Source organism: Lysobacter claricitrinus (assembly GCF_045866565.1).
Lineage (GTDB): Bacteria > Pseudomonadota > Gammaproteobacteria > Xanthomonadales > Xanthomonadaceae > Cognatilysobacter > Cognatilysobacter claricitrinus.
The window spans coordinates 1047202-1104872 of record NZ_BAAFZV010000002.1; the positions used below are offsets into that span (position 1 = coordinate 1047202).

The 57671-nt window shown below is 67.6% G+C and carries 47 protein-coding genes (2 of these 47 only partly in view); 23 read left to right on the plus strand and 24 right to left on the minus strand.

From position 1 onward, the window contains the following. Positions 1 to 486, plus strand: partial view of a CAF17-like 4Fe-4S cluster assembly/insertion protein YgfZ gene (ygfZ, locus tag ACKTTN_RS09725; RefSeq protein ID WP_407909643.1) — the 3' portion only. The gene continues 372 nt to the left of window position 1, outside the view; 486 of the gene's 858 nt are visible here — the last part of the coding sequence; its start codon lies off the left edge, out of view; the stop codon is at positions 484 to 486. A gap of 21 nt (positions 487 to 507) precedes the next feature. Here ygfZ and ACKTTN_RS09730 read toward each other — a convergent pair whose 3' ends face one another. The 5 genes from ACKTTN_RS09730 to ACKTTN_RS09750 all read right to left on the minus strand — a co-directional run bounded on the left by ACKTTN_RS09730 (position 508) and on the right by ACKTTN_RS09750 (position 6251). Continuing rightward, positions 508 to 2781, minus strand: a complete 2274-nt coding sequence (locus ACKTTN_RS09730) for a thiamine pyrophosphate-dependent enzyme (RefSeq protein WP_407909644.1) — start codon at positions 2779 to 2781, stop codon at positions 508 to 510. Positions 2782 to 2825: 44 nt separating this feature from the next. Then, the gene (locus ACKTTN_RS09735; RefSeq protein ID WP_407909645.1) at positions 2826 to 3467 is read right to left on the minus strand and encodes a glutathione S-transferase family protein; all 642 of its coding nucleotides are present in this window, start codon (positions 3465 to 3467) and stop codon (positions 2826 to 2828) included. Next, positions 3464 to 4012: a GNAT family N-acetyltransferase gene (locus ACKTTN_RS09740; RefSeq protein ID WP_407909646.1), complete on the minus strand. Its 549-nt coding sequence runs from the start codon at positions 4010 to 4012 to the stop codon at positions 3464 to 3466. The genes ACKTTN_RS09735 and ACKTTN_RS09740 overlap by 4 nt, the downstream gene beginning before the upstream one ends. Positions 4013 to 4116: 104 nt before the next feature. Beyond that, on the minus strand, positions 4117 to 5280 hold the full coding sequence (locus tag ACKTTN_RS09745; protein WP_407909647.1) for an acyl-CoA dehydrogenase family protein: 1164 nt from the start codon (positions 5278 to 5280) through the stop codon (positions 4117 to 4119). Positions 5281 to 5426: 146 nt separating this feature from the next. Continuing rightward, the gene (locus ACKTTN_RS09750; RefSeq protein WP_407909648.1) at positions 5427 to 6251 is read right to left on the minus strand and encodes a glycine zipper 2TM domain-containing protein; all 825 of its coding nucleotides are present in this window, start codon (positions 6249 to 6251) and stop codon (positions 5427 to 5429) included. 144 nt (positions 6252 to 6395) lie between these two features. On the opposite strand from ACKTTN_RS09750, the gene ACKTTN_RS09755 reads away from it, so the two are divergent. Both ACKTTN_RS09755 and ACKTTN_RS09760 read left to right on the plus strand, forming a co-directional pair. Beyond that, positions 6396 to 6602 (plus strand): DUF6116 family protein, encoded by a 207-nt coding sequence (locus ACKTTN_RS09755; RefSeq protein ID WP_407909649.1) that lies wholly within the window; start codon positions 6396 to 6398, stop codon positions 6600 to 6602. Beyond that, positions 6599 to 7384, plus strand: coding sequence for a TatD family hydrolase (locus ACKTTN_RS09760; protein WP_407909650.1), 786 nt, complete (start codon positions 6599 to 6601; stop codon positions 7382 to 7384). Before ACKTTN_RS09755 ends, ACKTTN_RS09760 begins: the two co-directional genes overlap by 4 nt. Here ACKTTN_RS09760 and ACKTTN_RS09765 read toward each other — a convergent pair. Beyond that, positions 7356 to 8177, minus strand: coding sequence for a tRNA threonylcarbamoyladenosine dehydratase (locus ACKTTN_RS09765; RefSeq protein ID WP_407909651.1), 822 nt, complete (start codon positions 8175 to 8177; stop codon positions 7356 to 7358). The two genes, ACKTTN_RS09760 and ACKTTN_RS09765, sit on opposite strands and share 29 nt — an antisense overlap. Before the next feature lie 95 nt (positions 8178 to 8272). On the opposite strand from ACKTTN_RS09765, the gene ACKTTN_RS09770 reads away from it, so the two are divergent. From ACKTTN_RS09770 to ACKTTN_RS09800, 7 genes are all read left to right on the plus strand, one after another. Further along, positions 8273 to 8725 carry a hypothetical protein gene (locus ACKTTN_RS09770; RefSeq protein ID WP_407909652.1) on the plus strand — a complete coding sequence of 151 codons (453 nt, stop codon included), beginning with the start codon at positions 8273 to 8275 and terminating at the stop codon, positions 8723 to 8725. Positions 8726 to 8852: 127 nt separating this feature from the next. Then, the gene (locus ACKTTN_RS09775) at positions 8853 to 9329 is read left to right on the plus strand and encodes a peptidoglycan-associated outer membrane lipoprotein precursor (RefSeq protein WP_407909653.1); all 477 of its coding nucleotides are present in this window, start codon (positions 8853 to 8855) and stop codon (positions 9327 to 9329) included. Positions 9330 to 9493: 164 nt separating this feature from the next. Then, positions 9494 to 10600: a M35 family metallo-endopeptidase gene (locus ACKTTN_RS09780; protein WP_407909654.1), complete on the plus strand. Its 1107-nt coding sequence runs from the start codon at positions 9494 to 9496 to the stop codon at positions 10598 to 10600. A gap of 135 nt (positions 10601 to 10735) precedes the next feature. Next, positions 10736 to 11230: a DUF456 domain-containing protein gene (locus ACKTTN_RS09785; RefSeq protein ID WP_407910060.1), complete on the plus strand. Its 495-nt coding sequence runs from the start codon at positions 10736 to 10738 to the stop codon at positions 11228 to 11230. An 84-nt stretch (positions 11231 to 11314) separates the two neighbouring features. Next, positions 11315 to 12580 (plus strand): phospholipase D-like domain-containing protein, encoded by a 1266-nt coding sequence (locus ACKTTN_RS09790; protein WP_407910061.1) that lies wholly within the window; start codon positions 11315 to 11317, stop codon positions 12578 to 12580. A gap of 15 nt (positions 12581 to 12595) precedes the next feature. Next, entirely contained in the window at positions 12596 to 13909 is a 1314-nt protein-coding gene (locus ACKTTN_RS09795; RefSeq protein WP_407909655.1) for a mechanosensitive ion channel family protein, read from the plus strand. Positions 13910 to 14006: 97 nt separating this feature from the next. Further along, positions 14007 to 14963: a patatin-like phospholipase family protein gene (locus ACKTTN_RS09800; RefSeq protein WP_407909656.1), complete on the plus strand. Its 957-nt coding sequence runs from the start codon at positions 14007 to 14009 to the stop codon at positions 14961 to 14963. Between the two features lie 140 nt (positions 14964 to 15103). Here ACKTTN_RS09800 and ACKTTN_RS09805 read toward each other — a convergent pair whose 3' ends face one another. Both ACKTTN_RS09805 and ACKTTN_RS09810 read right to left on the minus strand, forming a co-directional pair. Next, positions 15104 to 16663 (minus strand): fumarate hydratase, encoded by a 1560-nt coding sequence (locus ACKTTN_RS09805; RefSeq protein ID WP_407909657.1) that lies wholly within the window; start codon positions 16661 to 16663, stop codon positions 15104 to 15106. Between the two features lie 55 nt (positions 16664 to 16718). Beyond that, positions 16719 to 19943, minus strand: coding sequence for an EAL domain-containing protein (locus tag ACKTTN_RS09810; RefSeq protein WP_407909658.1), 3225 nt, complete (start codon positions 19941 to 19943; stop codon positions 16719 to 16721). Between the two features lie 253 nt (positions 19944 to 20196). Here ACKTTN_RS09810 and ACKTTN_RS09815 point away from each other — a divergent pair, with 253 nt between their 5' ends. Continuing rightward, positions 20197 to 21357, plus strand: a complete 1161-nt coding sequence (locus ACKTTN_RS09815) for a PQQ-dependent sugar dehydrogenase (protein ID WP_407909659.1) — start codon at positions 20197 to 20199, stop codon at positions 21355 to 21357. A 96-nt stretch (positions 21358 to 21453) separates the two neighbouring features. Beyond that, the gene (locus tag ACKTTN_RS09820; protein ID WP_407910062.1) at positions 21454 to 23811 is read left to right on the plus strand and encodes a Tex family protein; all 2358 of its coding nucleotides are present in this window, start codon (positions 21454 to 21456) and stop codon (positions 23809 to 23811) included. A 126-nt stretch (positions 23812 to 23937) separates the two neighbouring features. Here ACKTTN_RS09820 and ACKTTN_RS09825 read toward each other — a convergent pair whose 3' ends face one another. Beyond that, positions 23938 to 24486, minus strand: coding sequence for a DUF488 domain-containing protein (locus tag ACKTTN_RS09825; RefSeq protein WP_407909660.1), 549 nt, complete (start codon positions 24484 to 24486; stop codon positions 23938 to 23940). Between the two features lie 78 nt (positions 24487 to 24564). On the opposite strand from ACKTTN_RS09825, the gene ACKTTN_RS09830 reads away from it, so the two are divergent. The 4 genes from ACKTTN_RS09830 to ACKTTN_RS09845 all read left to right on the plus strand — a co-directional run bounded on the left by ACKTTN_RS09830 (position 24565) and on the right by ACKTTN_RS09845 (position 29241). Beyond that, positions 24565 to 26256, plus strand: a complete 1692-nt coding sequence (locus ACKTTN_RS09830; RefSeq protein ID WP_407909661.1) for an ABC1 kinase family protein — start codon at positions 24565 to 24567, stop codon at positions 26254 to 26256. A 121-nt stretch (positions 26257 to 26377) separates the two neighbouring features. After that, entirely contained in the window at positions 26378 to 27157 is a 780-nt protein-coding gene (locus ACKTTN_RS09835; RefSeq protein WP_407909662.1) for a murein L,D-transpeptidase catalytic domain-containing protein, read from the plus strand. A gap of 64 nt (positions 27158 to 27221) precedes the next feature. After that, a complete protein-coding gene (locus ACKTTN_RS09840) occupies positions 27222 to 28415 on the plus strand; it encodes an App1 family protein (protein WP_407909663.1) in 1194 nt (397 codons plus the stop codon). 31 nt (positions 28416 to 28446) lie between these two features. Next, positions 28447 to 29241 carry a ferredoxin--NADP reductase gene (locus ACKTTN_RS09845; RefSeq protein ID WP_407909664.1) on the plus strand — a complete coding sequence of 265 codons (795 nt, stop codon included), beginning with the start codon at positions 28447 to 28449 and terminating at the stop codon, positions 29239 to 29241. Here the strand turns inward: ACKTTN_RS09845 and ACKTTN_RS09850 are convergent, their stop codons facing one another. From ACKTTN_RS09850 to ACKTTN_RS09860, 3 genes are all read right to left on the minus strand, one after another. Further along, positions 29242 to 31230, minus strand: a complete 1989-nt coding sequence (locus ACKTTN_RS09850; protein WP_407909665.1) for a GGDEF domain-containing protein — start codon at positions 31228 to 31230, stop codon at positions 29242 to 29244. A 90-nt stretch (positions 31231 to 31320) separates the two neighbouring features. Continuing rightward, positions 31321 to 33351, minus strand: coding sequence for a GGDEF domain-containing protein (locus tag ACKTTN_RS09855; protein ID WP_407909666.1), 2031 nt, complete (start codon positions 33349 to 33351; stop codon positions 31321 to 31323). A 52-nt stretch (positions 33352 to 33403) separates the two neighbouring features. Beyond that, positions 33404 to 34294 (minus strand): LytTR family DNA-binding domain-containing protein, encoded by an 891-nt coding sequence (locus tag ACKTTN_RS09860; RefSeq protein WP_407909667.1) that lies wholly within the window; start codon positions 34292 to 34294, stop codon positions 33404 to 33406. 152 nt (positions 34295 to 34446) lie between these two features. Here ACKTTN_RS09860 and ACKTTN_RS09865 point away from each other — a divergent pair, with 152 nt between their 5' ends. Further along, on the plus strand, positions 34447 to 35646 hold the full coding sequence (locus tag ACKTTN_RS09865; RefSeq protein ID WP_407909668.1) for an acyltransferase family protein: 1200 nt from the start codon (positions 34447 to 34449) through the stop codon (positions 35644 to 35646). Positions 35647 to 35697: 51 nt separating this feature from the next. Here the strand turns inward: ACKTTN_RS09865 and ACKTTN_RS09870 are convergent, their stop codons facing one another. Both ACKTTN_RS09870 and ACKTTN_RS09875 read right to left on the minus strand, forming a co-directional pair. Further along, positions 35698 to 37689, minus strand: a complete 1992-nt coding sequence (locus ACKTTN_RS09870; RefSeq protein WP_407909669.1) for an amidohydrolase family protein — start codon at positions 37687 to 37689, stop codon at positions 35698 to 35700. Positions 37690 to 37869: 180 nt separating this feature from the next. Beyond that, the gene (locus tag ACKTTN_RS09875; protein WP_407909670.1) at positions 37870 to 38292 is read right to left on the minus strand and encodes a CBS domain-containing protein; all 423 of its coding nucleotides are present in this window, start codon (positions 38290 to 38292) and stop codon (positions 37870 to 37872) included. Positions 38293 to 38444: 152 nt separating this feature from the next. Here ACKTTN_RS09875 and ACKTTN_RS09880 point away from each other — a divergent pair, with 152 nt between their 5' ends. The 3 genes from ACKTTN_RS09880 (at position 38445) to ACKTTN_RS09890 (ending at position 42418) form a co-directional block, all read left to right on the plus strand. Then, a complete protein-coding gene (locus ACKTTN_RS09880; RefSeq protein WP_407909671.1) occupies positions 38445 to 40673 on the plus strand; it encodes a M3 family metallopeptidase in 2229 nt (742 codons plus the stop codon). A gap of 189 nt (positions 40674 to 40862) precedes the next feature. Then, positions 40863 to 41519: a superantigen-like protein SSL4 gene (locus tag ACKTTN_RS09885; RefSeq protein WP_407909672.1), complete on the plus strand. Its 657-nt coding sequence runs from the start codon at positions 40863 to 40865 to the stop codon at positions 41517 to 41519. A gap of 317 nt (positions 41520 to 41836) precedes the next feature. After that, a complete protein-coding gene (locus ACKTTN_RS09890) occupies positions 41837 to 42418 on the plus strand; it encodes a hypothetical protein (RefSeq protein ID WP_407909673.1) in 582 nt (193 codons plus the stop codon). Positions 42419 to 42508: 90 nt separating this feature from the next. On the opposite strand, the gene ACKTTN_RS09895 is transcribed toward ACKTTN_RS09890, so the two are convergent. Beyond that, positions 42509 to 44173: a M28 family metallopeptidase gene (locus ACKTTN_RS09895; protein ID WP_407909674.1), complete on the minus strand. Its 1665-nt coding sequence runs from the start codon at positions 44171 to 44173 to the stop codon at positions 42509 to 42511. Positions 44174 to 44298: 125 nt separating this feature from the next. Continuing rightward, positions 44299 to 44445, minus strand: coding sequence for a hypothetical protein (locus ACKTTN_RS09900; RefSeq protein WP_407909675.1), 147 nt, complete (start codon positions 44443 to 44445; stop codon positions 44299 to 44301). Positions 44446 to 44561: 116 nt separating this feature from the next. On the opposite strand from ACKTTN_RS09900, the gene ACKTTN_RS09905 reads away from it, so the two are divergent. Further along, positions 44562 to 45176: an HAD-IB family hydrolase gene (locus ACKTTN_RS09905; RefSeq protein WP_407909676.1), complete on the plus strand. Its 615-nt coding sequence runs from the start codon at positions 44562 to 44564 to the stop codon at positions 45174 to 45176. Between the two features lie 61 nt (positions 45177 to 45237). On the opposite strand, the gene xth is transcribed toward ACKTTN_RS09905, so the two are convergent. From xth to map, 6 genes are read right to left on the minus strand one after another with little or no spacing between them, the layout of a single operon-like run. Then, positions 45238 to 46284 carry an exodeoxyribonuclease III gene (xth, locus tag ACKTTN_RS09910; RefSeq protein ID WP_407909677.1) on the minus strand — a complete coding sequence of 349 codons (1047 nt, stop codon included), beginning with the start codon at positions 46282 to 46284 and terminating at the stop codon, positions 45238 to 45240. Between the two features lie 39 nt (positions 46285 to 46323). Then, complete coding sequence (dapE, locus tag ACKTTN_RS09915) at positions 46324 to 47460, minus strand: succinyl-diaminopimelate desuccinylase (protein ID WP_407909678.1); 1137 nt, start codon at positions 47458 to 47460, stop codon at positions 46324 to 46326. After that, a complete protein-coding gene (locus ACKTTN_RS09920; RefSeq protein WP_407909679.1) occupies positions 47457 to 47819 on the minus strand; it encodes a Spx/MgsR family RNA polymerase-binding regulatory protein in 363 nt (120 codons plus the stop codon). Before ACKTTN_RS09920 ends, dapE begins: the two co-directional genes overlap by 4 nt. Before the next feature lies 1 nt (position 47820). Continuing rightward, positions 47821 to 48723 carry a 2,3,4,5-tetrahydropyridine-2,6-dicarboxylate N-succinyltransferase gene (gene dapD, locus ACKTTN_RS09925; protein WP_407909680.1) on the minus strand — a complete coding sequence of 301 codons (903 nt, stop codon included), beginning with the start codon at positions 48721 to 48723 and terminating at the stop codon, positions 47821 to 47823. Continuing rightward, positions 48720 to 51386, minus strand: coding sequence for a [protein-PII] uridylyltransferase (glnD, locus tag ACKTTN_RS09930; protein ID WP_407909681.1), 2667 nt, complete (start codon positions 51384 to 51386; stop codon positions 48720 to 48722). Before glnD ends, dapD begins: the two co-directional genes overlap by 4 nt. Further along, a complete protein-coding gene (gene map / locus ACKTTN_RS09935; RefSeq protein ID WP_407909682.1) occupies positions 51383 to 52159 on the minus strand; it encodes a type I methionyl aminopeptidase in 777 nt (258 codons plus the stop codon). Before map ends, glnD begins: the two co-directional genes overlap by 4 nt. 388 nt (positions 52160 to 52547) lie before the next feature. Between map and rpsB the strand changes: the two genes are divergently transcribed. Then, entirely contained in the window at positions 52548 to 53378 is an 831-nt protein-coding gene (gene rpsB / locus ACKTTN_RS09940) for a 30S ribosomal protein S2 (protein ID WP_407909683.1), read from the plus strand. A 129-nt stretch (positions 53379 to 53507) separates the two neighbouring features. Further along, complete coding sequence (gene tsf, locus ACKTTN_RS09945; RefSeq protein ID WP_407909684.1) at positions 53508 to 54377, plus strand: translation elongation factor Ts; 870 nt, start codon at positions 53508 to 53510, stop codon at positions 54375 to 54377. Positions 54378 to 54755: 378 nt separating this feature from the next. On the opposite strand, the gene ACKTTN_RS09950 is transcribed toward tsf, so the two are convergent. Both ACKTTN_RS09950 and ACKTTN_RS09955 read right to left on the minus strand, forming a co-directional pair. Continuing rightward, positions 54756 to 56468: a tetratricopeptide repeat-containing sulfotransferase family protein gene (locus ACKTTN_RS09950; RefSeq protein ID WP_407909685.1), complete on the minus strand. Its 1713-nt coding sequence runs from the start codon at positions 56466 to 56468 to the stop codon at positions 54756 to 54758. 122 nt (positions 56469 to 56590) lie between these two features. Next, on the minus strand, positions 56591 to 57671 hold the 3' end of the coding sequence (locus ACKTTN_RS09955; protein WP_407909686.1) for a TonB-dependent receptor. 1901 nt of this gene lie beyond the right edge of the window; only the last 1081 of its 2982 coding nucleotides appear in the window; the start codon falls outside the window, past its right edge; it ends in the stop codon at positions 56591 to 56593.

The window sequence follows — 57671 nt, forward strand, 5'->3', positions numbered from 1 at the left end:
ATCGGCGACGCGATCGAGCTGGATCTGTCCGGCGACGCCGGCGCACGGACGCTCACTCTCGCGCCCTCGCCCACCGTCGCTGCGACAAGCGACGAGGACGCAGCGTGGTCGCGCCTGGACATCGCGCACGGCTGGCCGTCCTTGCCCGGCGTCTCGCTGGAGCACTGGACGCCGCAGCAACTGTCGCTGCAACGCCTAGACGCCTTCAGCGTGAAGAAGGGCTGCTATCCAGGCCAGGAAATCGTCGCGCGCACGCATTTCCTCGGGCGCGCCAAACGTGGGCTCGCACGGTTGCGCGTCACATCCGGCGATGCGCACGCGGGTGAGTCGCTGACCGACGTCGACGGGCGTGACATCGGCCAGATCGTCGTCCTGCGCGGCCACGACGCGTTGGCCGTCGTGCCGCTCGAACCCGCGGATTCCGCACTGCGCCTGCGCGGCGAGGTCGTCGAGCGACTGCCGCTCGCGGACGGCCTGCAGCGCTGACGATCGCTGCAGGCGCTTGCGTCAACCCGTCGCCAGCGTGTCCGCCGCGGCGACGATGTCGTCGTCACCCGGGATGACCAGGAACGCCGCGCCCGCAAGCGGTGTGTACGTATCGACGCCGACCACCCGATGCAGCGGCGTCGCGCCCACGCCGCCTTCGGTAAGCGCGGTGATCACGCCCTCGCCCACGCCGGCGCTGCGACGACCTTCGTCGACCACGATGATCCGCTTGGCGTTCTTCGCCTGTTCGACGATGTACGCGTCGTTGAGCGGCACCAGCCAGCGCAGGTCGACGACCTTGGTCTTCCAACCGTGTGACTGCTCGATGCGGCGCGCGGCGCGCAGACTCATCGGCACGCCGTTGCCGTAACTGATGATGACGATATCGTCGCCGTCACCGTAGGTGCGGCCCTCGCCCAGCGTCATTGCTTCGCCGGGCGTCGGGAACGACGTCAGCCACTGGCCATCCCCGGCTTCGTACAGATCCTTGGTCATGTACAGCGCGATCGGCTCGAGGAAGATGCTGACGCGGCCGTCGACCTTCGCCAGCGCCATCAGCGTGCGCAGCATCGTCGCCGCGTCGTCGCCACGCGACGGGCAACCGACGATCAGCCCCGGAATGTCACGCAGCGCGCTGATCGAGTTGTCGTTGTGGAAATGCCCGCCGAAGCCGCGCTGGTAGCCGAGGCCCGCCATGCGCACGACCATCGGATTACGGTACTGGTCGTTGCTGAAGAACTGCAGGCTCGACGCCTCGCCGCGGATCTGGTCGCCGGCGTTGTGGAAGTACGCGAGGTACTGGATCTCGGGCACGGGCAGCATGCCCATGTTCGCGAAGCCCTGCGCGAGGCCGAAGATCATCGTCTCGTCGAGCAGCGTGTTGAACACGCGGCGCGGGCCGAAGGCCTTGTAGAGGCCCTTCGTCACCGTGTAGACGCCGCCCTTCTGCGCGACGTCCTCGCCGAACAGCAGCGTGTCGGGATACTTCGCGAACTGGTCGTGCAGCGCGTTGTTGATCTGGATCGCCAGATGGCGCGGCGGCTGGTTTTCCGGCAGCTTGGCTTCGCTGCCGAAGACCTCGATACGACGCTGTGCGTCCGGCGCGCGCTCGGCTTCGGCCTTCACCGCATCGGGCGTGTACGGCGCTAGCGGTGCGATCACGTCGGCGAGCGCTTCGAGCTTCGGTCGACGATCCGCTTCGTCGGCAGCCGCGAAACATTTGGCGCGCGTCGCCTCGTACAGCGCGAGCACTTCGTCCTTCGACATCAGACCCGACTCAAGTGCGATCGCGGCCGAACGCAGCAGCGGATCCGTCGCCTCGACGGCGCACAACTCTTCGATCGAACGCCACTCGATCTCGAAGTCGGTGCCGGCGTGACCCATGATCCGCGTGGTCTTCAGATGCAGAAACGTCGGGCGGCGCGTGCGTCGGCAGTGCTCGACTGCGCGCTGCACGTCGCCGTAGCCCGTCGCCAGATCAAGACCATCCGCGAAGAAGTAGTCGAGGCCCGGCATGTTCTGGAAGCGGTTCGCCACCCAGCCCGTCGGCGTCTTCACCGAAATGCCGATGCCGTTGTCCTCGCAGACGAACAGCACGGGCGCAGGCAGCTTCTGGTACGCCGTCCACGCCGCGGCATTGAACGCGGTCTGCGCGGTCGCGTGGTTCGACGAGGCATCGCCGAACGAGCAGATCGCAATGGAGTCGTCGGGAATCGGCAGCGCGTGGCCGATGCGACGACCGGTCTCGATCGCGACGGCGGTGCCCAGCGCCTTCGGCAGGTGCGACGCGATCGTCGACGTCTGCGGCAGCACCCACAACGGCTTGCTGCCCCACACCTTGTGGCGACCGCCGCTGGCCGGATCGTCCTTGCTCGCCGCGAAACTGAGCGCGGAGTCCATCACCGGATCCATGCCGGGCAGCTTGCGGAAGCGTTCGGCCATGAAGCCGCCGGAGCGGTAGTGCAGGAACGCGGGATCGGTGTGGCGCGTGGCGCGCGCGACCATCGCGTTGCCTTCGTGGCCGCTGCTGCCGATCGTGTAGAAGACCTTGTTCTGCACGCGCAGCACGCGCGCCATCAGGTCGAGATGGCGGCTGATCAGCTGCGATTCGAACAGCTCGCGGAAGCCGCGTGCATCGAGCGCGCTGCCGTCGAGGATCGCTTCGTCCGGCGCGGGTCGCGCATCGACACGCCCGTCCCACGCCTTCACGAATTCGGTGAAGTTGACGTCGCAGATCTCGGCGCGGTTGACGCCCTTCATTCGGGCGGGAATCGGGTTCGGCAGCGTGGCGGTCATGCGGTCATCCGGGCGGACCGGAGCCCGCCGTGCGTCGTGGAAAATCAGGTGGATTGCGCGATCAGCGCAGCGGCGCGGTCGTCGGGGTCGACCATCGCGACGAAACCCGGCGTCGCGCGTACGCGGGCGAGCCAAGCGCAAATCGCGGGATAGTTGTGGAGCGGCACGCCGCCATGCGGCGCGACATCGGTGTAGGCGAACAGTGCGATGTCGGCGATGCCGTAGTGGTCACCGGTGAACCAGTCGTGCGACGCGAGATGGCGTTCCATCACGCGGAGCGCTTCGTGCGAACGCTCGCGCAGGCGCGGCAGGTCGGCGCGACGCGGCGAATCCGCCGGCGTCCAGCCGCAGATGAAGCGCGCGACGGCGACGTAGGGTTCGTGGCTGTACTGCTCGAAGAACATCCAGCTCAACGCCTGTGCGCGCTGCCAGGCATCGGCGGGCAGGTACGACGTGCCCTCCGCGAGCCAGCACAGGATGGCGTTCGATTCGACGAGGATGCGGCCGTCGTCGAGCTCGAGCATCGGCACCTTGCCGTTCGCGTTCTTCGCCAGGTACTCGGGCGTGCGCGTCGCGCCGGTGCTGCTGTCGGTTTCGATCCAGCGATACGGCCGACCGAGCTGCTCCAGCAGCAGGCGCACCTTGTGGCAATTGCCGGAAGGCGAGAAGCCATAAACGGTGATCATGCGGCGACGCCCCGGCGTGCGCGCCACTGCTCGCGCGTCTGGCCCCAGATGTCGATGGCGAACTTGTCATGCGGCGGCTGGAACACGCCGCGACCGCGGTTCGTCGCACCGAGCCGCTTCGCCACGTTCTGAGATGCGGTGTTCGCGACGTCGATCGAATGGATGATCTCGTTCCAGCCGAGAACGTCGAACGCCCAGTCCATCGCCGTCGCGCAGGCTTCGGTCGCATAACCCTTGCCCCACGCGTCCGGATGCAGCGCGTAGCCGACCTCGGTGCCCGGCCAGCCGGCGGGTTGCCACGGACCGGCCTGGCCCATCCACAGTCCGCTCGACTTCTCTTCGATGGCGAACATCGCGAAGCCCTGGATCGCCCACGCGCCGGGCATCTGCAGGAAGCGTCGCCATGCGTCGCCGAGCACCAGCGGGCCGCCGATGTGGTGCGTCTCGGGCGCAGCGAACATCTGCGCGTAGCGCTCGAAATCCTCAGCGCGCCATTGACGCAGGATCAGGCGCTCGGTTTCGAGTCGCGGGCCGTGCTCCGACATCCTCGCTTCCTCTGCTGGGCGACGTCGTGCGTCGCGGGACGCTGCGATGGCGCCCGCGCGACGGGCGCCGAAGCGGAAACCGGCCCGAAGGCCGGTCCCGATGATCAGAACGCGTTGATGCCGGTGAGTTCGCGGCCGACCACCAACTGGTGCACGGTTTCCGTGCCCTCGTAGGTGATGACCGACTCGAGGTTCAGCGCGTGGCGGATCGCAGCGTGTTCAGTGGTGATGCCAGCGCCCCCGAGCAGGTCGCGACACTCGCGCGCGATGTCGATCGCCATGCGGCAGTTGTTCCACTTCGCCAGCGACACCTGCGTCGGCTGCATCGCGCCAGCATCCTTCAGGCGGCCGAGCTGCACGACGAGCAGCTGCGCCAGCGTGATGCGGCGCGCCATCTCGGCCATCTTGATCTGCGCACTCTGCGTCGCCGCAACCGGGCGGCCGAAGAGGATGCGTTCCTTGGTGTAGTTCACGACTTCGTCGAGGCAGGCGGTCGCGGCGCCGATCGGGCCCCAGGTGATGCCGTAGCGCGCCTGCGTCAGGCAGCCGAGCGGGCCCTTGAGGCCCTTCACGTTCGGTAGACGATTCGCCTCCGGCACGCGCACGTTGTCGAAATACAGCGCGCTGGTGACCGACGCGCGCAGCGACATCTTGTGCTTGATCTCCTGCGCGGCGAAACCGGGCATGCCCTTCTCGACGAGGAAACCCTGGATGCCGTCGTCGGTCTGCGCCCAGACGATCGCGATGTCGGCGAGGTTGCCGTTCGTGATCCACATCTTCGAGCCGTTGAGGACCCAGTCGCCGCCGTCGCGCTTGGCGTTGGTCTTCATGTTGGCCGGGTCGGAACCGCCGTGCGGTTCCGTCAGGCCGAAGCAGCCGATGACCTTGCCCGCCGCCATGTCCGGCAGCCAGCGCATGCGCTGCTCTTCCGAGCCGTAGGCGTAGATCGGGTACATGCACAGCGAGCTCTGCACCGAGACGAAGCTGCGGATGCCGCTGTCGCCGCGCTCGAGTTCCTGGCAGATCAGGCCGTAGCTGACCGCGTTGAGCTCCGCGCAACCGTACTTTTCCGGCAGCGACGAGCCCAGCAGGCCCAGCTCGGCGATTTCGGGCACCAGCTCGCGCGGGAAACGGCCCTGGTCGAACGCCTCGCCGATGATCGGGATCACGCGCTCGTCGGTGAAACGGGCGACGGTGTCCTGCACGGCCCGCTCTTCCTCGGACAGCAGCGAACGGACGTCGTAGAGGTCGTACGGATTCAGTGCCATGCGAGCGGTCGGACCTTGGGGCGATGGAGCCCGATATTGTAGGCCGCCGTCACAATCCTTCGACACCCCCGGCCCGACCGCCGGTGACCTCGCGCATGAAAAAGGGCCGGTCGCCCGGCCCTTTTCCTTGCTCCCACCCGACTGGATCAGCGCGTGGCGACCGTTGTCGCGGTCACGATGCGGCCGTCGACCACCGGCAGCTGCGCGCCCGGGCGCTCGTCCATGCGCACGGTGTGCTCGGCGCCCTGGTAGCGGTAGGTCACGTCGTAGCCGGCCACCTGCGTATCCGAACCGACGCGGATGCGGCTACCCGGGCGGCTGCTCATGCGCTGCGAACCCACGGTGCCATCCGGATTGCGGTAGGTGACGGTGTAGGCCACGGTGCGCGAGCTGCTGGAAGTGTCGCTGACCGTGTGGCACTGCTGTTCCGTGCGATTCACGACCTGCCCGCCCACGTGGTTGCGGTCGACGCGATTGCCCACGAAGCCGCCGCCCACCGCACCAGCGACCGTCGCGAGCTTGCGGCCGTTGCCGCTGCCGACCTGGTTGCCGACGAGGCCACCGATCAGCGCACCGGCGACGGTGCCGCCGACGTTGCCGTCGCGCTCCGGCATGCGCTCCTGCACGACCACGTCGTTGCAGACCTGGCGCGGCGTGCTGGTGGTGCTGGTTTCCTTGACCGGATCGACGTCGATCACCTGCGCATAGCGCGGCGACGTGGTGCGCACCGGGTCGACATCCACGACGTCCGCGTACTCGGCGCGCGGCGCATCGGCCATGGCGAGTTGCGGCGCGGTCGGCGCGATGCCCCGCGCGTCAGCCGATGCGTCGAGCTGCGTCGTACCGACGGCCTGCTGCGCAGGCTGCGCGGCGACCGCGTCGTCGGGATGATTCAAGGAACTGTAGGCCGCGACCGCGACGCCGCCGAGCAGCATCGAACCGAGAGCGACCGCGAGGATGTTCTTGTCCATGAGAGCCTCCGAGCCAGTTCGTTCTGGCATGGGTCGATTCGAGCACCGCGAAGCTGAACAACGACGGAGCGTGACCGGGTTTTAACGCAGTCCGTTCAGACGTCTACCGGCAGCGTGCTAGCGTCCGCAGATCGCGAGGTGACCATGGCCCGATTCCTTCTGAAACCATTGCTGCGCCGGGCGGAAAAGCTCCGTCATCCGACATTGTTCTGGATCACGGCGACGCTGTTCGTCCTCGACCTCCTCATTCCCGACTTCATTCCGTTCGCCGACGAAATCATTCTCGGCCTCGGCACGATGCTGCTCGCGAACTGGAAGGACCGCAGCAGGGACACGCTGCCGCCGCGATGATGCTGGTCGACAGCCATTCGCACATCGACGTTTCCGAGTTCGACGCCGACCGTGTGGAGGTGATTGCACGTGCGCGTTCCGCCGGCGTCACGCGGCAGATCGTTCCGGCCATCGAGGCGGCGACGTGGCCGGCGCTGCGCGACGTCTGCACGCAATCCGACGGGCTGTTCCCGGCGTATGGACTGCATCCCGTCTATCTGGATCGCCATGATGACGCGCACGTCGATGCGCTACGGCACTGGATCGAGAGCGAGCGGCCGGTGGCGATAGGCGAATGCGGGCTCGACTATTTCATCGACGGACTCGATCGTGATCGCCAGCGTTCGCTTTTCGACGCGCACCTTCGGCTCGCGCGTGACTTCGACCTGCCACTCGTCGTGCACGCACGGCATGCGGTGGACGACGTGATCTCGGCAGTGCGGCGCATCGGCGGGTTGCGTGGCGTCGTGCACAGCTTTTCCGGCAGCCGCCAGCAGGCCGAGATGCTGTGGGCGAACGGATTCCTCCTCGGGCTCGGCGGGCCGGTGACGTACGAGCGTGCGAATCGCCTGCGCACGCTGGCCGCGACGATGCCGATCGACCATCTGCTGCTCGAAACCGATTCGCCCGACCAGCCTGGCGCCGCGCAACGCGGGGGCCGCAACGAGCCCGCGCGCCTGCTCGACGTGCTGGAAACGATCGCGTCGCTTCGAAACCAGCCACCTGGCGACATCGCTGCCGCGACCACCGCGAACGCGGAGCGCCTGTTCCGGCTTACGCCGCAGGCTCCGCCTTCGTCTTGAGCAACATCTCGATGGCCTTGCCGGCCATTGCGAACGCGAAGGCGCCGGTAATGTGCGTCGCGGCACCGAGGCCTCCGCTGCAGTCCAGCTTCAGGCTTCCGTCGCCATCGCCGGCGCTCGGACGCAGGCCGCAGACGCTGCCGTCCGCCTGCGGATAACGCACGTTTTCCAGCGAATACACCGCGGGAACGCCGAAGTAGCGGTCCTTGTTGCGCGGGAAGTTGAAGTCCGCCCGAAGTTTCTTGCGTACCAGCGCGAGCATCGCGTCGTGCTCGGTGCGCGAGAGGTCGCGCACGCGCACCAGCGTGGGATCGGTGCGCCCGCCCGCCGAACCGCTGACGACGATCGGCAGCTTGCGACGGCGGCACCACGCGATCATCTCGACCTTGCTGCGGAAGCTGTCGCAGGCATCGATCACCAGGTCGAGGCCGACGTCGAGCTGATGCTCGAGGTTCTGCGCCGTGATGAACGCCGGCACCGGCTCGACGTCCATCAAGGGGCTGATGCGCTGGCAGCGCGCCGCCATTGCCGCGACCTTGGCGTGGCCGTAGGTGCCGTCCAGCGCAGGCAATTGCCGATTGGTGTTGGACACGCAGATGTCGTCGGCGTCGATCAGGCGCAGGTGACCGACGCCGGACCGCGACAGCGCTTCGGCAACCCACGAACCCACGCCGCCGAGTCCCACGATGGCGACGCGGCACGCGACGAGTCGGGCAAGGCTTCCAGTGCCGTAGAGGCGGTCGATACCGGCGAAGCGTTCCGTCCATGCCGGGTCGAGATGATGCGTCTGCATGCGCGCATTCTAGGCGTTGCCGGCGTGACGATCGGCCCCACGCGCGTGCGTGCTATGGTCCCGCGCACTCCGCGCAGACTCGAGGAAACAGGCCGATGTCCGACGTCAAAGCTTCGTCGCCGAATCCCGCCCGCCGCGGAAACGGCTCCCGTTATCTGTTCATGGCGCTGCTGGGCCTGGTGATCGGTGCGGTGGCCAGCGTGATGATCATGCGCGCGATCGATCAGCGCAAAGACCCGTATCCGGAAGCGGTGATGCACGTGATGGCCGCGCACATGCATTCGTTGAAGGATGCCGTCACGCAGAACCGCTGCGCCGCGACCGACGTCATTCCGCACCTGCAGGCGCTGCGCACGATGGCCAACGACATCGAACCGGCGTTCAAGGACATGCACGACGACGACAAGTTCGCGAAGTACGCGAGCGACCTGCGCGCGACGGTCGACGCCTCGCTGGCGACGCCGCCGCTGAACTGCCCGGGCGTACAGGCCGCGGCGGCGAAGATCGGCGAGGCGTGCGAGACCTGCCACAAGTACGTGCACGAATGATCAAGACGCGGACGACTGCGCGCTGAACGCGCGGTCGCCGTTTGATAACGCGTTCACTGCCGCGCTCCCAGCATCGATCGCGCATGGCGAAGGCCATCGTCCCGATCACGAATCACTGGAGCGCTCCATGAGTATTCAACTTCGTCTCACAGCCGTCGCGGCGGCCTCGCTGATCGCGCTGGCCGGCTGCGCCACCACCACGCCGACGTCGGGCTATGCGGGCTCGCCGCCCCCCGCCAACAGCTACGGCACCTGCTACGACTGCGGCGTGGTCACGCGCATCGAAGCCGTCGGCACCGGCACCGCACCGCGCTCCGGCGTGGCAGGCGGCGTCATTGGTGGCGTGGTCGGCGCTGCCGCGGGCCACGAGCTCACCAAGGACTCGAGCAACGACAAGCAGAACGTCGCGACGGTCGCAGGCGCAGTGGCCGGTGCGGCCGCCGGTGCCGCGATCGACCGTCACATGTCCACCGCCGGCACCAGCTACAACGTCTACGTCCGCATGAACGACGGTCGCACCACGGTCGTCAGCCAGACCGACCTGGGCGGCATCGCGGAAGGTTCGGCGGTTCGCGTCTACAACGGGCGCGCCTGGGTGCGCTGAGCGACCCACGTCGCAGTTCTGGAAACGGCTCCGGGATCCGGAGCCGTTTTCGTGTCCGGTATCTCGCACGCTTTCCGTTTGTTGCAGCGCGGCATGCATGGGGCTGACCGCGGGGTTAACGTCAGGACGTCCATCCGGACGTCCCTTCCCCCCGAGGTGCCTGAATGAACCGCCTGCCCCTGCTCGCCGCCGCCGGTAGCGTCCTGCTCGCCGGCCTCGCCCTGAACGCCGCCGACGCCTCGGTCCAGACCGCGCGGTTCAATCCGCTGCGCATCGCCGTGGTCGCGTCGACCGGGCAGTCGTCGTTCCTTGGCGCGGTGGACGTGGAAGTGACGAACACCAGCAATCGCACCGTGCGCATGCCGGCGTGGCAGCTGCCGTCGCAGTTCCTGCAGTCCGACCTGTTCAGCGTGACCCACGACGGCCGCGACGTGGCGTACGAAGGCCCGATGATCAAGCGCGGCCTGCCGCAGGCCGCGGACTTCATGGTGCTGCGCCCGGGTGAGACGGTCCGCACCAGCGTGGACCTCTCCGCGTTCTACGACCTGTCGAGCACCGGCGAGTACACCGTCACCTACAAGACGCCGCTGCAGCACGCCTCGCTGTCGAGCGGTGAAATGCTGATCGCGTCGAACGGCCTGCCGATGGTCGCGCAGAGCGCGTCGCTGAAGCTGTGGGTCGACGGCACCGACCAGCTCGGCGGCACGCGCGAGCTCAAGGCGCAGGCCAAGCCGAGCGCCGGGGCGACGGTCGTCAACGGCGTGTCCTACAAGAGCTGCACGACCAGCCAGATCAGCACGGCGGGCAGCGCGGTCAACGCGGCGCGCACCTACTCCGAGAACGCCAAGGGCTACCTCAATGGCGGCACGGTGGGCGCGCGCTACACGACGTGGTTCGGCGCCTACACCTCGTCGCGCTATTCGACCGCCCGCCAGCACTTCGTGAACATCGACAGCGCCATCGACCAGAGCGGCGGCCAGGTCACGATCAACTGCGGTTGCAACCAGAGCTACTACGCCTACGTCTACCCGACCCGCCCGTACGAGATCTTCGTGTGCCGCGCGTTCTGGTCGGCGCCGCTGACCGGCACGGACTCGAAGGGCGGCACGCTGATCCACGAGATGAGCCACTTCAACGTGACCGCAGCCACCGACGACCATGTCTACGGCCAGAGCGGCGCGAAGAGCCTCGCGGCGTCCAACCCCGACCAGGCCCTCGACAACGCGGACAACCACGAGTACTTCGCCGAGAACAACCCGTCGCAGAAGTAGGACTCCTCCCCCATGGGGAAGCAGGAAGCCCGGCTCCGGCCGGGCTTTCTTTTTGTCGCCGCCGCGCCGTGCAACGACGACCACGGCGACTGACGCAGAATGCGGCGATCCGCCTGGGAGGTGCCCGTGTCCGACATGTCCACGCTGTGGTTCGTCATCGCCGTCGTCCTCGTGATCGTCGGCATCGCAGGCACGGTGCTGCCCGCGCTGCCCGGCATTCCGCTGGTGTTCGGCGGCCTGCTACTGGCTGCGTGGGCCGATGGCTTCAAGCATGTCGGCGGATGGACCCTGGGCGTGCTCGCGGTGCTCACGCTCGCGTCGTTCGCGGTGGACCTGCTGGCGACGGCGATGGGCGCGAAACGGGTCGGCGCGAGCCGGCTGGCGCTGATCGGCGCCACGATCGGCACCTTCGCCGGCCTGTTCCTCGGCTTCGTGGGCATCTTCATCGGCCCGTTCGTGGGCGCGGTGGCGGGGGAACTGATCCATCGCCGCAAGCTCGAGGACATGGGCCACGCGACGAAAGTCGGCATCGGAACGTGGGTCGGGCTGCTGCTCGGGACGGTGCTGAAGCTGGTCATCGCGTTCGGCATGCTGGGGTTGTTCGCCGTGGTGTGGCTGGCGAACCGCTAGGCCGAGCGGCTTCACACCCGCTTGCGAAGCGGCCGTCCACAGTCGCGCCCCATGACATTTCGACTGACCTGGAGCCGCCGCCGCATGTTCTGGACGATCGCGATCACGGCGGTGGTGACCATCCTTGTGGTCGTCATCGCGATGAACTTCTCGACGCCGGAGAAGAAGCTCGAAAATCGCGTCATCCACAAATACGCAAGCACCGATCCGCAATTCCTGCGCGAGATGGGCGTGATGCTCGGCCCATCGATCGTGCCGGGCAACAAGGTGACGGTGCTGGAAGACGGCGACCAGATCTTCCCGGCGATGCTCGACGCCATTCGCGGCGCGAAGCGCACAATCACGTTCGAAACGTACATCTGGTGGTCCGGCGAGATCGCCGTGAAGTTCAGCCAGGCGCTGTGCGACAGCGCGAAATCCGGCGTCGAAGTGAACGTGACGGTCGACTGGGCCGGCAGCATCAAGATGGACAGCTCGATGCTGGAGGACATGCAGAAGTGCGGCGTGCGCATCGAGCGCTATCGCCCGCTGCACTGGTACAACCTCGGCCGCCTCAACAACCGCACGCACCGCAAGTTGCTGGTCGTCGACGGTACCGTCGCGTTCACCGGCGGCGTGGGCATCGGCGATCCGTGGCTCGGCCACGCGCAGGATCCGGACCACTGGCACGACCTGCACTTCCGCATCGAAGGCCCGGTGGTGTCGCAGGTGCAGGCCGCGTTCAACGACAACTGGATCAAGACGACCGGGCACGTGCTCAACGGCGACACCTATTTCCCGGCGGTGCAACCGGCAGGTGACATGCAGGCGCACATGTTCATCGCCTCGCCCGCCGGCGGCGCCGAAAGCATGCACCTGATGTTCCTGATGGCGATCGCCTCGGCCAAGACCAGCATCGACGTCGAGGCGGCCTATTTCATCCCGGACCCGCTGCTTCGCGACGCGCTGATGGCGGCGCGCAAGCGTGGCGTGCACGTACGCCTGCTGCTGCCGGGGCCGTACATCGACTCTGAAACCGTGCGCATCGCGACCAAGAAGGAATGGGGCCCGCTGCTGGCCGCCGGGGCGGAGATCCACCTCTACCAGCCGACGATGCTGCACGTGAAGCTGATGATCATCGACCGCTACATGGTGTCGGTCGGCTCCACCAACCTCGACCAGCGGTCCTTCCAGTTGAACGACGAGGCGAGCCTGAACGTCTACGATGCGGGCTTCGCCGAGACGATGACGCAGGTGTTCGAGCGCGACCTCCAGCACACCAAGCCGTACACCTACGCCATGTGGGCGTCGCGGCCGTGGAAGGAAAAGATGTCCGAACGCTTCATCGTCCCGATCAAGTCCCAGCTCTAGTTCGAGGGTCGTCGGGTGTCGATTCGCCGTGTTGCCGGCGTGCTGCTGGCGTGTTGCCTTGCCGTTGTTCCCGTTGTTTCGATCGCGCAGTCCGGATGGCTCGCGCAGGCCGCCGGCGTGGCGTCGGCGGTGCCGACCGCGGCAGACAACCAGGTCGCGGTCGCCGTTGCCGCGCGGCTTCGCGCGTTGCCCGACTACTCCAACGTCACCGTGACCGCGGCCGGCGGCGTCGTGCGGCTCGAAGGCTCGGTGGCGGGCGACGAAGAGCGCGCGCACGCGCAGCAGATCGCCGCACAGCAGCCGGGCGTGGCGCGTGTCGACAATCGCCTGCAGATCGCCGGCAGCATCGGTGTCCGCCTCAAGCTCGCTCTGCAGCAAGTCGGCGGCAAGCTGATCGGGTTGGTCGCGCGGCTGCCGTTGCTGCTCGTCGCGGCGGTGATCGTGCTGTTGGCGTGGTGGGTCGGGCGCGCGGTGAGCCGACGCATCCACCTGTCGCGCTTCAGTGCGAAGAACCCATACATCGATTCGCTGGTTGCGCGGCTGATCAACTGGATCATCCTGCTGATTGGCGTGCTGGTCGCGCTGGACCTGCTGGACGCCACCGCGATCGTCGGCGCGGTGCTCGGGTCGGCCGGCGTGGTCGGCATCGCGATCGGCTTCGCGTTCCGCGACATCGCGGAGAACTACGTCGCCGGCATCCTGCTGAGCCTGCGTCGCGGCTTCTCGCCGGGCGACCACATCCTCGTCGACAAGTACGACGGCAAGGTGGTCGCGCTCACGTCGCGCTCCACGCTGCTGATGACCTTCGACGGCGTGCAGGTGGCGGTGCCCAACGCGCTGGTCTTCAAGTCGGTGGTGAGCAACTACACCCAGAACACGAAGCGGCGCTTCGAGTTCACGATGGTGATCGATACCGCCGAATCGATCCGCGAAGCGCAGGAAACCGCGCTCGCCGAAGTGCGGAAGGTTGCCGGCGTGCTGGACGACCCCTCGCCTTCGTGGTCCGTCGACGGCTACATGGGCGGCGGCATCCAGCTCAAGTTTCAGGGCTGGGTGAACCAGCGCGAGAGCGACATGGGCAAGGTGCGCAGCGAAGCGATCCGCGCGGTCAAGGCCGCGTTCGAGAAGGCGCAGATCGACGGCCCGCGCCCCGTGCAGTACATGTTCACCGCACCGCTGCCGCCGTCGGTCGCGCACCGCATCGGCATGGAAGTGGTCACGCCGCCGCAGACCGAGCCGGAAGGTAGTGGCGACACCTCGGTGAACCGCGACATCGACGCCCAGGTGGTCGCCCAGCGCGCCGCGCACGACGACGAAAACCTGATCTGACCGCGCGTCGGCACGCGCGGGCTTTTCACGCGCACCGTCGAAGCGAAGCGCAGGCTGTGCGACAGACCGGATCCACACTGGCGTCAAGGAGGACACCATGCAACTTCGACGCATCCTCTCGCTCGATGGCGGCGGCATCCGCGGTCTCGTCAGTTGTCGATGGCTGGCCGGCGTCGATGCCGCGCTCGCCGCAGCTGGCAAATCGCATATCCCCGGAACCTTCGACCTGGTCGCCGGAAGTTCCACGGGTGGCCTGATCGCGTGCGGCCTCGCCCTCGGACGATCGCCGGACACGCTTGCCGAGCTGTATCGCGCGCGACGCCACGAAATCTTTCCGGGAATCGCGAGCCGGCTGTGGTCGCGCGCCGGACGGTTCTTCACCGACGGGCCGTCCGCGCCGCGCTACGACGGACGTGGCCTCGAAAAGGTGCTGGCCGACGTGTTCGGCGACGCGCGCCTTGGCGACTGCACGGTCAAGACGCTGGTGACCAGCTACGACGTGATCAATCGCAAGCCGGTCATCTTCAAGAGCTTCAAACCCGAACACGCCGACGTGCGCGTGCGCGACGTCTGCCGCGCGACCACCGCCGCGCCCACGTATTTCCCGGCGCATCCGCTGCGCGTCGAAGGCCGCGACTGCGCGCTGATCGACGGCGGCATCGTCGCCAACAACCCCACGGCCTGCGCCGTCGCCGAAGCGCTGCGCAAGGACGAAACCGTCGACTGCTCGCGCGACCTGATCGTCGTGTCGGTCGGCACCGGCGAACGCACGCGCACCATCGACCTGCGCTCGGCACGCGAATGGGGCGCGCTGGAATGGGCGGTGCCGATCATCGACGTGCTGTTCGACGGCAACGCCGAATCGGTCGACTACATCGCGCAATTCATCGTCGGCGACGCGTACTACCGCCTGCAGACGCCGCTGACGATCGGTCTCGACGACCTGGACGACGTCAGCGACACCAACATCAATGCACTGGAAACGCTGGCGAAGGGCTACCTCGCGCAGCCGGCGACGCAGAAGATGCTCGCCGCCCTCGCCCATCGCCTCTAGTCCGGAGCAGCGAACCGCATCCCCGCAGTCGAGCGATATGCAGGCTCACGGAGCGCTGCGGTGCCGGGTGCGGCTTTTGCGACCCAAGGGCTACCGGCTCCAGACCACGATGCCCGGCGAGACCGGGCATCGAGTCCACATCAGGCCGGTTCAACCACCACCGGAATCTTGCCGATACGCGCCTGCCATTCGCGCGGGCCGGTGGCGTGCACGGACGTGCCGTTCGAATCGACCGCGACGGTCACCGGCATGTCCTGCACGGTGAACTCGTAGATGGCCTCCATGCCGAGATCTTCGAACGCGACCACGCGCGAGGCCTTGATCGCCTTCGATACGAGGTACGCCGCGCCGCCGACCGCCATCAGGTACGCCGACCGGTGCTTGCGGATCGCCTCGATCGCGACCGGTCCGCGCTCGGCCTTGCCGACCATGCCGAGCAGGCCGGTTTCGGCGAGGACCTGTTCGGTGAACTTGTCCATGCGCGTCGCGGTGGTGGGGCCCGCAGGGCCGACGACTTCATCGCGCACCGGGTCGACCGGACCGACGTAGTAGATGAAGCGCCCCGCGAGGTCCACCGGAAGCCGCTCGCCGCGATTGAGCATGTCGACGATGCGCTTGTGCGCGGCGTCGCGACCGGTGAGCAGCCTGCCGTTGAGCAGCAGCACTTCGCCCGGCTTCCAGCTGGCGACGTCCTCGCGCGTGATGGTGTCGAGGTCCACGCGACGGCCCGCGCTCGCGTCGTAAGTGAGCTTCGGCCAGTCCTCGAGCGACGGCGGATCGAGCTGCACCGCGCCGCTGCCGTCGAGCACGAAATGCGCATGTCGCGTAGCCGCGCAGTTCGGAATGATCGCCACCGGCAGGTTCGCCGCGTGCGTCGGGTAATCCTTGATCTTGACGTCGAGCACCGTCGTCAAACCGCCCAGGCCCTGCGCGCCGATGCCGAGCGCGTTGACCTTGTCGTACAGCTCCAGGCGCAGCTCTTCGATGCGATTGCTCGGTCCGCGCGCCATGAGGTCCTGGATGTCGACCGGCTCCATCAGCACTTCCTTCGCCAGCTGCATCGCCTTCTCGGCGGTGCCGCCGATGCCGATGCCGAGCATGCCCGGCGGGCACCAGCCCGCGCCCATGGTCGGAACGGTCTTGAGCACCCAGTCGACGATGGAATCCGAAGGGTTGAGCATCGCGAACTTCGACTTCGCTTCCGAACCACCGCCCTTCGCCGCGACGGTGACATGCACGGTGTTGCCCGGCACCAGCTTGGTGTGGATCACCGCCGGCGTGTTGTCGCGCGTGTTGCTGCGCCTGCCTGCGGGGTCGGCGAGCACGCTCGCGCGCAGCACGTTGTCCGGATCGAGGTACGCGCGGCGCACGCCTTCGTTGACCATATCCTCGACGCTCATGGTCGCGCCGTCCCAGCGCACGTCCATGCCGACGTCGAGGAACACGGTGACGATGCCGGTGTCCTGGCAGATCGGTCGACGTCCTTCGGCGCACATACGCGAGTTGATGAGGATCTGCGCCATCGCATCGCGCGCCGCCGGCGACTGCTCGCGCTCGTACGCGGCGGTCAGCGCCTTGATGTAGTCGACCGGGTGGTAGTAGCTGATGTACTGCAGCGCGTCGGCTACGGACTGGATCAGGTCGTCCTGGCGGATGACGACGGGCGCGGACGGAGCGAATTGAGCGGTCTGGGCGGACACGGCAGGCACGGCGATGGGGAAGCCGCCATTTTACCGCCCGCCCCCGACGCGGTGCTCAGGCGCTGCGCGCCATGGTCGGCGGATCGGTGCGTTGCAGCAGGCGAGCAAGCGCGGTCGACGAGAGCGGCGGGCTGAACAGCGTGCCCTGCACACTGCCGCACCCCCACCGGGCCAGCAGTTCGCGCGTCGCATCGCTCTCGACGCCCTTGGCCACGACTTCGCACTGCAACGCCAAGCCCGTGCGACAGATCGCCTCGGCGACGCGGCGCGCGCGCTCGTGGTCGATCAGCGCGTCGACGACGGCCAAGTCGAGCTTCAGCGCGTCGAAACCGAAATCCACCAGCTGCGACACGCTCGCCTGGCTGGTGGCGATGTCGTCCACGGCGACCTTCACGCCCATCGCGCGCAGGTCGGCGACGAGTCCACGCGCCGGCTCGCCGAGCGCGAACAGCTGCTCGCCGCGGAATTCGATCTCCAGCCACTGCGGGTCGAGCGTGGCGGCGTTGAGCGCGGCGTCGACCTGCGCGAGCAGGCGATCGGGATCGAAACGCGCCAGCGATACGTTCACCGACAGCGGCAACGGCGGCAGGCCGGCCTGCTGCCAGGCGGCGTTCTGCAGGCAGGCGCGGCCGAGCACCCATTCGTCGATCTGGATGATGAGCCCGGTTTCTTCCGCGACCGAGAGGAACGTTTCCGGCAGCAACACCGTGCCGTCGGCGCGACGCCAACGCAGCAGCGCCTCGACCGAGGTGAACTTCGCGGTGCGCGTGTTGACCACCGGCTGGTAGTCGAGCACGAAATCTTCCGCCGCCAGTGCGAGGCGCAGGTCGTTTTCCGTGCGCATGCGCGCTTCCGCGCGTTCGCCCATCAGGTCGGTGAAGTAGCTGTAGCGACCGCGACCGGTGTCCTTGACGTGGTAAAGCGCGGTGTCGGCCTGCTTCATCAGCGTGCGGGCGTCGCGTGCGTCCTGCGGGAACAGCGAGATGCCGACGCTGGCGCCGACGCGCAGTTCGTGGCCGTCGACGACGATCGGCTGTTCGACCGACCGGATCAGTTTTTCCGCGACGCGCGCGGCGTCGCGCGGGTCGGCGAGTCGTTGCAGCAACAGCACGAACTCGTCGCCGCCCTGGCGGCTCACGGTGTCGTCCTCGCGCACGCATTCGCGCAAGCGCTGTGCGACTTCCTGCAAGACCTTGTCGCCGACCGGATGGCCGAGTGTGTCGTTGATCGGCTTGAACTTGTCGAGGTCGATGTACAGCACAGCGCCGCGCTTGCCCTGCGCGACCTGCGCCAGCGCCTGGCCGAGTCGATCCTGGAACAGGACGCGGTTCGGCAGGCCGGTCAGAGAATCGTGCTGCGCCATGTGCGCGAGAACCTGCGCCTGTTCGCGTGCATGGCTGACATCGCGCAAAAGCAGCACGCCACCGATCGCGCGGCCCTGCGCATCGCGCAACGGCGACGCCGATTCCTCGACCACGCGCTGCGCGCCGTCGCGACGCACCAGTTCGCGCTCGCCTTCGAGGCGCACCGCCTTGCCCGACTTCAGCGCGTCGCGCAGCACCGACACCTGCGGCACGCCCTGAGTCGGCTCGATCAGCGTGATCACGTCTTCGAGTACGCGACCGAGCGCGTCCTCCCGCGTCCAGCCCGTAAGTTCCGACGCCGCGGGATTGAACGCGATCACCGTGCCCGACGGATCGACCACGACCAGCGCGTCGCTGATCGAATCGAGCGTGGCCTGCGCCTGCTCGCGCGCGGCGCGCGCCGCCTGCTCGAGCGCGAGGTCGCGGCTGAGATCGCGCAGCGTGACCACTGCGCGACCACCGTGTTCGCCCGGCATCGAGCCGAGTTTCAGGTCGACCGGGAACGTGGTGCCGTCGCGACGACGTGCGCGCAGCCCGGCTTCGGTGCCCGCAGCGGGCGTGGTGCCGTCGGACGCCGTGAGCCAGGTCGGCAGCAGCGTGCCGACGAGATCGGCGTCGGTCGCGGCGAACAGCGCAGCCGCGGCCTCGTTGTGCAACTGGATGCGGCCACCTTCGTCGAGCACCAGCGTGGGCTCCGGCGATGCGTTGACCAGCGTGCGCAGGTCGCGTTCGCTCTGCTTGCGCCAGGTGACGTCCTCGGCTAGCAGATGGAAACCAGCGATCGCACCGTCGAGGCCGAAGTACGGCTCCAGGCGGATGTCGAGCGCGCGATCGCCGTGGTCGGCCTGCAGCTGCTGCGATGCACCGGCCATCGCGCTTGCGGCGCTGGTCTTCAACTTCGCGGCGAACTCGATGCCGAGCACGTCGGCCAGCGTCGCGCCCTCGACGCGCTCGCGCGTCAGGCCGGTCCAGCGTCGATAGGCGTCGTTGACGTGGCGATGGCGCAGGTCGCGATCGAACGTCGCCACGAGCCCCGGACTTTTTTCCGCGAGCGTCAGCAGGTGCCCGCTCGCGGCGCGCAGCCGCGCACGCACGCGGTCGCGCTGGTGCGCAAGCAGGCTGCCGAGCAGCGCGACCGCGAGCATGGTCGCGACAAGACCGAGCGCGGCGGCAGTCGACCAGCCGCCGGCGATGCGCGACAACGTGGACGTCGCGAAATCGGCGGCGATAAGCGCGGCGATCGCGAGCACCAGCGACAGCGCGCCGAGCGTGCGCGGGCGACCCGACGCCGCAAGCGCCAGCAGGCCGATCGCGAGCAACGGCACCAGCCGCGGCGAGAACATCGACAACGCCGCGGCGCCGAGCACCATCGCCAGCGACAACACCAGGGTGACGCGACGCGGATCCTCGGCGAATGGATCGGGCGGATCGACCGCCGCGAGCGTCAGCGACGCCGCGAATGCGGCGGTCGCGGCGGCGGCGATCGCGGGCCACGCCGCGAGCCATGCGCCGTGCAGCAGCGGCACCGCCTGCACGCACAGCCATGCAAGTGCGAGCGTCGCTAACCCGAGGGTCGCGAGTGCGACGGCCGCGGGTGCGGGGTCGTCCCACTCCACCTGCGGATGCAGTTGTCGAACGAGTGCACGGATAGCGACCACCGCCGCGGTGATCGCGGCCGTCGCGACGATGGCCGTCGCCGGCGCGACGTGCGCGGCGAACAGTCCGGCGACGATGCCAAGCGTCGGCATCAGCCAGCGTGCGTCGGCGCGCCCTGCCAGCGGTCGCGCCAGCCACAGCCCGAGCCAGCCACCGAGCACCGCGCCCACCGCACCCGCCGCCAGCGATGCCGGCAACACGCGCGATGCCGCGGCCATCAGCACACCCGCAAGCACCGCGAACGCGACCGGCGCGCGCAACAGTCGGGCGGACGCGAGGACCCGTTGCCGGGCCTCCGTCACGGGAGCCGATCGATCGCGTGCGTCGCGCTGTGAATCCATCAAGGTCGGGCCGGCGGGACGAAAAACGTCACTTCTCTGTCGATAACGGCATTTTGCGAACGGAGTGCAGTAAGAAACTGTGCAGCGGATAACAGCTCGCCGCCCGCCACCACGCGCTCATCGCACGGAGTGGCGATACGGTCACATCCTGCACGATTCAGCTGGTGACCCAATGCGCCTGATCACGCTGTTCGCCATGGTGTTGCTGACGGCTGGTGCGACCGGCTGTCGCGCGGGCGATTCGCCCGCGTCCGCCGCGTTGTCGGCACAAAATGCCACGGCCAAGGCTGGCATGCCGCGCATTACGCGCGTCGCCGGTGGGCTTGAGCATCCCTGGGGTCTCGCACTGCTGGGCGATGGGCGCTTCCTGGTCACCGAGCGGCCCGGGCGCCTGCGCTACGTCGAACGCGACGGCCGACTGTCCGCACCGATCACCGGCGTGCCCGCGGTGTGGGCGCAGGGCCAGGGCGGCCTGCTCGACGTCGCACTCGCGCCCGATTTTGCGACCAGCCACCACGTCTATCTCAGCTACGCCGAGCCGGGGCCGAACGGGACCGCCGGCACTGCTGCGGGCTACGGCGTGCTCGACGGCGCGCGGCTGGTGGGCTTCCGCGTCATCTACCGGCAGGAACCCAAGCTCGAAGGGCCGAACCATTTCGGTTCGCGCATCGCATTCGACCGCGACGGCCACGTCTTCATCAGCCAGGGCGAACGCTTCCAGCGCATGCGCGCGCAGGACCTCGGCGTGCTGCAGGGCAAGCTGGTGCGACTCACGCTCGACGGCGCGGTGCCGCGCGACAACCCGTTCGTGGGTCGTATCGACGCGCGCCCGGAGATCTGGAGCTACGGGCATCGCAATGTGCAGTCGCTGGCGGTCGATCCGCGCACGGGACGGCTGTGGGAAGCCGAACACGGCCCGCGAGGCGGCGACGAGATCAACCTGCCGCAAGCCGGCAAGAACTACGGCTGGCCAATCGCGAGCCACGGCAAGGATTACGCGACGCCCTTCCCGTATCCGGAAACGAAAGGTACCGAGGTGCCCGGCATGGAATCGCCGTACCACGTCTGGATGAAATCGCCCGGCCTGTCCGGCATGGCGTTCTACACCGGCCGTCCCGGCTCGGCGTGGAACGACAGCCTGCTGCTCGGCGCGCTCGCCGACCGCTGCCTGATCCGCCTGCAGCTCGACGGCGATCGCATCGTCAGCGAGCAACGGCTGCTCGAAGACCGCAAGTTGCGCATTCGCGACGTGCGCGTTGCCGGCGACGGCGCGATCTACGTGCTCACCGACGAGGACGACGGCGAACTGCTGCGCATCGATCCACCGCGCTGACGCGCGGCGCCGCCACAGCGCGCCAACCCTGTCAACGTCGACGCCCCACCCGCACGCGGCCACAATCGCCGGCCCAACCGGATGTCGACGCACGCCATGCAGGACCGTAGCACCGCCCAGCACATCGCCCGCCGCATTGCAGAGGAAATCGGCGCGCAGGCCCGACAGGTGGAAGCGGCGGTCGCGCTGCTCGACGAGGGCGCCACCGTTCCGTTCATCGCGCGCTACCGCAAGGAAGTGACCGAAGGGCTCGACGACATCCAGCTGCGCGAGCTCGAAACACGCCTCGCCTACCTGCGCGACCTCGAAGACCGCCGCGTGCAGGTGATCGCCAGCATCGACGAACAGGGCAAGCTCACCGACGAACTGCGCGCCGACCTGCTCGCGGCCGACACCAAGGCGCGCCTCGAGGATCTCTACCTTCCCTACAAGACCAAGCGGCGCACGCGTGCGCAGATCGCGCGCGAAGCCGGGCTGGAACCGCTGGCCGACACGCTGCTCGCCGACCCCACGCAGTCGCCGGACGCCGTCGCCGCGACGTACGTCGATGCCGACAAGGGCGTCGCCGATGCCAAAGCGGCGCTCGATGGTGCGCGCGCAATCCTGATGGAGCGCTGGGGCGAGGACGCCGCGCTGGTCGGCGAACTTCGCGAGTGGCTGTCGCAGGTCGGCGTCGTTCGTTCGAAGGTGATCGAAGGCAAGGAGAACGACGGCGCGAAATACCGCGACTACTTCGACCACGCCGAGCCCGTTTCGAAGATCCCGTCGCATCGCATGCTCGCGCTGCTGCGCGGGCGCCGCGAAGAGTTCCTGCAATTCGATCTCGATCCCGGCACGGACGCCGAAGCCGGCCACCTGCTCGCGACCGGCCGAGTCGCCAAGCATGTCGGCATCCGCAACGAGGGCCGCGCCGCCGATCAATGGTTGATGGACTGCGCGCGCCTGACGTGGAAAGCCAAGCTGCACCTGCACCTGATGCTCGACCTCACCGCGCAGGCGCGCGAACGCGCTGAGGCGGAAGCGATCAACGTGTTCGGCGACAACCTCAAGGACCTGTTGCTGTCGGCGCCCGCAGGCGCGCGCACCGTGCTCGGACTCGATCCGGGACTGCGTACCGGCGTGAAGGTCGCGGTGGTGGACCGCACTGGCAAGCTCGTCGCCACGGACACGATTTATCCGCACGAACCGAAGCGCCAGTGGGACCAGTCGCTCGCGACGCTGGGCCGCCTGTGCAAACAGCACGGCGTCGAACTGATCGCGATCGGCAACGGCACGGCATCGCGCGAGACCGACAAGCTCGCGGCCGATCTCATCAGGCTCGCGCCGGAATTGAAGCTCACCAAGATCGTGGTGAGCGAAGCCGGTGCATCGGTGTATTCGGCGTCGGAAATCGCGTCGCGCGAATTTCCGGACGTGGACGTGTCGCTGCGTGGCGCGGTGTCGATCGCGCGTCGCCTGCAGGATCCGCTCGCCGAGCTCGTCAAGATCGAGCCGAAGGCGATCGGTGTCGGCCAGTACCAGCACGACGTCGACCAGTACAAACTCGCCCGCGCGCTGGATGCCAAGGTCGAGGACTGCGTGAACGCAGTCGGCGTGCATGTGAACACGGCATCGGCAGCGCTGCTCGCCCGCGTGTCCGGCCTGACGTCGACGGTCGCCGAGAACATCGTGCGCCACCGCGATTCGAACGGCCCGTTCAAGTCGCGCAAGGAGCTGCTGAAGGTGCCGCGCCTGGGCGACAAGACGTTCGAGCAGTGCGCGGGCTTCCTGCGCATCGCCGACGGCGACGAACCGCTCGACGCGAGCTCCGTGCATCCCGAGGCGTATCCGGTGGTCGAGCGCATCGTGTCGTCGACCGGCAAGCCGATCCGCGCCCTGCTCGGCGACGCCGCATTCGTGCGCGGGCTGCGCGCCGAGCAGTTCGTCGACGACCGTTTCGGCGTGCCGACGGTGCGCGACATCCTCAAGGAACTCGAAAAGCCCGGCCGCGACCCGCGCCCGGAGTTCAAGGCCGCGCGCTTCGCCGACGGCGTCGAGGACCTCAAGGACCTGAAGCCGGGGATGGTGCTGGAAGGCGTCGTCACGAATGTCGCGGCGTTCGGCGCGTTCGTCGATATCGGCGTGCACCAGGATGGACTCGTGCACATCTCCGCGCTCTCGAACACGTACGTGAAGGACCCGCGCGACGTGGTGAAAGTCGGCGATATCGTGAAGGTTCGCGTGCAGGAGGTCGACGTCGCGCGCAAGCGCATTGCGCTGACGTGCCGGCTCGACGATGCGGCGCCGCGTGCGCCGCGGAATGACCGGGATTCCGGGCGTCCGCCTCAGGGTGCTGCGCGACCGTCGCAGGACCGTGGGCGTGGGCCGGCCGCGAAGCCGGTGCAGGGAAAGCCACAGGGGCTGGTGGTCAATAGTGCGTTGGCGGATGCGTTTGCGAAGGCCAAGGGGAAGTAGTTTCCGGAGCTTTGTCGCGGGTTGAATCATCGTTGAAGCAGCGTCAACGGCGTGGACCGCCGCTGGGTGGGCGATGCACGCGACCTCATCAATATCCGATCAGCTCTCGAAAGCGCGACGCGCACATCAGAACAACCCGCGCTGCACCTGCTCCACCGAGTAAACCAACCTTCCCTCCTCGATCCGCGCCGCCGCCGTGTACGGATGCTCCTGAACGCGGCCACCCGGCTGCAGGTGCAGCACCGTCCACCCGCGCGATTTGAAATCGTCCGAGATCAGCGAGCGGTGGCACTGCCACCAGACGGCTTCCGCACACATCACCGCCGTACGCTTCGATGCCGCGAGCTCCGCGAGCCGCCCGCGCGCGCGCTCGTACTCGGGCGTCGCCATGTAATCGGCGTAGCCGCGAAACGCGTCGTTCCGCCACGCGGTGTTCGGCGAGTCCCTGCGCGGCGTGCGTCGGCCGCCGAGGTCCGGGAACGCGGTGTAGTCGATACCGGCCGCCGGCAGCGCGGCCGCCATCGCATCGCCCCCGAACTGCGGATGCCGCCGCGAGCCGGCAAAGCGACGCACGTCCGCGATCGCCTCGATACCTGCGCTGCGCAGGATCGCGACGAACGCGTCCCACGGATGCGTCGAATGCCCGACCGTCCAGAGCGTGCGGGAACTTTGCATCCGTACAGGTTGGCGGGCCCGCGGTGAAACAGCGTTGACGGCCGGCCGCCTACGCTGAGCGACCGACGGAGAGATTTCATGGCCGAACAGAGCACCGGCATCGCGCGCACCGCCCAGATCGTCAAGTTCCTGCTGAAGTACCGCAGCGCCGGGATCTTCACCGGTCTTGACCAGGACGCCGCGCTCCAGGACCTCGCGGCCGGCGACGACGCACAGCCGACCGAACCGGGCAAGCCGGAGCAGTTCGTCGACGATCTCGAAGCGCTGGGGCCGACGTTCATCAAGCTCGGCCAGGCGCTGTCCACGCGCCCGGACATGGTGCCGCCCGACTACCTCGCGGCGCTGGAGCGCATGCAGGACAACGTGGACCCGCTGCCCGCAAGCGTCGTGCACGAGGTCATCGAGGAAGAACTCGGCGTGCGCCCGAACAAGCTTTTCGTCGAATTCGACGACAAGCCGCTCGGCAGTGCGTCGCTCGCGCAGGTGCACCGCGCGGTGCTGCGCGACGGGCGCGAAGTCGCGGTGAAGGTGCAGCGCCCCGACGCCATCGCGAACATCCGCAACGATCTCGATGCGCTGCGCTCGATCGCCACCAAGATCGATCGCGGCACCGACGTCGGCCGGCGCATGAAGTTCGCCGACTGGGTCAACGAGTTCGGCCGCGCGTTGCTGGCCGAGCTCGACTACCGCGTCGAAGCCGGGAACCTGCAGCGTTTCGGCGAGCGCCTCGAGCCGTACCCGCAACTCGTCGTGCCGCGTCCGGTATGGAGCGTATGTGGCAAGCGCGTCCTGACGATGGACCTGATCCGCGGCAAGAAAGTGACCGACATCAGCGGCCTGCGCCGCACCGAGCAACCGCTCGGCGATCTCGCCGGCGCACTGCTGCGTGCGTATCTCGACCAGGCGTTCGTGCACGGCGAGATCCACGCCGATCCGCATCCCGGCAACCTGCTGCTGCTGGACGACGGACGCCTGGCGATCTTCGATCTCGGCATGATCGCGCACGTTCCGCCGCGTCGTCGGGACCGCCTGCTGAAGCTGCTGTTCGCCTCGGTGGACGGACGTGGCGAGGACGTGGCCATTGAAGGCATCTCGATCTCCACGCGCCTCGAGGATTTCGACGAAGAGCGCTACATGCGCGAGGTCGGCCAGCTCGTCGCGTCGTACGCGGCGCGTTCGGGCGGCGGCACGGTGTCGGAAGGGCGGCTCGTGCTCGACATGACCCGGATCGCGACGGCATGCGGGCTGCGGACGCCGCCGGAGCTGAGCCTGCTGGGCAAGACGCTGCTCAACCTCGAATCGATCTGCGACGCCCTCGATCCGGAGTTCGACGCGAAGGACGTCGTGCGCGGCCATCTCGAAAACGTCATGCGCCAGCGCCTGCGCAAGTCGCTGTCGCCCGCGGGCCTTGCCGGCGAGCTCATCGAGGTTGAAGGGCTGGTGCGCGAAGCGCCGCGCAAGCTCAACAACCTGCTGACGCTGCTGTCGGACAACCGCCTGCAGGTGCGGCTCGACGGGCTCGACGACTCCAAGCTCATGGAGAACATGCAGAAGATCGCCAACCGGATCACGGTCGGTTTGATCATCGCGGCACTGCTGGTGTCGTCGGCGCTGATGATGCGCGTCGACAACGGCTCGCGGCTGTTCGGCTATCCGGCGATCGCGATCATCCTGTTCCTGATCGCGGCGTTTCTCGGCCTTTTCGTGGTGGTCAGCGTATTGCTTACCGACCACCGCGCCCGTCCGAAAGAGGAGCGCGGCCTTCACTGAACAGGCAGGCTGAACCAGCCTGAATCCGGCCGCTTGCACGCAGAATTCACTGGCCTAACCTAGGCGGAAAGCTTCACCGGGAATCCACCTCCCTGAAGCGTCTGTTCCAAGGGGTCAGTGAATGCGTACTTCCCTCGCCTTGGCTTCGGCCATCGCCTGCTGCCTGTTGCCGGCCCTGTCGCCGGCGGAGCCGAATCCGACCACGACCGCGCCTGTCCTGCAGTCGTCCGCACCGCTTGCGCCGATGAGCACGCCGGCTCCCGCCGCGCCGTCGATGTCTCTGGCGTCGCGTCTTGCCTCGCTCGCACCGGGTGCGAACCCGAAGGTCGTCGAGATGGCGCTCGAAGCGCGCGAGTGCGCAATGAGCACCGGCGAAGCCACCGGCGCCGGCGAGAAGCTCGCGGTCATCGACTACTCGATGCCGTCGTCGCAAAAGCGCCTTTGGGTGTTCGACCTGCACAACCCGCGCGTGTTGTTCAACGAGTACGTCGCGCACGGCGCCGGCAGCGGCGAGAACTATGCGCGTTCGTTCTCGAACCTCGACGGCACGCACCAGACCAGCCTCGGCCTGTTCCGCACCGCGGAAACGTACGAAGGCCACAACGGCTATTCGCTGCGCATGGACGGGCTCGACCGCGGCTTCAACGACAATGCCCGCGCCCGCGCCATCGTGATGCACGGCGCGTGGTACGTGGATCCGTCGATGGTGCAGAAGGTCGGCCGGCTCGGCCGCTCGCAGGGTTGCCCCGCGGTGCGTGCGCAGGTTGCGCACGAGATCATCGACACGCTCAAGGGCGGCCAGTTCGTCTTCTCGTACTACCCGGACAGCAAGTGGCTGCACGAATCGCGCTACCTCGCCTGCCCGAACCGCCCCACGCGCACGATCGTCGCCACGCGCTGATCGCGCCGACCTGAAAACACGACGGCCGGATCCTCACGGGTCCGGCCGTTATCGTGTGCGGGCCATGACTTCGCCCGAAACGCCGTCCCCGCACCCCATCCTCGCCGCGCTGTCCGCGATCGAGGACGCCGTCGACGGCGCGCGACGCCGCGTCGCACCGCGCGTACCTGCCTACATCGCCGCCTACCGCGGTTTCGGCGACGCAGCGGGCCTTGACCTCTGCGGCCGCGTGCTCGCAGACGCGCCGGAAGGCGGGCCGACCGGGAACGACTCCCGCTGGCGCAACCTGCAGCATTCGATCGGCCGCTTCCTCACCGCCGAAGTGGCGCGCGCGCCGCTGCAGGTGCGTGTCGGCCCGCATGTCGTCGATGCGATCACCGACGACGAGGGCTACTACGCCGCCACCCTGCCCGCGCCGCCGGCGCCCGACGGCCTGTGGACACAGGCGAGCGTGAGCCTCGCCGATGGCCGGCTGGCGACGTCCCAGCCGGCGCTCTACGTGCATGACGATGTCGGCGTCGGTGTCATCTCCGACATCGACGACACCGTGCTCGACAGTTCCATCACCGACTGGACGACCGCCGCGCAGCTCACGTTCCTGCACAACGCGCGCACTCGCAAACCGCTGAAAGGCGCGGCGCTGCTGTACCAGGCGCTGCAGGCGGGCCTGGACGGTCGCGGCCGCCTGCCGCTGTTCTACGTGTCGAGCTCGCCTTGGAACCTGTACGACCTGCTCGACGAGTTCATGCGCCTCAACGCGCTGCCGGCCGGTCCGATGTTCCTGCGCGACCTGGGCCTGGACCCGACCAAGCTGCTGAAGTCGCCCGGCCACGGCCACAAGCTCGACCGCGTGCGCCAGCTCGTCACCCGCTTCCCGCGCCTGCGCTGGGTGTTGCTCGGCGATTCGGGCCAGGCCGACGCCGGGCTCTACGCCGACGCCGCGTCCGAATTCGGCGACCGCATCGCCGCGATCTACATCCGCGACGTCGACCCGGACCTCGATTCGCCACGCGACGTGGCGGTCGACGCGCACATCGGTCGCGTGGCCGGCACGCGCGTGCCGATGATCCGCGCACGCGACAGCCGCGCGATCGCCGAGCACGCCGCCTCGATCGGGCTGATACGTCCCGGGACGCTGGAGTCGATCGCCGCCGAGGTCGCCCGCGACGCCGCGCGGCCGACGCTGGTGGAAGCGGCGACCACGGCCGCGATCGAGGGAACGCAGGCGAAAGACGGCCCGGACCCGCCGGTCGGCTAAAATTCGCGGCCCCACTGCTGCCTGCCCGCCGATGTCCTCGCCTTTCGGCACCGAGACCGTGCTCGACGTCCGCCACTGGACGGACGCCTACTTCAGCTTCACCACCACGCGCGACGACGGCTTCCGTTTCGACAACGGCCAGTTCGTGATGATCGGGCTGGAGGTGGACGGGCGTCCGTTGATGCGCGCGTATTCGATCGCGAGCCCGAACTGGGAAGAGCAACTGGAGTTCTTCAGCATCAAGGTCGCGAACGGCCCGCTGACCTCGCGCCTGCAACACATCAAGCCCGGCGACACCGTGCTCATCGGCCGCAAGCCGACCGGCACGCTGCTGATCCACGACGTGCATCCGGGGCGCAACCTCTACCTGCTCGGCACCGGCACCGGATTCGCGCCGTGGCTGTCGATCATCAAGGATCCGGAAACGTACGAGCGCTTCGAGCGCGTGATCCTCTGCCACGGCGTGCGCGAAGCGAAGGACCTCGCCTACCGCGACTACATCGTGAATGAACTGCCGCGCCACGAATTCCTCGGCGAACAGATCGCGCAGAAGCTTCTGTACTGCCCCGCCGTGTCGCGCGAGCCGTTCGAGTTCAACGGCAACGACCATCGCGGCCGTCTGACCGACCTGATGGCGAGCGGCACGATGATGGAGCAGCTCGGCATCGAGCCGCTGGACGCGCAGCACGACCGCGCGATGATCTGCGGCAGCCCGCAGATGCTCGCGGACTTCCGCTCGCTGCTGGATTCACGCGGCTTCACCGCCGCGCCGCGCATCGGCACGCCGGGCCAATACGTGTTCGAGCGCGCGTTCGTCGAGAAGTAGTCAGACGATGCGGATCGCCGGGCGACGCGCCGGCGACGGGCCTTCGACCATCTGCAAGGCCAGATCGCCCCGCGCAGCAGCGGCAGCGAGGTCGTTCGCGATCGCCGCGACGTCCGCGGATGCATCGATCCCGGCGACGCATGTCGCGCAATTGCGACCGCCCGCCTTCGACATGTAGAGCGCGAGGTCGGCCACGTGCATCGCGTGCTGCCAGTCGACGCCTTCGCGCAGCGGCGACATCACCGCGCCGACCGACACGGTCACCGTCACCGCCTGCCCGCCGATGTCGATCGGTTCGCCGGCCACGTGCTGCATCACGCGCTCGGCGAGATGCGGCAGGCTTTCGCCGCTGGCGTCGGGCAATACGAGCGCGAACTCCTCGCCACCCCAGCGCACCACGGCGTCGTTCTGCCGGACCAAGCCGCGCAGGCGGCGCGCGATCTCGACCAGCACGCGATCGCCCGCGGCATGGCCCCAGGTGTCGTTGACGCGTTTGAAGAAGTCGACGTCAAGCAGCATCAGGCCGACCGCCGCATCGCCGCGGCGCTGCATCTCGGCCTCGCACCAGCGACGGTTGGCGACGCCGGTCAGCGGGTCGACCATCGTCTGTTCGGCCAGCACCGCGATGTCGCCCGACAATTTGCGATTGTCGTTTCGCGCGCGCGACAGGTAACGCACCAGCGCCGCCAGCGCGAGCAGCGACAACACCGCGACGGTCGTCCACAGGCGCTGCTGCCAGCGGCGTGCATCCATCTCGGCCGATTGCGCGCGATTGGCGATCGACAGGCGATCGATTTCGCGCCCGCGTCGCTCGGCTGCGTACTTCTCCTGCAACTCCAGCACCGCTTTCTCGCGTTCCTGCTTGACCATTTCCTGGTTGAGCTGGAGCTGCGCGCGCATCGTCGCGACGGCCTCGTGCAGGCGACCCGCTTTTTCGTACGCCGTCACCAGCTCGTCGAGGATCGGCATCAGGTAGGTGCGCGCACCGATGCGTTCGGCCAGCGTTTTCGCGTCGCGCAGCTCGCGGATGCCTTCGTCGAAGCGGCCGAGCCGCACCATCGCGATGCCGCGATTGGCGCCCGCGACGGCCACGCCATTGTCGTCGTGCTGCGATGCCGACAGCGCACGCGCGCGTTCGGCGACCGTCAACGCCTTGGCCGGCTCGTTCGACTGCAGGTAGTAATCCGAAAGGTTGCCCAGGCTGATCGCGACGAGTTCGCGCATCGATGGGTCGTCGCCCGCGAGTCGCAGCACGTCGAGCAGCGCCTGGCGTTGCAGCTCGCCCTCGCCGCGCATGCTGTAGGTGTAGGCCTGCTGCGCGCGGATGTACGGCTGCATGTAGGCGAAGCCGATTCGGTCCGCCAACCGGAAGGTTTCGCGGCCCAGCGCTTCGGCACGCGCGAAGTCACCGAGATCGGCGTTCATGCCGATCATCGGGCTCATCGCGCGCACTTCGTCGGCCGGCCAGCCGTGGCGGGCGGCGAGCGTGCGCGCCTGCACGGCATCCGTAATGCCGGACGCCATCTCGGTGCGCAGGTCGCTCAGGCGCGCGCGGGTCAGCAGGAATTCCAGCCGCATCGGATCGCCGGCGACGAGCGACAAGCGATCGGCGCCGGTGATGATCCCCTGCGCTTCCGCGGTATTGCCGACGCCGATCGCACGCTGCGCACGCGACAGCCGCGCGGCGAGGTCACATGGTTGGCAATGCTCGTGCGCCGCCATGGCGTCGATGCGCGCCAGGAGCGGGTCGGCGCGATCGAACGCGTCGCGCTGGCGCTCCAGCCCTTCCACCGCGATGAGGTAGGTCGCGCGCGCGGGCATCGGCGCATCGGCGTTCGGGCGATCGTCGGCCGCATACAGGCGCTGGAGCACGTTCTGCGGACGCACGAATCCATGGACGTGCACGTCCTGCAGGATCGCGTCGACGGTTTCCGCGCGGGCTACGGCGGACACCAGCAGGAGCGCGAGTGCGAGTCGGATCCGGGTCATCGCCGCGGTATCGGCCGCTTGCCTGCCACGCTTGAGGCGCGGGCCGCGGGCTTCCTGAGCGAGTCAGGAATGCGGTGGACTGCTGCCGGGCTACGCGTGCGTGGCGTCGCCGGACGCGGACGCGAACGACCGTGTCGTCGCCGGGCCGAGCACCGATTCCAGTCGCACATCGCCCCGCGCGGCCGCAGCGGCGAGATCGCGCTGCAGCAACGCCATGTCCGCGTCGGCCGCGACGTCGACCACCAGCGTCGCGCGATTGCGCCCCGACGATTTCGACATGTAGAGCGCAAGGTCCGCGACGTGCATCGCGTGCTGCCAGTCGACGCCCACCTGCAGCGGGAATGGCGCGCCGCCGATCGACACCGTGATGTCCACGCGGTGGCCATCGATGTCGACGGGCACCGCACCGATCGCGGTGAGCGCGCGTGCGGCGAATGCCTGCACACCCTCCGCGGTGGTGCCCGGCAGAAGCAGCGCGAATTCCTCGCCGCCCCAACGGACCACGGTGTCCTGCTGGCGAACCAGCGCCTGCAGTCGGGACGCGATCTCCACCAGCACGCGATCGCCCGCGGCATGGCCCCAGGCATCGTTGACCTTCTTGAAGAAGTCGACGTCGACCAGCAGCAGGCCGAGCGGCAATGCTTCGCCGTTGCGTCCGGCATGGCGTTCCATCAGCAACTGGCACTGGCGGCGGTTGGCCACGCCGGTGAGTGCGTCGTGCATCGACTGCTCCGACAGCACCGCGACGTCGCCGGACAGGCGCCGGTTGTCGGTGCGGACGCGCTTCATCCACTGCACCAGCGGCACTGCCGCCAACGCCAGCGCGAGTGCGAGCGCCGCCCACAGGCGTTGCTGCCACGTGCGCGCCGAGAGTTCGGCCTGCTTGATGCGATTGGCCGCGACCAGGCGATCGATGTCGCGCTGGCGCGCCTGCGCGTCGTAGCGTTCCTGCATCTCCAGGAGCGTCTTGTCGCGTTCCTGTCGGGTCAGCTCCTGCTGCAGCGACGCGACTTTTTCGAGCGCGTCCAACGCCTCGCGATAGCGGCCGGCGAGCTTGTAGATGCCGACCAGCTCGCCGGTGATGCCGATGACGTCGCCCTGCGCACGCATGCTTTCCGCGATGTCGACCGCGTCCTCCACCAGCCGCAGGCCGCCGTCGACGTCGCCGAGGTGCGCTGTCGCGACGCCTGCGTTGGTCAGCGCATAGGACAGGCTGCGGCGGTCGCCGCTCGCTCGCGCGAGGCGCTCGGCCTGCCGCGCGTAATCCAACGCACGCGCGTAGTCGTGTTCGGTGAGCCAATGGTCGGCAAGGTTGGACAGGCTGACGGCTTCGAACTCCTCCATGCCGCGCTGCCCGCGCGACAGCTGCAGGGCTTCGTCTAGCGCCTCGGCCTGCAGCGCGGGCTTGCCGTCGCGACCCAGCGCGTTGGCCTCGTTGAGCCGCAGCGAGGCCATCGCATACGTGAACCCGACGCGCTTCGCGTCCGCATAGGCGCGGCGCGCGATCGCCTCCGCGCGGCCGTAGTCGGCAAGTGCCGTGGTCATCGACACCAGCAACGCCTGCGCGCGCAGGCGGCTTGCTTCGTCCCCCTCCTGCTCCGAGATATCGGACGATTTCAGCGCCGAGGCGATGCCCGCCGCGAAATTCCCGCGGATGTTGTAGAGCCGCGCGCGCGAGTAGTAGACGTGCTGCGCGACGCCGCGCGGCGCGGCGGACAGCGCCGCCTCGGCGTCCTGCAGGAACCGCTCGGCGTCATCCGGTTCGCGTCGGGTCAAGGCGTCCTGTGCGCGCGCCACAGAGGCTTCGAGCGCGCATGCGCGGCAATGCTCGTCGGTCGCCATCGCGTCGAGCGCGGCGAGCGCGCGCTTGGCAGACGACACCATCGCATCCTGGGTGGACGTGACAGCGAGGTACGCGATCGCGGCGTGGTACCGCTCACGTGACGCGATGGGCGACGACGGCCCGGGACGATCGCTCGCGGCCTGCAGGCGGTCGATCGCCTGCGCCGCGGAACGGAAGCCGTGCAGGCGCTGGTCGCGCAGCACAACGTCGACGCGCTCGCCCGCGGCGGCAGTGCCGACCACCAGCAGGAGAAGGAATGCGAGTCGACGCGCTTTCATGGACCGTCTAACGGCCGCGACGCACCCAAGTTGAACCCGGCGGCCGTACCGTTCAGGCAGCGATGGCCGCATCGCCGCGTAACGCCGCCCGGTAACGGCGGCTGCACGGCACGGACGCGCCGTCGTGCATGACGATGCGCGCGTCGCCGGACTCCAGCGGCTCGATGCGTTCGATGCGATCGAGGTTGACCATGTAGCTGCGGTGCACGCGGCGGAAGGTCGCGGGGTCGAGACGGTCCTCGATCTGCGCCATCGTGCTGCGCAGCGGATAGTCGCGACCGCGAACCCGCAGGTTCACGTAGTTGCCCGACGCCTGCAGCCATTCGATGTCCGCGGCCGGCACCAGGAATTCCTTGCCGAGCTTGCGAACGAGGAAGCGTTCGGGACGCGCGACCGTTTCCGCGGCAGGTGCGTCGTCCGGCGTGCCGAGCAGGCTGGCCTCGCCCTGCAGGCGGCGCAGGAACAGGCGATAGGCCTCGATGATCAGCACCATCGTGCCGAAGCCGCGCACGTCCTTCAGGTATTCGTAGCCGCTTTCCAGCAGCCAGTTGCCGAAGTCGTAGTGCCCGCCGAGCGCCGCGTAGCCGACCTTGCGCAGCGCGACCATCCCGGCCACGTGCAGCACCGACCAGGCGACGCTCGCCAGCAGGTACTCGCCCAGCCGGCGTCGCCAGTTGGCGAACTCGACCGGGCGCCAACGGGTGAACCAGACGATCGCCGGCACCAGCAGCAGCACCATCAGGTTGCTGCTGAGCTCCCAGATCACCGGCTCCCAGGCGCGCACGTCGACGTGCGCGCGGTGCAGGTCGAAGTCCGCGGTGATGCTGTTGGCGATCGCGTTGACCAGGAACATCCCGATCCAGAAGCCGTACTCGACCCACGGCCGCCAGGGTTGGAAACGGGCCCAGTCGGAGTCGGCGGCGGGTCGGCTGTCTTCGCTCATCCGCGCATTGTCACCGCTGGGCCCATCGCGGCGCGATGCGTCCGTCCCGGAGGTCCACCGTTCGTCCCCAGGACGCCCCGATGCGTCCCCACGGGCGTTACGACGCGCCGTCGCGTCGCCAGAGTCGGGCCCACTCCAACCGGACCGCCGACATGACGCGACGCCACCACATCGATGCCCTACGCGCCCTCGCCTTCGCCCTGCTGATCCTCTACCACTGGGGAATGCTCTACGTCGGCGGCGACGACTGGGGCTGGCACATCAAGAGCACCCACACCAGCGAGTGGCTGCAGCTACCAATGCTGCTGGTCAACCGCTGGCGGATGTCGCTGATCTTCGTGATCTCGGGCGTGTCGTCGGCTTACCTGCTGGGTCGCGGCGGCAGCCTGTCGTTCCTCGGCCAGCGCACCTGGCGGCTGCTGTTGCCGCTGGTGTTCGGCATGCTGGTGATCGTGCCGGTCCAGCCCTACGTGCAGGGCATCCAGACCGGTTTCGTGAAGCCCGGCTTCGTCGACTTCCTGCTGCGCTACTACGAGTTCAGGCCGTGGCCGGAGGGCGCGTTCGACGGCGACACCAATGGCATCACCTGGAACCACCTCTGGTACCTCGCCTACCTCTGGGCGTTCACCGTCGCGCTGGTGCTGGTGCGCCCGCTGCTCGACTCGCGCGCCGGTCTGCGCCTGCGCGACGCGCTGACGGGCCTGCGTGGCTGGGCGCTGCTGCTGATCCCCGCACTGCCGATCGCGATCGAGACCATCGGCCTGCAGGGCCACTTCGAGGACACCGGCGACCTGGTGCACGACGGCTATCGCGACGTCCTCTACTTCACGATGTTCCTCTACGGCTTCTGGCTGGCGCGCGCCGATGGCGTGTGGAATGAATTCGCGCGGTTGCGTCGTCGCTCGCTGATCAGCGCACTGCTGCTGTTCGAGCCCTACATGTGGCTGGGCCAGACGCTCCCGGAGGAGATGCCCGGCGCGCAGCAACTCATCTGGGCGATGCGCAGCGTCTACATCTGGCTGGCGATTTCCGCGGTGCTCGGCTGGTCGAAGGCGTGGCTCGACCGCCCGTTCCCATGGCTGGGTTGGGCGAACGAGGCCGTGTTCCCCTGGTACGTGCTGCACCAGAGCTTCATCGTGCTGATCGCGTACTGGCTGGTGCCGCTGCACCTGTCGGCGTGGATCGAAGCACCCGCGGTGCTTGTCGGGACGGTCGCGGGTTGCTGGATGGGCTTCGCGATCATCCGCCGCGTGCCCCCGCTGCGACCGCTGTTCGGCATGAAGTTGCGACCGCGCGTGCAGCACGCCGCGCCGGCGTTGCGTTCGATCGAACCCGCGAACGACGTCGCGTGAATCGCTGAAACGAACGGGCGCCCGGCCATCGACCGGGCGCCCGTTTTTTTGTTACTTCGACACCCGCACCGCGTCCGCGAACGGCGCGATGCCGAGCGCACGGTCTACATCCGCCGGCGAGTAGGCCGTCGCGCCCTTGATCACCAGCGCCACCTTGCGAACGTCCGAGATGTTGTTCATCGGATCGCCATCGAGCAGCACGAGGTCCGACGCCTTGCCCGGCGCGATCACGCCGCGATCGGTGGCGCGCGCCACCGTCGCGCCGTTGAGCGTCGCCACCTGCAGCACCTGCGCCGGTGTCAGGCCGGCCTGCACGTAGAGTTCGAGCTCGCGCTGCAGTGTGAAGCCCGGCATTTCGTCGGTTCCCGCCAGCAGCGGCACGCCCGCCTTGTACATGCGGCCAACGAACTCAACCATCTTCTTGTACGACTTGTCGAACTGCTGGTAGGTCGCGTCGTCCGGGATGTTCATCTCCGCCGCCATTCGGCCGCGCGTGATGTCCGGCGGCAGGTGGTCGGCAACCGGCGCGACGATGGGCGACATCGTGCCGTCACGCTGGTGGATGAACTCGAACGTCGCCAACGTGGGATCGCTCGCGATCTTCTTCGTCGCCATCAGGTGGATGAAGTCCTGCACCGGCTTGCTGTCGAAGTCGAGGTCCGCAACCTTGCGCGCCGGCAGGTAGAAGCGCTCGAGCGTGCGCGTATCGGTCTTGTCGTCGACCAGGAAGTTCAGCATCAACTGGTTGATGTGCTGAATCTCGTCGAAGCCGTCGTCGATGACGTCCTGCGCGCGCAGGAACGCCGGCACGTGGCCGCTCACGCGCATCCCCTTGCTGTGCGCGTAGGCGACGGTGTCCTTCAGCACGTCCTTCGGGAACGAGTTGTAGATCTTGATCTGCGGGTAGCCGTGGTCGTGGTACCAGTCGACCGCCTTCTTCGCTTCGTCGAGGTTCTTGATCACGAAGCCGTTGCGCGCCGACATCGGGCTCTCGCCTTCGATGAAGCCGGCCGGCGTGATGTGCGGCATCAGCAGCGTGCCGGCTTTTTCCTCGGCGATGATCTGCTGCAGCGTGTCGTTGTCGTTGCCCATGTCGCGCACGCTGGTGACGCCCGACGCGATGTTCAGCCCGCCGTCCCAGCGCGAGACATGCGCATGCATGTCCCACAGGCCGGGAATCATCACGCGGCCGCCGCCGTCGATCGTCTGGTCGGCCTTCGCGGCCTCGCCTGTCGGCGTCACCGAGACGATCTTGCCGTCGCGGATCAGCACGTCGCTCGCATTGCCGAGCGTGGCGTTGACGCTGTCGAACACGCGCACGTTGCGGATCAGCGTGCTGCCCGGAAGCGGTTGCGCGAGTTGCTTCTGCATGGTGACGAGCAGTTCGCCCTCGGCCTTCTTCTGGCGCTCCTCGAGCTGCTTGCCGACCGCTTCCCAGCCTTCCGGCACCATCTGCACGAAACCGGGCGCGATGAACGCGAACATCCCGGGCGTGGCGTCGTCGGTGAACCAGCCGAAGTTCGGCGTCAGGCCCTGGCCGGTGAGCGCGAGCAGTCGAACCGTCTTCGTCTGCTTGCCGTTGGACACCTGCTCGCGTGCGAGCTCGCGCATCGTCAGCGTCCCGCCCGGCACCAGCGGCAACTTGCCGTCCGCGCGTTTGGCGAGTGCCGCGACCGTCGCCGCGCCGGACTGCGGCGTCCCCGCGAGCGGCGCGTATTCGGCGGTGCCGCTGACATCGCGCGCACCGTGGTCGGCGGTGGTCTTCCACTCGGCGTGGTCGCCGGTGCGGGTGTAGGTCTCGTCGATCTTCGCGCCGAACGTGGAGCTGCCGGTCACGTGGAAACGGCTGAAGGTGCCGTCGGGTGCGAGCTGGTACTCCTCCTTCATCTCCGGCCCGCGGCCGTTGTCCTTGAACACGAACGACGTGCGCACCACGCCGTCGTCGCCGGTGGTGACGACCTGCTCGCCGGCCTTCTTGCCGTTGTCGACGAGCACCACCCAGCGTTGCGTCGTGGCGCTCCATGCGGGGACGGCGGGCAGCATGCACATCGCGATCAGAAGGCTTCGGGCCAGCGGCTTCATCGGGGAATCTCGCGTCGCGCCGTCGGTGGCGCCCACCGAGCCTAGCGCGACCGGCCGGCGCACAGGCGGGCCGATGGTCATGACGCGCCGCAAAAAAATGCCGCCCGGAGGCGGCATCTTTGGTTTCGATGGCGGCGACGCTCAGTGCTTGGGTTCGGACACGCCGCGCAGCAGTTCGGCGGTCTTGCGGTCGCGTCCGCTGAGCGCGATGTCGGCCTGCGCCACCACGCCGCACAGCCGGCCATCACCGTCGACCACCAGCAGGCGGCGGATCTGCCGCGACTCCATGAGCTCCGTCGCCTCGGTCAGGCCGCTCTCGATGGCGACGCTGGTGACCGGCGTGGTCATGCAGTCGCGCGCGACGCACTGCTGCGGATCGCGCCCTTCGGCCACCAGGCGCAGCGCGATGTCGCGGTCGGTGACCGTACCGACGGGACGACCGGCCGCGTCGATCACCGGCACCAGCCCGATGTCGTTGTCGAGCATCAGCCGGGCGACGTCGCGCACGGGCGTGTCGACCTGGCAGGTCGCGGGGTCGGCGGTCATGACGCTGCGGATGTCCATGGGTTTCCTCGGTGATGGGAATGCGGGAACGCTGCGGGAACGCGGGTCGGGTGTGCGTGAAAACCGGTGTGGCCCGGGCGATATGCCTTTCGTCATGGGCTCGTGAAGCGGCGGTCGGTTACGCTCCGCGTTCACCCTGTCGAGGCTCCTCCATGAAGCATCCTCTCGCCCTCGCGCTGGCGCTGGCCCTCGCGGCGACGACCGTCCCGGCGGTCTCGCACGCCGCCACCGCCAAGCCCGCAACGTCCAAGAAGACGACCAAGGCCGCCGTGAACCCGTTCTTCGCCATCAGCCCGCTGCCGCTGCACTACCCGCAGTTCGACAAGATCAAGGATACGGACTTCGCGCCGGCCTTCGACCGCGGCATGGCCGACCAGATCAAGGAAATCGACGCGATCGCCAACAACAAGGCCGCGCCGACCTTCGACAACACCATCGTCGCGATGGAAAAGACCGGCCAGGTGCTGCGTCGTGCGACCACCGTGTTCGGCAACCTCGTCGGCGCCGACACCAACCCGGCGCGCGACAAGCTCGATAGCACGTACTCGCCGAAGTTCGCGGCGCACTTCGACACCATCTATCTGAACCCGAAGCTCTTCGCGCGGGTCGAGACGCTCTACAACCAGCGCGAATCGCTCGGTCTGGACGCCGAGAGCAAGCGCCTGGTCGAGAAGTACTACCAGGACTTCGTGCGCGCCGGCGCCAAGCTCGACGACGCGCAGAAGGCGCGCCTGAAGGCGATCAACGGCGAGCTCGCCAAGCTCGGTACGCAGTTCAGCCAGAACGTGCTGGCCGAGCGCAACGACATGGCGATCGTCGTCGACAACAAGGCCGACCTCGCCGGCCTGTCGGATGAAGCGATCGGCGCCGCCGCCAAGGCCGGCAAGGATCACAAGCTCGACGGCAAGTACGTGATCGAGCTGCAGAACACCACGATCCAGCCGCCGCTCACCTTCCTCGACAACCGCGCGCTGCGCGAGAAGATCTACAAGGCGTCGATCGCGCGCGGCAGCCGCGGCGGCAAGTTCGACAACACCGGCATCGTGTCGCAGGTGACGAAGCTTCGCGCCGAACGCGCCGCGCTGCTCGGCTATCCGACCTACGCCGCGTACGCGCTGGAAGACCAGACCGCGAAGACGCCGGAAGCCGTCAACGCGATGCTCGCCAAGCTCGCACCTCCGGCGGTTGCCAACGCCAAGCGCGAAGCCGCAGACCTGCAGGCCATGATCGACGCCGAGCAGAAGTCCAAGGGCCAGCCGACGTTCAAGCTCGAGCCGTGGGACTGGGCCTACTACGCCGAGAAGGTGCGCCAGGCGAAGTACAACTTCGACGAGTCGCAGCTCAAGCCGTACCTCGAGCTCGACAACGTCCAGCAGAACGGCGTCTTCTACGCGGCCAACCAGCTCTACGGCCTGACCTTCAAGGAGCGCAAGGACCTCCCCGTCTACGAGCCCGACGTGCGCGTGTTCGACGTGTTCGACAAGGACGGCAAGCAGCTCGCGATCTTCATCTCCGACATGTACGCGCGCCCCAGCAAGAACGGCGGCGCGTGGATGAATTCGTACGTCGACCAGTCGGGCCTGACGGGCTACCTGCCCGTCGTCGCCAACCACCTCAATATCCCCAAGCCGCCGGCCGGCCAGCCGACGCTGATGTCGTGGGATGAAGTGACGACGATGTTCCATGAGTTCGGCCATGCGCTGCACGGCATGTTCTCGAACGTGAAGTACCCGTACTTCTCGGGCACCAGCGTGCCGCGCGATTTCGTCGAGTACCCGTCGCAGGTCAACGAGATGTGGGCCGACTGGCCGCAGATCCTGTCCAACTACGCCAAGCACTACCAGACCGGCGCGCCGATGCCGAAGGAACTGCTGGACAAGGTGCTCGCGAGCAGCAAGTTCAACCAGGGCTACATGACGACCGAATACCTCGGCGCCGCGATGCTCGACCAGAACTGGCACCAGCTGCCGGCCGACAAGATCCCGGCCGCATCGGGCGTGATGGATTTCGAAGCCAAGGCGCTGCACGCCGACGGCGTCGACTTCTACGCCGTGCCCCCGCGTTACCGCACGCCGTACTTCAGCCACATCATGGGCGGCTACGCAGCGGGCTACTACGCGTACATCTGGTCGGAAGTGCTCGATGCCGACAGCGTGGAGTGGTTCAAGCAGAACGGTGGCCTGAGTCGCAAGAACGGCGACCACTTCCGCGACACGCTGCTCTCCCACGGCGGGTCCGAAGACGCGATGGTGCTGTTCCGCAACTACACCGGTCGCGATCCGTGGATCGAGCCGCTGCTGAAGCGTCGCGGCCTCGATTCGTCGGCCGACGACAGCAAGGCGCCAGCGGACGCCAAGCCCGCGACGCCGGCCAAGAAATAACGGCCCGCGATGTAGACACGAACCGCCCGGAGAAATCCGGGCGGTTTCTTTTTGGGCGCGAGAAGCGCGTCGACGCGACCACGCGAACCCGAGTCATGTCGCGTGAACGGTCGCCATCGAGCCGCCCGTCATTCACCCGACGCCACCGCGCGCTTGTGCACGCTCCACGGTTTCATCCGGAGGTCCGCCATGACGTCGCAGCAGTCCGATCACCATCCCCGCCGACAACTGGCGCGCACCGCGCTCGCCCTCGCCGTGACGTTGTGGACCGCAACGGCGTGCCATCCGGCCACGCCTCCGGTCGAGTCGTCGACCGCCGCCAATACGGCGAAGGCGAACGATGCGAGCAGTACTCCAGCGAGCGCGGCGCCATCCACCGATGACGCCACTCCGCCGGCGACATCGACGCCTGGCGAAACGCCGACACCGCCGCCATCGAACGGCGGAGACGCATCGCTGCCCGAACCGACGACGCCACCCGACGTCGCGAGCCCGCAGGCGGCCGCGACGGTGGTCGAAACGTATTTCGCGCTGATCGATGAAAAGCGCACTCAGGAAGCCGATGCATTGTGGAGCGATGCCGCGCGCGCTGCGGCGTTCCGCGACGCACTCGACAAACTGGGCAAGCCGCACATGCAGGTGTTCGCCCCGGGCGGCATCGAAGGCGCTGCGGGATCGATGTACATCACCGTGCCGGTCGAATTCGGCGCGACCGACCAGGGCGCGAACTCGCGTCCGCGCAAGGGCGAGGTCACGCTGCGTCGCGTCAATGACGTGCCGGGCTCCACGGAAGCGCAGCGCCACTGGCACATCGACCACATCGACGTCGCGATGACGCCGAAGTAAGGCGCGGGCGGGTACTTCCCGCTGTCCTGTGGATCGTCCGCTGCCCCTTCAATCGGGGCGGCGGCCGTCTCGACGCCTGGCCCACCCAACCGCCCAGTGCCACCGTCGGCACAGTTCCGTCCTGCAACGGCAGGCATGGCTGCCACTCACCCTGTGTCCTTTGGTAACGTCGCGCTCGTCGCAGCACCGGGGGGCCGCTGGTGACAATCGCACTCGTCTACTTGGAACAACCGCGCCGTCCTCGGTTCGCAGTGCGGCCCGGTCGTGGACGGAAGTACGCCGTCACCATTTAGCCCCACGCCATCGGGTCGCCCGTTATGGACATCCGCCTGCGCCCTTCAAACCTCGGAGATCCCATGCGTAGTCCACTGATCATCGTCGCCTTGCTTGCTTCGCTTGCCCTGCCTTTCGCCGCCGCTGCGCAGGACGCGGATGCGCTTCGGGACATGTTGAGCAGCGATGACTCGCCGCGTGCCGACATGGGCGAGATGGACAACGGTTGGCTGCTGTCGCGCAACGCGGGCGTCTGCAGCATGTACAGCTTCAATGACCCGCTGGTGCTTCAGGTCGATCCTGCCCATCCCGAGAACACGGGCATGCGCTTCCAGGTGATCGACGGCAAGATCCCGGAAAAGGACGGCACGCCCCTGCCGGTGATGCTCGTCCTTCGCGAATCCGAGGCCGCGCAATTCGGCGGCTATCCGGCGACGGCCGTGGTGTCGCAGGCGACGGTGGGGGCATACGTCCTCCAGATTTCGATGAAGGAGCTGGTGGAGAAGTTCCCCAACGGCTTCCAGGCCATGCTGATGGACGAGACCGGCGCGAAGAAGCTCGTGCAGAGCGACACGCTCGGCAGTCGCAAGCATCTGGCGGCGCTGGCGAAGTGCGCAGACGGCTGAGGGGCGCGTCGATCGGGGCGATCAAGCCTCGGCGCTGAAACGAAAACGGGGCCCGAAGGCCCCGTTTTTTATCGCACGACGTCGAACGAATCAGTGGCGATCGTTCGCCGTCGCATCGCGCGCCGCGCGGAACTCCGAATCCTGGCTCCAGTTCGGCCAGCGGTCCGAGTTCGCGAGATCGCGGCCCAGCGTGTAGAGCATCTGCAGGTCGCGCGCCATGCCGGCGAACGTCCAGCTGGCTTCCCACTGGTCCGCCGGCTGGTGATAGCGCTCGGCCGTGTACTTCGCCTGCTCCGCTTCCGCAGCCGCGACGCCACCCTGCACCCAGTCGTTGCCGGAACCGTACGAGATCGCCGGCACGCCGCGCTTGGCGAACGGGAAGTGATCGGAGCGGAAGAAGTGACCGGCTTCCGGATGCGGGTCGGCGCTGTAGCTGAGGCCCCACTTCTCCGCGGTGGCGGTGAGTTCGTCCAGCAGGTCGACCTTCGCGCTGCCGGACGTCGTGAAGTTCTTCGACAGCCCGTTCGGATCCAGCGCGTCCATGTTGATCACGCCGACCGTCTTGCCCAGCGGATACAGCGGCTTCGACGCGTAGTACTCGGAACCGAGCAGCCCCTTTTCTTCCGCGGTCACGGCGAGGAACACGACCGAACGATCGGTGCGCGGCGCCTTCGCGAACGCGCGACCGAGTTCGAGCAGCGACGCGATGCCGGTCGCGTTGTCCACCGCGCCGTTGTAGATGCGATCGCCCTTGGCATCGGGCTGGCCAACGCCAAGATGATCCCAGTGACCGCTGTAGATGACCGTTTCGTCCGGACGCTTCTTGCCCGGCAGGCGCCCGACCACGTTCTGCGAGGTAATCACCTGGCTGTCGACCGCGTACTTCGCGGTGAACGTCGAACCGTTGAGCACGACGGGCTTGAAGTCGCGCGTCTGCGCCTGCTTCTTCAGCGCATCGAAATCGAGGCCTGAACGCTTGAACAGGTCGGCCGCGGTGTCGCGCTGGATCCACGCTTCCAGCGCGGGATGCGATGCCTTCGGATCGTCGCGGACCACGTCGAACATCGTGTTCGTGTTCGAGTTCTTGACGGTGTTCCAGCCGTACGACGCCGGGTCCGTCTCGTGCACGATCAGCAGGCCGGCAAGGCCCTGACGCGCCGCTTCTTCGTACTTGTAGGTCCAACGACCGTAGTAGGTCATCGCCTTGCCGCCGAAGTCGCCCTGCCCGGTTTCGAAGTCCGGGTCGTTGATCAGGACGATGCCGATCTTGCCCTTGAGGTCGACGCCCTTGAAGTCGTCCCAGTTGCGCTCCGGCGCTTTCACGCCGTAGCCGAGGAACACGAGCGGCGCGTTGTCGATCGACACCGACTTCGAACCGTCGAGCGCGGCGCGCACGGCGATCTGTTCGCCCTGCGTCAGCGCCTGCGATTTGCCGCCAACATTGAGCGACAACTGCGGCGCGCCGGTGATGCTCGCGCGCAGCAGCGGCACCGGCTGCGTCCATGCGCGCTTGCCGCCCTTCATCTCGCCGCCGGGCTGAAGGCCCATCGCCTTCATCTGCGACACGATGTAGTTGACGGTCTTGGTCTCGCCCGCCGTCGCGGGGCCTCGGCCCTCGAACGCGTCGGACGACAGCGTGCGAACGATCGACGACAGGCGCTGCGCGCTGATGTCCGGACCCTTCGCCGCGTAGGCCGGCTGCAGTGCAAGACCGATCGAAACAGTAAGAAGCGAAACCGCGAGCAACCTGGACAAGACGAACCTCTTCGTGCGGATGGCAACCGATCGATGGTAGCAAGCGGCCGCGGCGCAACATCGCGCAACGGCCGTTGGAAACGTGAGCGACGACGCGCTTTGCGACGTCGCCGCGTCACTGCAGGTCAATGCACCGGGCGCGGCGACGGCGGTGGCAGGGCTTCACCCGATTCGAGCGGAAGCCCGCTGCGCAGTCGATCGGCATCGGAGGCGATTGGCACGGCACGACGCGGCGCGGGCGCCCGGTCCTGCATCGGAAGGGAAACGGACATGGCGGGGGCTCCATCCGGTGGGGGCCGCGCAGTCTGCACTCCGGGGGTCTCAGCGGCAGCGACGACCACGGCCGCTATCCTGAACGCGCCACGATAAGCGGCCGTATGGATAGCGCATGGACCTCGCTCTCTTCGATTTCGACGGCACCATCACCACCCGGGAGACCCATGCCCCGTTCATGCACGCGGCGGTGCCGCGATGGCGTCTGGCGCTGGGCTATCCGCCGCTCGCGCCGATCATCCTGGCGTACCGGCGCGGACTGGTCTCCGGCGACGCGGCGCGGTCGGCGATAGCGCGCATCGCGTTCGCTGGAATGAGCGCGGCCGCGTACGACGCCGCCGGCGAAGTATTCGCGCGCGACCAAGTGCCGGCGTTGCTCCGCCCCGATGCCATGGCGCGCATCGACCACCATCGTCGTCGCGGCGACACAGTGGTCGTGGTGTCCGGCAACTTCGACGCACTGCTCAAGCCGTGGGCGGCGACGCACGGGTTGCCGGTGTTGTGCTCGTCACTCGAACGACGCAACGGCCGGCTGACCGGTCGCTATGACGGCGCGCAATGCGTAAAAGACGGAAAGGCTCGCCGCGTGCGGGCGGCATTCGATCTTTCTGCGTTCGAACGGATCCACGCCTATGGCGACACGGTCGAAGACGAAGCGATGCTGACAATGGCGCACCACGCGCATTACCGCGAGATGCCGGTCGAAACACGCGCTCCGCAGGCCGCGTAACGACGTTGCATCGAAGGCCGACATCACGCGCGACATGCGTGCGGCGGCACATCTCATTCCGCTATCGGCGCGTCGCCGGCTTGGCGCGCTTCGCCGCGGTCTTCGTAGCCTTCTTCGCGCTGCTGGACGTCGATGTTTTGGCCCGCGCCGGCGCCGACTTCTTCGCCGCGGCCTTGATCGGCTGCACATCGACGCCGGTCTTGCGCACCACAGCCTTACTCGCCGCCTTGCGCGCCGGTTCCGTCGTTGGTGCATCCGCCTTCCTGGCGACGCCAGTCGCACGACCCGCACGCTTGGACGTCGCCTTCTTCATCGATCGACCCGCGGCATCCAGCAGTACCCACGTTGGTGCGTGGTCGCTCGCGCCCGGCTGGCCGCGCACCCATCGATCGACGTTCGCATCCTTCAGCATCGGTGCGAGGTCGGGGCTCAGCAGCAAGTGGTCGATGCGCAGGCCTGCGTCGCGTTCCCAATGCTTACGGAAGTAATCCCAGAACGTGTAGATCTTCTCGTCGCCGTGGATCGCTCGGATCGCATCGGTCCAGCCTTGCTCCAGCAGGTCGAACCATGCCTGGCGACTTTCGGGCTGCAGCAGCGCATCGGTGCGCCATGACTTCGCGTTGTAGATGTCGAGCTCGTCGGTCGGCACCACGTTGAAGTCGCCGCACATCACCGTCGGCCGCCCGCTCCGCAGCAGCGCCAACGCGCGGCGTTGCAACTCCGCGAACCACGCGAGCTTGTAATCGAACTTCGGGCCCGGCCATGGATTGCCGTTCGGCAGATAGAGACAGGCGACGCGCAACCCATGCACGTCGGCCTCGAGGTAGCGGCTCTGCGTGCCGTCGGGGTCATCGGGCAGCCCGCGTTGCCGCTCTTCGGGCTGCGCGCCGCGCGCGAGGATCGCCACGCCGTTCCATGATTTCTGGCCGTGCCAGATCGCGCCGTAGCCGATTTTTTCGAGATCGCGCTGCGGAAACGCCTCGTGCGGCGCCTTCAACTCCTGCAGGCACGCGATGTCGGGCTTTTCGCGTTCCAGCCACTCGAGCAGTGCGGCGTGGCGCGCGCGAACGCCGTTGATGTTGAACGTCGCGATCTTCAACCGGGCCATGCGGCGATGCTAGGCAGCGCGCGTGCACGACCGGTGACGTCAGGCGAGCAGCCGGCGCATCAGTTCGAAGTACAGGTCCGGCAGCCGTTCGAGATCGGCGACGGCGACATGCTCGTCCACCTTGTGGATGCTCGCATTGACCGGCCCGATCTCCACGCAGTGCGCGCCAAGCGGCGCGATGAAGCGCGCGTCCGACGTACCGCCGCCGGTGCTTTCCTCCGGCTCGGCGCCGACGAATGCGCCCAGCACCTCACGACATACGCGCCGCAGCGCACCGTCCGGCGTGTAGAACGGTTCGCCGCTGCGATGCCAGTCGATCGTGTAATCGCTGCAGTGGCGCGCAATGACCGCGTCGCATTCGGATTCGAGCTTCACCGCGCTCCAGTTCGGGTTGTAGCGCAGGTTGAACAACACCTGCAGCTCGCCGGGAATCACGTTGTTCGCGCCCGTGCCGGCGACGATGTTGCTGATCTGCAGGCTGGTCGGCGGGAAGGTTTCGTAACCGTCGTCCCAGCGTCGTCCAGCAAGTGCGGCCAAGGCCGGCATCGCTTCGTGCACCGGGTTGCGTGCCTTTTCCGGATACGCGACATGGCCCTGGATGCCGCGTACGGTCAGCGTGGCCGACAGGCTGCCGCGGCGGCCGACGCGCAGCAGGTCGCCGAGCACGGTCTTCGACGACGGCTCGCCGGTGATGCACCAGTCGATGCGTTCGCCGCGCTCGCGGAACGCATCGGCGACCTTGCGTACGCCATCGAGCGCGACGCCCTCTTCGTCCGACGTCAACAGCAACGCGACGCGGCCCCGATGCCCCGCATGCTCGCGCGCGAACCGTTCGAGCGCGACGACGAACGCGGCGACGCTGCCTTTCATGTCGGCCGCGCCGCGCCCGTAAAGCTTGCCGTCGCGGATCTCGGGCTTGAATGGATCGCTCGCCCAGTCGTCGACCGGGCCGCTCGGCACGACGTCGGTATGACCGAGCAACACCAGCGTCGGACCATCACCCGCGGCACCGAGATGCACGGCCCACAGGTTGTCGACATCACCGAACCGCATGGATTCGCAGCGAAAGCCGGCGGTTTCCAGGCGCGCCGCGATCAACGCCTGGCAACCGGCGTCGTCTGGCGTGAGCGAGCGCTGTTCGATCAGCGCGCGGGTGAGGTCGAGGACGTCGCTCACGATCCGACTCCGAAGCGCTTCTTGAAACCGTTGTCGGTAAACCCCTGCGACACGACGCCGTCATCCGTTTCCACGACGGGCCGACGGATCAGCTGCGGATGCTCGCGCAGCAGCAATTTCCACTCCGCGTCCGAGCCCGGCGTTTTTCGCGATGGCGGCAGGTTGCGCCACGTCGTCGACGACTTGTTGACCATCGCATCCCAGCCGCCGAGCCTGTCCTTCCATTCCGCGAGCGTCTCGGGCGACTGTCGCGTATCGCGGTAGTCGACGAACTCGTGTGCGATGTCGAAGCGCTTGAGCCAGTTGCGCGCCTTCCGGCACGTGTCGCAGTTGGCGAGGCCGTAGAGCGTCGTCGCCATGTCAGTCGGCCAGCCCGCGCAGCAGATCGTTGATGGACGTCTTGCCACGCGTCTTCTCGTCCACCTGCTTGACGATCACCGCGCAGTACAGCGAGTGCGAACCATCGGCTGCCGGCAACTGGCCGGACACGACGACGCTGCCCGGCGGCACGTAGCCGTAGCTGACCTCGCCCGTCGCGCGGTTGTAGATGCGCGTGCTTTGGCCGAGGAACACGCCCATGCCGATCACCGAGTGGTGGCCGACGATCACGCCTTCAACGACTTCCGAACGCGCACCGATGAAGCAGTGGTCCTCGATGATCGTCGGCGTCGCCTGCAGCGGCTCCAGAACGCCGCCGATGCCCGCGCCACCGGATAGATGGCAGTGCTTGCCGATCTGCGCGCAGGAACCAACCGTCGCCCACGTGTCCACCATCGTGCCTTCACCGACATACGCGCCGATGTTGACGAAGCTCGGCATCAGCACGACGTCCTTGCCGATGTGGCAGCCGCGACGCGCGATCGCACCGGGCACCACGCGCACGCCGAGCTTGCGGAACTGGTTCTCGCCGAAGTCCTTGAAACGCGCCGGCACCTTGTCCCAGAACGGTGCGGGCTGCGCGTCGATCACTTCCATGTCCTGCGTGCGGAAGTACAGCAACACGGCCTTCTTCAGCCATTCGTTGACCGCCCAGCCGCCTTTGCCGTCCGGCTCGGCGACGCGGAATTCGCCCGCTTCGATGCGATCCATCACCAGGTTCACCATCGGACGCGTCGAACCGTCGATCTCGTCGACGGTAAGCATCGTGCGGCGCTCCCACGCGCTGTCGATGATGAATTTCAATTCATCGCGGCCCGGGCCTTTGGGCGCGACCTTGCGTCGCGTGGTCTTGCGGGCGGCGGTCTTGTTGGCCGTCGGGCTCATGGGCAATCTCCGTCGAGACAGGCGAGCAGCGCGTCGCGCAGCAGCCGTTGGTGGGGTTCATCGAGGGGTGCGTCGGCGCCGTCGGCCGTCGCACGCGTGATCTGGAACAGGTCTTCCGCGCGTTCACCGAACGTGGCGACGCGCGCATCGTGCACGCGCATGCCCTGCTCGCGCAGCACGAGCGCGACGTCGGCGAGCAGGCCCGGGCGGTCGGTGCACACCAGGCTGATCACTGTGCGCGGCGGCGCGTCCAGCCGGTCGAAGCCGACCTGCGGCGCGATGCGGAAATGCTTCAAGTGACGCGGCTGCGCGCGACGCGCCGGCCGCAACGCATCGAGCGGTCCAGCCAGTACGTGCTCCAGGCGGCGCGCAACGTCTCCGGGCGTCGGCTGCGTGCGCGCATCCGATGGCAGCACTTCGAAACTGTCGAATACGCGGCCTTCCGGGCCGTCGAGCACGCGCGCCTGCGCGATCGCGAGACCCAGCCGGTCGAGGGTGATGACGATCGCCGCGAACAGGCCATCGCGATCGGGCGAATGCACGAACACTTCAAGCACGCCGGCGTCGCCCAATGGCCGCACCGCCACCGCCGTGTCGCGCGCGCCCAGCGTGAGTAACGTGCGCGCCTGCCATGCGACCTGGTCGGGGCGCGCGCGCTGGAATCCGACGTCGGGCATCCGCGCGAATGTCGCTTCGACGACGGCCTGGTCAATACCGCCGCCACGCAACAGGTCAGCGGCGGCACTGCGCGTTTCGCTCGCGCGCTGGTCGGCCGCGACCGGATTCTCGAGGCCGCGACGCAGCGCGAGTCGCGTTGACGTGTAGAGATCGGCGAGCAGCCGATCCTTCCACGCGTTCCACAATTTTGGCGACGTTCCGGCGATGTCCGCGCACGTCAGCAGGTAGAGCAGTTCCAGTCGTTCGCGGTCGCCGACCTTCTGCGCGAAACGATGGATTACCTGGGGATCGGCGATGTCCTGCTTCTGCGCGGTGACCGACATCAACAGGTGCTGCGCGACCAGCCACTCGATCGTGGCGACGTCGCCCGCCGGCAGCTCCATGGCTTCGCCGAATGCGCGTGCATCGACGGCGCCGAGCTCGGAGTGATCGCCGCCGCGGCCTTTCGCGATGTCATGGAACAACGCGGCGAGCAGCAGAAGTTCCGGCTTGCGCAGGCGCGGATGCACATCGTGCGCGAGGGTGAAGCGATCGTCATCGCCCCGCACGAACGCGGCGATGTTCGCGAGCACGGCCAACGTGTGCTGGTCGACCGTGTAGACGTGGAACAGGTCGAACTGCATGCGGCCCGAAACATTCGCGAACGCGGGAATCCAGCGCCCGAGCACGCCGAGGCGCGCCATTCGCGTAAGCGTGCGTACGGGTTGCGCGCCGCGCAGCAGGCCCATGAACGCCACGCGCGCGGTGTGCGTCGCACGATCATAGGCGGGGATTTCGTCGAGGAATTCGGCAAGGGATCGCGCGGTGTGCGAATGCAGGCCACGCATCCCGTCGTCGCCTTCAGGCCGCGACGCCCATGCCGCGAACAGTGCGAACACGTCATCGACATTAACCGGCCACGAAGCCGCCGTAGCGGCGAGATAGCCGCGACGCAGCTCGAATGCATCGTCCAGCCGTTCGACCGCGCCCTCGCCTTCCAGCTGCTCCTCGAAGCGCTGCAGCAGGCGCTCGCCGATGCGCTGCACCAGGCCGGCGCTGCGATAGAACGTCTGCATCATCTGCTCGACCGCCAGTGCGCCCGGCGCGTCGACGAAACCGAGCCGCGCCGCCAGCGCCTTCTGGTGATCGAAGCGCAGGCGCTCTTCGCGACGACCGGCGACGAGATGCAGGCCGAAGCGCAGACGCGCGAGGACGTCGTACTGGCGTTCGAGTGTGGCGTGTTCGTCGGCGCCAAGCTGGCCGAGCGTCGTCAGCGACGCGAAGTCGCCGGTATGCAGCAGGCGCAACGCCATCCAGCGCAGCGTCTGCAGGTCGCGCAGCCCGCCCGGGCCTTCCTTGAGGTTGGGCTCCAGGTTGTCGGCGGTATCGCCGAAGCGCGCGTGCCGATCGCGCAGCTCGCGACGCTTGGCGTCGAAGAAATCCGCTGGGGGCCATGTCCGCGAAGGATCGGCCGCGGACTGCAGTCGCGCGACGACCGCGTTACCCGCGGCCAGCACGCGCGCTTCAAGCATCGACGTGAGCACGGTGATGTCGTCACGCGCCGCGGCCGTGCACTGCGTCGACGACCGCATCGCGTGGCCGACCGGCAGGCCGGCGTCCCACAGCAACGTGACGAAACGCGCGATCGACGCGGCGTGGGTCGCCTGCGCGGCCTCGCCGAGCATGACCAACAGGTCGACATCCGACTGCGGGTACAACTCGCCGCGTCCGTAGCCGCCAACGGCGAGAAGCGCCGGCGTCGCGTCGCCGTCGCCGGTGTCGACACCTGTCGCGCGGCGCCACGCGGAAACGACGATCGCGTCGACGCCGCACGCGCGCTTCGCGATCAGTGGCCGGACATCGACGTTGGGGCCGCCCGCGTCGAACGCGGACGCCAGCGACGTTGCGAGTTCCGCCAGGCGTGTGCGCGCCGCCGCGATCCACGCGGCGTCGTTCGCCTCATCGGTAACGGGCCACGCGGCGTCGAGGGCCGCGGCGTCGCTCATAGGTCGTTGTCGTCGCCCGGCACGCGGGTGAGGATCTCGACGCCGTCGTCGGTGACGAGGACGGTGTGCTCCCACTGCGCGGACAACTTGCGGTCCTTGGTGACCACGGTCCAGCCGTCCGGCAGCACCTTCGTGTGGCGCGTGCCTTCGTTGATCATCGGCTCGATGGTGAAGGTCATGCCCGGCTTGAGTACGAGGCCCTGCCCCGGCTGGCCGTAATGCAGAACCTGCGGGTCCTCGTGGTAGATGCGCCCGATGCCGTGCCCGCAGTATTCGCGCACCACGCTGAAACGCTCGGCCTCGGCGTACGTCTGGATCGCGTTGCCGATGTCGCCCAGCGTCGCGCCCGGCTTGACCACGCGGATGCCGCGGAACATCGCCTCGCGGGTGACCTCGACCAGCCGCTTGGCCATCACCGAAGGCTCGCCGGCGTAGTACATGCGGCTGGTGTCGCCGTGGAAGCCGTCCTTGATGACGGTCACGTCGATATTGACGATGTCGCCGTCCTTCAGGACCTTGCCAGGGCTCGGGATGCCATGGCAGATCACGTTGTTGACGGACGTGCAGACAGTCTTCGGAAAGCCCTTGTAGCCGACGTTGGCGGGGATCGCGCCCTGCACCTTCACGATGTGGTCGTGACAGATGCGGTCGAGCTCCTCGGTGGTCACCCCGGGTTTCACGTACGGCGCGACGACCTGCAGCACCTCGGCGGCCAGGCGTCCGGCGACGCGCATCTTCTCGATGTCTTCGGGGGTTTTGATGGTGATCGGCATCCCGTCATTATGCCGCGCCGCGCGGAGGACTCGCGCCGGGCGTACGGAATGAAGCGGTGCATACCCTCGCTTCGCCGATCGGGTCGAGCTGGCTGACGGTTTCCAGCTGGGAATCGGCCTCGCCGATCCCGCCGGTTGCTCCAAGTCCGCGTCCCCATTACAATTTCCTGCTTCGCAACCCATCGCGAGCCGCCCACGCCGGGCGCAGGGTCCGCCAACCGCGGTTCCCGGGCGAATACACACCTGCCGCTAACGCCCGTGCCGGGGTGCCTCGCAAGAGGTTCGGCCACGGAAGCGACAGGGAGGCCCAACCCCGGAATCCATTGCCCGCATCGCCGGGCGGCCGCTTATTTCCGTCGGCCGGATTCCACTGCCTGGAGTCACTGCAATGCCCCAGATCACCATGCGCCAGATGCTGGAAGCCGGCGTCCATTTCGGCCACCAGACCCGTTACTGGAACCCGAAGATGGGCCCGTACATCTTCGGTGCCCGCGGCAAGATCCACATCATCAACCTCGAGAAGACCGTTCCGCTCTTCAACGACGCGATGAACTTCCTCTCGGGCGTCGCGCAGAAGCGCGGCATCATCCTGTTCCTCGGCACCAAGCGCTCGGCGCGCGAGACCATCAAGGAAGAGGCCGAGCGTTGCGGCATGCCGTACATGAACCAGCGTTGGCTGGGCGGTACGCTGACCAACTTCCGCACGGTCAAGCAGTCGGTGCAGCGCCTGAAGGACCTCGAGTCCGGCGAGACCGACGGCACCTTCCAGAAGCTCGTCAAGCACGAAGTCCTGCAGCTGCGCCGTGAGCGCGAGAAGCTGGACGCGTCGCTCGGCGGCATCAAGGAAATGAACCGCCTGCCCGACGCGATCTTCGTGATCGACATCGGCCATGAAGACATCGCGATCAAGGAAGCCAAGAAGCTCGGCATCCCGGTCATCGCGGTCGTCGACACCAACTACGACCCGGAGCTGGTCGACTACGCGATCCCGGGCAACGACGACGCCATCCGCGCCGTGCAGCTGTACGCCCGCGCCGCTGCCGACGCCGTGCTCGAAGGCAAGGCCGCCGCTCCGCAGGCCGCTTCGGTCCGCGAGGAAGAGTTCGCAGGCGCCGAGGCCGGTGCCGAAGGCACGGAAGAGCGCAAGGGTCCGCGTCGCGCTCCGGCCAAGAAGGCCGCGCCGCGCAAGAGCGACGCTCCGGCTCCGGCCGCCGAGTAACGCGTTCCACCCGGCGGCCACGCGCGACGTGGCCGCCGCGGTTTCAAGTTTTCCGTGACAGCCGCCGTTCGCGGCTGCACGTCGTCCCGCACGCGGGACACCCTCCCCATACGAATCGAGGTTACGTCCATGGCAGAGATCACTGCTTCCCTGGTCAAGGAACTGCGCGAGCGCACCGGCGCCGGCATGATGGAGTGCAAGAAGGCACTCACCGAGAACAACGGCGACATCGAGGCGGCGGCCGACTGGCTGCGCAAGACCGGTCTCGCCAAGGCCGACAAGAAGGCCAGCCGCATCGCCGCCGAAGGCCGCATCGTCGCCGCGCAGACGGATAAGACCGCGCTGCTCGTCGAAGTGAACTCGGAGACGGACTTCGTCGCCAAGGACGCCAACTTCCTCGGCTTCGTCGACGCCGTCGGCCAGGCTGCGCTGTCGGCCAATGACGTGGAAGCGCTCAAGTCGGTCAAGCTGCCGTCGGGCGAAACCGTCGAGGAAACCCGCGCCGCCGTCATCGCCAAGGTCGGCGAGAACGTGCAGGTGCGCCGCATGGCACGCATCGACAGCGACAACACGCTCGCTGCCTACGTCCACGGCGGCCGCATCGGCGTGATCGTCGAGCTCAAGGGCGGCAACGCCGAGCTGGCGCGTGGCATCGCGATGCACGTCGCCGCGATGAACCCGCCGTACATCTCGCCGGCGCACGTCCCGGCCGACTTTGTCGCGAAGGAAAAGGAAATCGCCCTCGCCCAGGTCAAGGACACCGGCAAGCCGCAGGAAATCCTCGAGAAGATGATCGCGGGCAAGGTCAACAAGACCATCAACGAGATCTGCCTCACCGGCCAGGCCTACGTGCTCGACACGAACCAGACCGTCGAGCAGGCCGTCAAGGCTGCCGGCGCGGAAGTCGTCAACTTCGTCCGCCTCGCCGTCGGCGAAGGCATCGAGAAGCAGACCGACGATTTCGCGGCTGAAGTGATGAAGCAGGCGGGTCTGGCGTAAGCGGACACGCTATCGGGGTACGGAAAAGGCCGCGAGCGATCGCGGCCTTTTCCTTTGCTGCGGCGCGACTGCAAGCGGGCCCGGCGTTGCGACGCCAACGCGCATCAGCTGCTGCACATGTCGCCGTGACGAGCCCACGTCGGTCGCGGGTGCGCGCCCCAGCGTCGGGACGTCGTACATCCGCGTCATGACCGTTGTGCGGGCGCCGGCAATCTCGAACCCTCACGCATCAACGCGCCGGGCGGCTAATCCGTGGGTAGAGCGCGATCTTCGAGTTGAGTTCGACGCCAGCTTCGAAGTGGCCTCGCTGGTTCGTTACCCGACAAGCTCGCACTGTTACCCCGATTCCGGATTGCGCGTCCGGGATCGAAGGCAGCATCACGGCACGACGCCGCGTTGGGCGAGTGCGCGACGCAGCGGCTCAAGCATTTCGCGATAGCGTGTCCAGGCACCCACGCCCCGTCCGTGGATCGCCACCTGCACTTGCGAACTGCTCGCCGTCGCGAGGGGCGTCATCGTGTTCCCGGTCTGCTCGCAACCGTCCTCATAACCGAGGCCGCAGAACTCCAGCACGCGTGCGGCGTATTGGGCGGGCTCAGTGACGAGCGATTCGTACGACACCGTCATGAACCGGCCCGGCAACGAAGACTCGAAGTTGCGACGCATGGTGTCGAACCAAGCGTATTGCGACGCGACGGTGTCGATGTCGTAGCTGTACCCATACGCATCACCGTCGAATAACTCGCGCAGGTTCGAAAAGCACGCGTCCATCGGCGATCGACGCAGACACAGGATGCGCGCCTCCGGCAGTGCGCGCGCGATCGCTGCGGCGTAAAGAAAATTGGCAGGGTTCTTGTCGACGACGACATGCCCGCCGTCGGAGAACGGCCTGATGGAAGCGCGATAGCGTTCGCCGGCCGTTTTCAGGTGGGTGTCGGGGGGCGGCTGACGCGTAGTGCTCGGTGCGGCGATGAACGCGTCGTGGCTTTCGCACAGCGCCGCATGAAACGCATTCAACTCGCCAGCGGAGCGCACCCGGCTGTGATTGCCGATGATCTGCTCGAGCACAATTGTTCCGGTGCGCGGCATTCCGACGATGAAGACGATCGCCGGCGGCATCTCGCCCGCGATGGGTGGCATGACGGGCTGCACGAGCGTCGCGTCGACGTTCCACGCACGCCGATCGATCACCTCCGATTTGCGCCGCATGCCAGCAGCCAGCCATCGCCACGCATCGTCATTGCGGTTCGCTCGTTCGCACTCCCGATAGAGCGCGTAGTGCAGGTCTACGGCATCGGCGGGCGACAAATCCGCGTTGTCGAGCGCGGCGCGCACACGTGGAAGCCGCTCTTCACCAATCGGATTGTGGAATGCCAGCGACCAGTGCGCAGGCGCGAAGCCCGGCTCGATTTCGATGGAGCGCTCGAAATTCGCCGATGCGCCGTCGGCATCACCCAGGTTGCGGGCGGCGAGGCCCGCCACGTACTCGAGACGGGCATCCGGCGCGAGCTTCGGTCGCACCGAATCGCACAGACGCAGCACGTCGGCGTCGGCGCCGGCAAGTGACAGGTGCTGCGCCAGAACGGGCGCCTGCAGCAGGATGTCATCCGCGTTCCAATCCGCCTCGGTGATCATGCGTCGGACGCGATGAATTTCGTCGAATCCGAGCAAGCCAAGCGTGACGTAGACCAGCTGGCGCCAGTCGCCACTTGCGACGGTCGCACTCGCCGCCTCCAGCGCCGCGGCGTGGCCGAGTCGATACCGCCGTCGATGAATCTCGATATCGCACAGGGCGCGCCATCCGGCGACCGTGAGCGGCGCGCCCGACAGGAGCGAGAGGACCGCGACGCGGGCAGCTTCGACGTTGCCCGTTGCCAGGTAGTCGTTGATGCGCCTCCACTGTCGATCCATGTGCATGCGCTCCCTCCTTGGACCGATCGTACTCCGAAAGAAATTGCGATCGCCGGCACACGGAATCGAGACGGCGCCCGACGTCGTTCGTTCACGACATCCTGCGAAGCACACGATAGATCGCCAGTAACGATGCCCGGTGGGCCGGGCCGCTCGCACCGGCCCCGCGATCTCGCTCAAGCCCGTCGAGGACGGAGTTCCCTTGGCGCATCCCTGCGTAAGCAGGAAAGCCCCGGCCGTATCGACCGGGGCTTCCGTTCACCACACCAGCGTACCGCGAGGCTCAGGTACCGGTTGCGCGATCAGAAGTCGACCCGCGCACTGAACAGCACGGACCGCGGGCTCTGGAAGTTCGCCGCGTTGAGGAAGTTCTGGTCGTATGCGTTCGCAGCGGCGGAGCCCGATGCACTGAACTCGTTGTACTCGGTGACCGCCTGTCGATTGAACAGATTGAACACCGTCATGTTCAACGTGAGGTGCTTGCTCGCCCATTCGGGCACATACGTCACCGATGCGTCGAAGTTCCAGGCCGTGGGCGTGCGACCCGCCGAACCGCGGCTCCGCAGCTCGGTCGTGCCGTCGGGCAGTTTGCAGTAGAAGCTGGAGCCCGAATACAGCGCGAGCTTGCTGTCGTCGATGTTGCCGAACTGCGGCACGAAGCCGAAGCAGCTCACCGGGCGGCCGGATTGCACGAGCAGGTTGCCGCCCAGGCTCCACTCGTCGTTGAGGTCGAAGTTGCCGAACAACTTCAGCGAATGGCGACGATCATTCGGCAGGTAGCCGTAGGCGCCATCCTCGAAGTGCTCGTTGTCGAAGTCCTGCGTCGCACCCGCGTCGGGCTGTTCGAGGGACGAGTTCACGTAGCCTTCCACGTTGCCGTAGCTCTTCGACCACGTGTACGAGCCCTGCAACCACCAGCGGTCGCCGCGACCTTCCGCCGACAACTCGATCGCGCGGTACTCGCGCTTGTATTCCGGGAGGCCGAAATAGCGCGCGGGGATCGTGACGTTGACGAGGTTGCCGTCGCCCGCGACGTCCATGGCCACTTCCGCATCCTTCCCCGGGTTGAGCAGGAAGCACGACGCCACCGAATTGATGTCGAAGTTGGTGTACCCGTTGTCGTCGGCGAAGTCCTGGTAGGCCTTCAGCGAGCACCAGTCGTCCATGCCGTTCTTGACCGATCGGTAGACGCCCTTGATGCCCGCGGTCCAGATCGAATTCAGACGCTTCTGGTAGCCGAGGATGAATTCGTCCTGGAACATCGGCTTGAGATTGCCGGCGGCCAACGTGCGCGGGTCGGGCACCGAGCCGTCGCTAGTCACGTTCTTCGGGCCGATCTGTGCGCCGAGTCCGGTGGGCAGGCCGGTCGCGGGATCGAATCCG

Excerpts from the sequence above, each read along its gene's own strand:
- ACKTTN_RS09785 (WP_407910060.1), top strand. The coding sequence starts at position 10,736 with ATGTCCACGCTGTGGTTCGTCATCGCCGTCGTCCTCGTGATCGTCGGC.
- ACKTTN_RS09825 (WP_407909660.1), bottom strand. The coding sequence starts at position 24,486 with ATGCAAAGTTCCCGCACGCTCTGGACGGTCGGGCATTCGACGCATCCG.
- ACKTTN_RS09800 (WP_407909656.1), top strand. The coding sequence starts at position 14,007 with ATGCAACTTCGACGCATCCTCTCGCTCGATGGCGGCGGCATCCGCGGT.
- ACKTTN_RS09850 (WP_407909665.1), bottom strand. The coding sequence starts at position 31,230 with ATGACCCGGATCCGACTCGCACTCGCGCTCCTGCTGGTGTCCGCCGTA.
- tsf (WP_407909684.1), top strand. The coding sequence starts at position 53,508 with ATGGCAGAGATCACTGCTTCCCTGGTCAAGGAACTGCGCGAGCGCACC.
- ACKTTN_RS09790 (WP_407910061.1), top strand. The coding sequence starts at position 11,315 with ATGTTCTGGACGATCGCGATCACGGCGGTGGTGACCATCCTTGTGGTC.
- ACKTTN_RS09780 (WP_407909654.1), top strand. The coding sequence starts at position 9,494 with ATGAACCGCCTGCCCCTGCTCGCCGCCGCCGGTAGCGTCCTGCTCGCC.
- ACKTTN_RS09845 (WP_407909664.1), top strand. The coding sequence starts at position 28,447 with ATGTCCTCGCCTTTCGGCACCGAGACCGTGCTCGACGTCCGCCACTGG.
- ACKTTN_RS09920 (WP_407909679.1), bottom strand. The coding sequence starts at position 47,819 with ATGGCGACGACGCTCTACGGCCTCGCCAACTGCGACACGTGCCGGAAG.
- ACKTTN_RS09750 (WP_407909648.1), bottom strand. The coding sequence starts at position 6,251 with ATGGACAAGAACATCCTCGCGGTCGCTCTCGGTTCGATGCTGCTCGGC.
- ACKTTN_RS09820 (WP_407910062.1), top strand. The coding sequence starts at position 21,454 with ATGCAGGACCGTAGCACCGCCCAGCACATCGCCCGCCGCATTGCAGAG.
- ACKTTN_RS09900 (WP_407909675.1), bottom strand. The coding sequence starts at position 44,445 with ATGTCCGTTTCCCTTCCGATGCAGGACCGGGCGCCCGCGCCGCGTCGT.
- ACKTTN_RS09760 (WP_407909650.1), top strand. The coding sequence starts at position 6,599 with ATGATGCTGGTCGACAGCCATTCGCACATCGACGTTTCCGAGTTCGAC.
- ACKTTN_RS09835 (WP_407909662.1), top strand. The coding sequence starts at position 26,378 with ATGCGTACTTCCCTCGCCTTGGCTTCGGCCATCGCCTGCTGCCTGTTG.
- ACKTTN_RS09840 (WP_407909663.1), top strand. The coding sequence starts at position 27,222 with ATGACTTCGCCCGAAACGCCGTCCCCGCACCCCATCCTCGCCGCGCTG.
- dapD (WP_407909680.1), bottom strand. The coding sequence starts at position 48,723 with ATGAGCCCGACGGCCAACAAGACCGCCGCCCGCAAGACCACGCGACGC.
- ACKTTN_RS09870 (WP_407909669.1), bottom strand. The coding sequence starts at position 37,689 with ATGCTGCCCGCCGTCCCCGCATGGAGCGCCACGACGCAACGCTGGGTG.
- ACKTTN_RS09885 (WP_407909672.1), top strand. The coding sequence starts at position 40,863 with ATGACGTCGCAGCAGTCCGATCACCATCCCCGCCGACAACTGGCGCGC.
- ACKTTN_RS09765 (WP_407909651.1), bottom strand. The coding sequence starts at position 8,177 with ATGCAGACGCATCATCTCGACCCGGCATGGACGGAACGCTTCGCCGGT.
- ACKTTN_RS09755 (WP_407909649.1), top strand. The coding sequence starts at position 6,396 with ATGGCCCGATTCCTTCTGAAACCATTGCTGCGCCGGGCGGAAAAGCTC.
- ACKTTN_RS09875 (WP_407909670.1), bottom strand. The coding sequence starts at position 38,292 with ATGGACATCCGCAGCGTCATGACCGCCGACCCCGCGACCTGCCAGGTC.
- ACKTTN_RS09880 (WP_407909671.1), top strand. The coding sequence starts at position 38,445 with ATGAAGCATCCTCTCGCCCTCGCGCTGGCGCTGGCCCTCGCGGCGACG.
- ACKTTN_RS09735 (WP_407909645.1), bottom strand. The coding sequence starts at position 3,467 with ATGATCACCGTTTATGGCTTCTCGCCTTCCGGCAATTGCCACAAGGTG.
- ACKTTN_RS09775 (WP_407909653.1), top strand. The coding sequence starts at position 8,853 with ATGAGTATTCAACTTCGTCTCACAGCCGTCGCGGCGGCCTCGCTGATC.
- ACKTTN_RS09815 (WP_407909659.1), top strand. The coding sequence starts at position 20,197 with ATGCGCCTGATCACGCTGTTCGCCATGGTGTTGCTGACGGCTGGTGCG.
- ACKTTN_RS09905 (WP_407909676.1), top strand. The coding sequence starts at position 44,562 with ATGGACCTCGCTCTCTTCGATTTCGACGGCACCATCACCACCCGGGAG.
- ACKTTN_RS09890 (WP_407909673.1), top strand. The coding sequence starts at position 41,837 with ATGGACATCCGCCTGCGCCCTTCAAACCTCGGAGATCCCATGCGTAGT.
- ACKTTN_RS09770 (WP_407909652.1), top strand. The coding sequence starts at position 8,273 with ATGTCCGACGTCAAAGCTTCGTCGCCGAATCCCGCCCGCCGCGGAAAC.
- ACKTTN_RS09730 (WP_407909644.1), bottom strand. The coding sequence starts at position 2,781 with ATGACCGCCACGCTGCCGAACCCGATTCCCGCCCGAATGAAGGGCGTC.
- ACKTTN_RS09830 (WP_407909661.1), top strand. The coding sequence starts at position 24,565 with ATGGCCGAACAGAGCACCGGCATCGCGCGCACCGCCCAGATCGTCAAG.
- glnD (WP_407909681.1), bottom strand. The coding sequence starts at position 51,386 with ATGAGCGACGCCGCGGCCCTCGACGCCGCGTGGCCCGTTACCGATGAG.
- xth (WP_407909677.1), bottom strand. The coding sequence starts at position 46,284 with ATGGCCCGGTTGAAGATCGCGACGTTCAACATCAACGGCGTTCGCGCG.
- ACKTTN_RS09745 (WP_407909647.1), bottom strand. The coding sequence starts at position 5,280 with ATGGCACTGAATCCGTACGACCTCTACGACGTCCGTTCGCTGCTGTCC.
- ACKTTN_RS09855 (WP_407909666.1), bottom strand. The coding sequence starts at position 33,351 with ATGAAAGCGCGTCGACTCGCATTCCTTCTCCTGCTGGTGGTCGGCACT.
- rpsB (WP_407909683.1), top strand. The coding sequence starts at position 52,548 with ATGCCCCAGATCACCATGCGCCAGATGCTGGAAGCCGGCGTCCATTTC.
- ACKTTN_RS09740 (WP_407909646.1), bottom strand. The coding sequence starts at position 4,012 with ATGTCGGAGCACGGCCCGCGACTCGAAACCGAGCGCCTGATCCTGCGT.
- ACKTTN_RS09865 (WP_407909668.1), top strand. The coding sequence starts at position 34,447 with ATGACGCGACGCCACCACATCGATGCCCTACGCGCCCTCGCCTTCGCC.
- map (WP_407909682.1), bottom strand. The coding sequence starts at position 52,159 with ATGCCGATCACCATCAAAACCCCCGAAGACATCGAGAAGATGCGCGTC.
- ACKTTN_RS09860 (WP_407909667.1), bottom strand. The coding sequence starts at position 34,294 with ATGAGCGAAGACAGCCGACCCGCCGCCGACTCCGACTGGGCCCGTTTC.